Raw genomic sequence first — 57,671 nt, 5'->3', positions numbered from 1 at the left:
TCGCCCAGCTTCGTAATTCTGGTGCAAGTGAATCTGATGGTGTGACACCAAAAACTGCAATCGAAGGCTTCCATATCGTGCGAATTGACTCTAATGGTGATGATGTTTCCCTTAATAATGATTGGACTGATGCTGGAGCAGCCGTAATGCAAGATATTACTACTTTTAGTGATTTAGGAAAATTAAAATCTTTAGTTAATTCATATGGGTATATGGATGATACTGCAACGCCAGATAAAAAAGGTCTTTTCCCTGATATGATTACTAAATTAAACTCAATGGCGAAAGCATTTGCAGAGGAGTTTAATAAGATTCATATCGGTGATGGTAGCGCAGATTATCCACAGGGATCTAATATATATGGTGAACAAGGAGAGGCATTTTTTGTAAGCAGTAATGCGAATCCAATAGATGCAAGTAATATTTACGTTTCTCAAAATATTATTGATGACCCTGGTAAAATTGTTGCCTCAGACTCAACACCTGATCCTGCTAATCCAGAACCAGGAAACGGGAAGTTTGCATTAAAACTAGCAAACATGAAATTTGCTAATCTATCAGACTTAGGTAATGTTAGTGCGCAAACTTACTTCCAAGGACTAATCGGTCAGCTTGGTGTAGACGGTCAACAAGCAGCAAGACTAGCATTCAACTCAGCAACACTTCAACAAGCAGTAACAGAACGCCGTGCATCTGTAAGCTCTGTATCATTAGACGAAGAAATGACCAATATGATCACATTCCAACAAGCATACAACGCAAATGCACGAATGATTACTGTAATCGACGAAACATTAGATAAAATTATCAACGGCATGGGCCGTGTAGGACTATAATAGGGGGTACTAAATATGCGCGTAACCCAATCAATGCTATCAAACAATATGCTTCGTAACTTATCAACTAGCTATAACAAAATGGGAAAACTCCAAGACCAAATAACAACCGGTAAAAAAGTCAACCGTCCATCTGACGACCCAGTAGTAGCGATGAAAGGTATCGGCTACCGTACAGCATTAGATAAAGTAGAACAATTTCAACGTAATATAGGAGAAGTAAACAACTGGCTTGATAGTTCAGATGATGCTTTAGATAAAGTAGGTTCAGCTATGCACCGTGCAAACGAACTTGCAATCCAAGCTGCAAACGGAACGACAACCCCAGAAGACCAAGAGAAAATTAAGGCAGAGTTAGACCAACTAAGACAACATATTCAAAACATCGCCAACACAAAAGTGGGCGACAAATATATATTTAGTGGCACTAAAACAACGACTCCTTTATATGATACAACTATCCATGGTGTAAGTGGTTTTCCAACTACTAGTGCAGATTTAGCTAACCCAACATCTTTTCAAAAAAAAGTTGAGATTGAAGTATTTGATGGAATAAACATGAAAGTTAACACAAATGCAATTGATTTATTTAAAAACATCGACCAAATGTTCCAGAAAATAAAAGATGGAACAATAGATTTTGGGTCTGCTATTGGGGAAATAGATGATCAAATGAATGATCTACTAACAACTCGGGCTGATATAGGCGCACGCCAAAATCGTGTAGAACTAATGGACGATCGTCTGCAATCCCAATCAGTAATTGCAACGAAACAAATGTCTGAAAATGAAGACATCGATTACGAAAAAGCAATTACAGAAATGATTACACAAGAATCAGTTCACCGTGCAGCATTATCCGTAGGGGCAAGAATTATTCAACCTTCATTAGTAGACTTTTTAAGATAATAAAAAGCGTTTGGACAATATGTTCCAAGCGCTTTCTTTAAAGGAGAGTGCAATTGTGAACATCCCCAAACTCCAAGTCCATTCAACAAAAGCACAAATCGGATTGAACATACAAAAACCGGTCCAGCAAATTGTGCAACCAAGCGCAACTTTAGACCTCCAACAGCCTAAAGCGATACAGACAATGGAAACGACAAAACCACAACTTACAATAGATACAGAACAAGCAAGAGCCGATTTAGATTTAAAGAGCTCCAGCAGAAGAGTCGCTGAAGTTGCACAATACAGTAAACAAACAGCACTAGACGGGACAGGTCGGCGTGCACAAGAAGGAAATGAACTGATGCGCATCGAAAACGGAGGAAGCCCGATAAGTAGTCAAGCCAAACAAACAGGCAGACAACCGTATTCATCATTAAGCATTAAATTTATCCCATCTCACGGGAGTGTCAAAGTTAACTTTGAACCAGGCAGTGTAGACATCAAAGTAGAACCACAGCAAGTGATCAACAATTCAAAAATAAATAAACCAATTCATACATACACACCTGGAAAAGTATCAGTAGAAATGCAACAGCACGCATCACTTCAAATAGATTGGCTTGTATAACAGTAACGAAGGAGTAAACCAATATGAAACTTAAAACAGCTTATATGGGCGAAGTAGAAACAGATTCCAAAAGCTTTATTACATTTGAACATGGAATTCCCGGTTTCGAAAAAGAAAGAAATTTCGTCCTACTTCCAATTGAAAATAACGATGCTTTTCATGTTTTGCAATCTGTTCAAACGGTAGAGTTAGCATTTATCGTAACGAACCCATATACAATTACAACCGACTATAGCTTTGAACTGGACGAAGCAACAGTGTATTCACTTCAAATTCAAGACGAAAAAGAAGTCGCTGTTCTCGCAATAGTTTCGTTGAAAGAAACAATCGCACAATCGACGATCAACTTAAAAGCGCCAATCATATTCAATACAACAAACCAAAAAGCAAAGCAAGTCATTCTAAACGAAGAATCATATGCAATTCGACACCTCATCTCATCAGAAAGCCAAAAGGGGTGAGCAAATGCTAGTATTATCTCGAAAAGCCGGAGAAACAATATGGATCGGCGAAGACGTAGAAATCGTCATCTCCGAAGTAAAAGGAGAACAAGTGAAAGTAGGAATCCGCGCCCCAAGAAATATCGACGTCATTCGCGGCGAACTAAGACAAGACATCTCTGAATCCAACACAGAAGCAGTAATAAAAAACATAGACATCTTCAAAAACAAAAAAGACTAGATTCAAAATAAATTTTAAAAAATTAATAGAAATCTATTAAACATTTCCGATCTATTCCGATACTAACTATGTAAGCAAGAAAAAGGGGTTCGGCCGGCCCGATTCTCTTGAGTACATATCATGACACTGCTCACAAGGACGTGAGCAACATATTCCAAGGAGGAACTAATAATGAGAATTAATCACAATATCGCAGCACTTAACACGCACCGTCAGTTGAACAGTGCAGCTACTAATCAATCAAAATCAATGGAAAAATTGTCTTCAGGTCTTCGAATTAACAAAGCTGGAGATGATGCAGCTGGTCTTGCAATTTCTGAGAAAATGCGTGGGCAGATTCGTGGGTTGGATATGGCATCAAAAAATTCACAGGACGGTATTTCTTTGATACAAACGGCTGAAGGTGGATTAAATGAAACACATGCAATTCTTCAACGTATGAGAGAATTAGCGGTACAATCTTCAAATGATACAAATGTTACACAAGATAGAGATGCTTTACAAGCCGAGTTTGAAGAATTAGGTAAAGAAATCGAAAGAATTCAAGATAAAACTACCTTCAATACACAAAGCCTATTCAAAGGTGGTGCATCAGGTGTTAACTCTAGCGGTAAACTTCAACTTCAAGTAGGTGCTAACAAAGACGACATTATTGAGCTTGATTTAACTACTGAAGGAGTTAACTTAAGCACAGCTTCTACGGGTGTAACTGCTCGAGCTAAGGCTGCAGATATTAGTACTCAAGCCGGTGCGGCAGATGCTATTAAAACGTTAGATGATTTAACAAAAACTGTTTCGGAAGGGCGCGCATATCTTGGTGCTATGCAAAACCGTTTAGAACATACTATTACTAACCTTGATAATGCTTCTGAAAATTTAACAGCTGCAGAATCTCGCATTAGAGATGTTGACATGGCCAAGGAAATGATGGAACAAACTAAAAACTCAATTCTTTCCCAAGCTGCCCAAGCTATGCTAGCTCAAGCAAATCAACAACCGCAGGGCGTCTTACAGTTACTTCGTTAATTTTCGTTAATTATATGATATTTGTTGAAGAGAGACCCCATAATGGTGGGTCTCTCTCATTTTAATAGTGATTATATTAGAATAAAAGAATAATTAGAACTTTACTACCTTTTAAGTATATTTTCTATGTAAAATGGGGTGTGAAATTTGTTAATAAATAATAGAACATTATCGTTGTGCATGATTGTTAAAAATGAGGAAGAAAGACTCGAAAAATGCTTAACTAGTGTAAAGGATTATGTAGATGAAATCATAATTGTTGATACTGGTTCTACGGATGGAACACTAGAAATTGCGAAAAGATTTACAGAAAAGTTATTTACTTTTAATTGGACAAATAACTTCTCTGATGCAAGAAATTATTCAATTGCACAAGCCACTTCCGAATACATTTTGATAATGGATGCAGACGAATACATAAAAGAGGCACCTGAATTAAAGAGGTATTTAAAAGGTAAGGCAGATTGTTTCCTATTTAATATAAAAAATCACCTTAGTAATGGTGGAAGTTATACTCACCAAGCATATCGCATGTTTAAAAAAGCAACTGGATTATCTTATGAGGGGAAGCTTCATGAACATATAAATATCGATCACTTTCCAGAAGTAATTACAAGAGAGATACCTATTGTAATCCATCATGATGGGTACCTAGAGGGTGTTCTAAATGATAAAAATAAAAAAATAAGAAATATAAAGATTATTGAAGTTGAGTCGAAAGAACATCCGACTGCATATAACCTTTATAACCTAGCACGAGCGCAATTTGACCTTGGTATGTATGAGAAAGCTCAACATAACTTTAAGAAATCTTATCAATTAGATAATAGTAAGAGTTATCTACCCGATTTATTAAATAAATTGGCTCTCAGTTTAATGGAACTAAGAAGATTTGATGATGGGCTAAAAGTAATTAGTAGTGCCATTACTCTTTTTCAAAATCAAAGCCAACTTTGGTTAACTAAAGGGCTCATATATTTTTATTATGGATATTTTCAGGATGCAGAGATGATGTTTAAACACTGTCTAAACATAGTTGAGTATGGCTATGAAATAACTGAAGGTACAGGTAGTTACATACCTAAGTTAAAGCTTTCTGAAGTATATGAAGAGCGTGGGGATTTGTTAAAGTCCTTTGAAGAGATTGTTGAGGTCATTCAAGAACATAAGCACTATGCTCCAGCTTTAGTAAGGTATTTTGAAGTTGTGAAAAAAACTGGAATTCCTAAGAGTGACATTGTTAATACCTTAAATGCTATTTATCCGATTAACAATGATAGGGATTTAAATACCTTATTAATTTCTCTTTATAATACTAGGAACCCTTTACTTAAATATTACATAGATGAATATAGCTTAAATGTGAATGGAAGAATTCAGGCTGTTGCGGAAACATTGAATAATAATTATGAGTATCCCTTTGAATTTTGGTCCCAGTTAGATATTATCCCGCAAGTAAATTACCTTGATGTCATCTCACTTTGCTACGTTAGAAGAGATGATAGTTTAGTTGATAAGCTTACTAGTTTAAAATTGAATAAAAAAGATAAATCGACTTTAAAGAGGCTAATTAAACGGGATAGTATTACACAAAAAGAATTATCTAATCTATTGCTGGAATATTTAGTTAATATAAATATGAGATTAATAGATATGATGGAGTTAGATGATTTTGATTATATATATTCGAAGTATTTAGCAAATAATCAACAGCAAAGTATCAGAATATTATTTGCTAAGGAATTGTTTGAAGCAGGGCATGTTAATATGGCTGAAACGGTCTCGCTTAACCTATTAAGTAGTTACCCGAATAGCAAGGAAGGCCTCAAGTTATTAGCCGATTGTTATGTGCGCTTAAATAGGTATGAAGATGCCATTAACACATATAAGAGGGCTCTGAAATATGGAAATTCTTTATCAATATATGAAAAACTTTATTTTCTTTATGAAGAAACTGGTAATTCAGTTGAAAAAGAAGCTTTACTAACCGAGATGAAATTGAAATACTCGTTATCAGACTGGTTGAATCAGTTATCAGACTAGTTGAAACATTGGTCGGGAGGATAAAATGGCACAAGATTTGATTAGTATTATTGTACCAATGTACAATGTTGAAAGTTATTTAGAGAAAACCCTTAATTCCATATTAAACCAGACATATAAGAACACCGAAATAATCTTAATTGATGATGCATCAACAGATCGGACACTAGAAATTGCAAGTGCCTATGCAAACAAGGATTCAAGGATTGAAATTATCACGCAGGGCATTAATCAAGGGGTATCAGCAGCCAGAAATGCTGGTCTCCGGAAGGCAAAGGGGTCTTATATCACTTTCGTTGACCCCGATGATTTAATGACTAAGCAAGCAGTAGAAAATATGTACTTACTAGCAATAGAAAATGACTCTGATCTTGTTGTAGGTATGTATAAAAACTTTTCAAGCAAGGGAACCTCGCTCCCCGGCATATATAACAGATTTCCTAGTCTCTCTAGTAAAGGTAGAATATTTACTTTTACAAATCCAGAAGTACTTTTTAATTTCTTTTGTTGGGGTAAGCTGTTTAAAAAAGATTTGATTGCAAATCTTTTTTTTCCTAAAGAGATTACATATACTGAAGATCAACCTTTTATGATATACTCATACACCCATGCTAAGAAGATTTATATAGCTCCGTCAATTGTTTACTATTACAGAAAAAGAGATATAAATACTGATTCGTTGTCGCAAAAAGCGATAAAAGATCCAATCACTCACTTAAATTATATCTTTAGTTCTTTTGAGTTAGGGAGAAAGTACGTTGATGAAGTTATAGATGATGAACGAAATGTTTTCCTTTTGTATTACTTAAGTAGAGTTGTTCAAGGGAGTATTAGATATATCTTTGAAGGGTCCATCTTATTAAACAACTTCTCGAAGTTGAAAGAGTCCATCATATTACTTATTAATTGGATAGAAGATCTTGATGATTTTCTTATCTTAGGTACAAGTAGTTTTAAGACTATCTTTGTCGATTTAGGGCAAGAATACATAAAATATTTTAATACTGAAAATCAAAGATTATATATTCAGTTAGTCAAATTGATTAGGGATAAGATGCAAGTTGCTTCCCTGAATAATCATCAAAGATTACTAGAAAGGAATAATATTTTAGATGCTTTTACAAGTAGTATTGATAACTTTGTACAATATAACTTGAATCTTTCTTTTGACCTGTTTTTTGTTTGTTATCCACGTGTCAGATTATTAAACCAGTTTATGAATTATGCAAAAGTTAGCTTCCAAATAGCAATAAAGAAAGAAAATCATTTGTATCAAGCTATCATGAAAAAGTCGAGTAATAAGTGGGTTATCGATGAAGTTGTGTATTTGAATCAGGTACAAAAACAGACAAAAGTCATTAAAAGTAGAAAGCCTAAGATACTTTTAACATATAGGGAGTTTAGTGGAAGTAATTCTTTGGCAATGTTTAAAAAAATACCATCGTTTATAAGTGATCACTATCAAGTGGAAATGGCTTCTGGGAATAAAATGACAAATAGCTACGTTCAAAAGGTTTCAGAAAGTGATATAGTTGTTACCACCAATATGGAGTATGCATTTAGTAAGTATAGCTTTGATCCAAACAAGCTAGTCATTGATTTATGGCACGGATTTCCACTAAAGAAGATGTTCTTTGAAGATCCCTTTTTCTCTGATAAAAATACGATTGAGCAATATTGGAGACAGATAGATTATTTAGCCTCTTACTCAGATTTGTATAGCAATATTGTAAATAAGTGTTTAAGAGTTACTCCAGAAAAATATGTTGTTACAGGTGCACCAAGAAATGACTTACTGTTTAATCCTAACAGTAGAGAAAGGTTATTTAAGATATTAAATAAGGAGGATGAGGGGCAAAAATTCATCATTTATATGCCAACATTTCGTCAATCTGATCAAACAAGTAAAGGAGATGAAAGTTATAAAATTTTTGACTTTATTGATTTTGATAGTTCCTCGCTAATTCGATTTCTGGAAGACAATAACTATGAACTCATTGTTAAGTCACACCCTATTTTTAAAAGGAATCTGGAATTGTATTCAGAAATGAGTTCAAATATTACTATTTTTCCATCTGAGAAATTACTCGATGAGTTCATTGATTTTTATGAAGTACTAGGAGCAGCGGAAGTATTAATAACAGATTATTCCTCTGTCTATTTTGATTTCCTTTTACTTGATAAACCAATTATTTTTACTCCAGTTGACCTAGAAGAGTACAAGGATGAACGGGGATTTTTATTAAATCCATATGAAGAGTGGACTCCAGGACCGAAAGTACTAACACAGCAAACCCTGCAAAATGAAATAATGAATTATGAGAAAAATAAAGAGTATTATAAATGTGAAAGAAAAAGAATAAAAGATAAAGTGCATCATTACCAGGATTCTTTATCTTCAGAAAGAGTTTGGCAACTAATTATATCATTATCTCAATAGAAAATGGATATTTAGCTAAGGTCAATCAATAAAATAGTGGAGGCAACAATGAAAGCAATTATTCTTGCAGCTGGGATCGGATCTCGACTTAGGCCAATGACGAACAAAAAGCCGAAAACGTTAGTGGAAGTAAACAGAAAACCAATGTTGAAATATATCATTGATTCATTAATGGAAAACCATATAATTGAAATTGTGGTATGTACCGGTTTTGAATCAAGAGAAATAATAAATTTTTGTAAAACTGAATATCCATTGTTAAATTTCACCTTTGTAGAAAATCATGAGTTTGAGACAACTAATAACCTATATACCTTGTATCTAGCGAGAGAGCATCTTAACGAAGATGTGATTTTGATGAATGCTGATATTGTTTATGAAAGTAGTATTATTGGAGACGCATTATCTCATAAAGATAGTGTTATATGTGTTGATAATGACAGATATTTAGAGGAGTCTATGAAAGTAACCGTTCGAACAGATGGTACTATTCGTAATATATCGAAACTGATTGATGAAAATGAATCATACGGATGTTCAATAGATATATATAAATTCAATGCTGATGATGTCAAAACTTTGGCAGATAATTTAATAGAAGTAATAGAAAGAAAAAATCATCGGAATGAGTGGACAGAAACATTATTGGACACCCTGATGAATTCAGTAAAGATGAGAGTCTATCCTATGAATATCAATGGTCGAAAATGGTATGAAATTGACAACTATGAGGATTTATTAGAAGCAGAGACATTATTTAATCCCCTCCTTGAGGACTTGCCCAGTAAAAGTACTTATATATTGGATTTAGACGGAACTTTATCTTTGGGAGATATGTTAATTGAGGGGGCTAGGGATTTTATTAAACAATTAACAGTAAAAAATAAGAATATTTATATAATGACGAATAATTCTTCCAAAACACCAGATTATTACATGGATAAATTAATTAATTTGGGTTTATCTGACAATATTAACGTTATTAGTTCGCTGGACTTAGCAATTCAATTCTTTAGGGAGAAGAACTTAACTCGTATTTATTGGGTAGCTAATAAGGAAGTTGATGCCTATTTAGCCAGTGTTGGTCTTATTTATGATGATAAAAGCCCACAGGGACTTTTACTAACTTATGATACGGACATAACCTACAATAAGTTACTAAAATTAACAGAATTAGTTCATAGAGGATTACCATATTATGCTACACATACAGATGTTGTATGTCCTACCGAATTAGGATACAGTATACCAGATATAGGGACGTTTATTGAATTAATTAGGTTAACAAGTGGGTTTGTCCCACAGAAAACTTTCGGTAAACCCGGATTGCAAGGCATACAGTATGTTGCCAATAAAGATAACATTAAGATGTCTGAAATGGTTATGATTGGCGATAGACTATATACGGACATATTAATGACGAAAAACACAGATATTACTTCTGTATTAGTATTAAGTGGAGAGACAACTCGAGACATGTACGAAGAGTCCGAAATTGAAGCCGATATTATTATGAAGAGTATTTACCAATTAAAGGATTTCATTTAGAATATCAATTTTATCTTATCTTTATTAAGTAAATTCTCCAGCACAGCTTGCTTAAGTTCTTCTCAAATGGCTTTATTGAAATATGAAAAATAAATTGATGTATATGCGCCTATTTTTCGAAAGTCAACACGCGTGATAATACATTATTATTAAAACTGATTCATACGCAACAGTAATAAAAGCTTATATAGTTCTTAAGAGTACATGAACTATTTAATATGTAAAACTGATAAATATAGGAGAAAGTCATATTATAGGAGACATATTTATGGGGAAAATAAATGTTGCGGTTTTTGGAAGTTGCGTTACGAGAGATGTATTTAATTCTAAATTTAATAAAGATTATAAGAAATATTATGAATGTATATTGACACAAAATCAAACTTCTATAATTAGTTTAATGTCTAAACCAATCCCATTTGTAGAAAACAAGGTAGATAATATTAATGAATATGATACCTGGAATATACGGACCGAATTTACAAAGGAATTTCTACCATTATTAATAGAAAAATCCCCAAATATAATTATTTTAGATTTTTTTGCAGATGTTCATCTTGGTGTATTAAAACTAGATAGTGAGCGATACATTACAAACAATAGATGGAAATTATGGAAGACTACCTACTATAAAGAATTAAAGAAAAATGTATTAATAATCGATATGAATATTGGAGAGTATCTTGATATTTGGATTAGAAATATCGAGAAATTCTTCGAATATATAGCGGAAAATTTACCGAACACTAAGGTTATCATTAATAAATTTAAATTTGTAGATCAATATATTTCAAATGAAAATAGTGAAATTAGACAATTAAGTACTAGCGGTAAAGCACTAAAAATAGATGTTGAATTATCTAATTTCCTTTTAGACCATTTAAATAACCATGTAATTGATAATTATAATATTGAGTATATAGATATGACGAAAAAGGAATACATGTCCTATGAAGGTCATCCTTGGGGACCGTTCTATGTACATTATACTTCTGATTATTATGAAGATGTACTTAAGGAGCTTAACAATAAAATTGGAGTAACTTGATATAGTGTCACTATTTGAATCTAGTTGAATTAATAATAGGGGGGTTACCATTTTCTGTAACCAACCGAATTTTATCGGAAAGGAAATAAGGTGAAGATTTAAAAACGCGTCCTCAATAGCCTTGCATCACAGTAAATAAAAGGAATTATAAACTTTATAAGTATTTTAGTCTATATAAATATACAAAGAAATACTCCTTCTGTAGAATAGATAGTGACAACTAAATCAGTTCCCTAATCTACAAATGAAGGAGCATTTCATATGAAAAGTGTAGATCAAGACATTGTCTTTCGTCAATAATTATCTCTGTTGCCCCGAAGAGTATTGGATTGCCCATTAGTCAATTATGACTATGACAAGTTATCTGAAGCTGCATTAGTCAAATCCTTTATCCTCACGAATCTATTTCGTTGGGGAAGTTTGGAAGAGATTGAAAAGGAAAGGGCTACCATACCTTGCTCCCGACAATTACGATTAATATCTGTAACTTCACACTATTAAAGAACAATACCGATTTTCATATCACCTTCCATTTATACGAAGATTCCACGATGCAGTGCATAGAGGCAACGGATGATGTATTAGAAGTCCGTTTTATCGAAGTTACAAATTAATGTAGTAATATTGTACCGAGTAAATTAAGTGTTGAATAGCCAGAATATAAAATGAATAATTATCAATGCAAACACGAAATAACGCGCACCTGTTCGTCAGGTGCGCGTTATTTCGTGCTTACATATTTATTAGTGAATTGCGGCAAATTGTTAGAATTGCGTGGAATTGTTTCTAAAAGGGATGCATTTTTCGGAGTGCAAAAACTTACAATTGGCTTTTTGTATAATTTGGATACAATGTTAGGTGATGATAATAAGGCGCCGTTTATAATAAAAGAATCACTGGTAGAAGAACAAACTGTTTATTTAGGAAATGATATTCCGGCTAATTTTATCGTATATAACGAGCGTACTAGTACGTTTGCAGACGCAGAGTTTCAAGCAGGTGGAGTTATAAGAGGAGAAGGAATTATAGAAACACTCTCCAAATTAGCTATTGGAAACTATTCAACTGTAATGAATTGGGATTTTAATTCTAATTCTGGTGCTGTAAATGATAGTGCATACAGTCTTTGGTGGGACCCGAGGGACATAGCTAATGGAGAATCCTTTTCTGTAAACAGCTTCTACGGACAATCAGTTCCACCAACAATACAGGATCCAACTAAATCATACGAGGATGGACCATTTGACTTGCTATTACAAGTAGGTGCAAATGCGGGTCAACAATTTAATGTACAGCTTTCCGATGTGAGGGCAACAATATTAGGAATCGAAAATTTAAGTGTTCTTTCGCATGAAAATGCTAATCTTACTCTTGTAAAAATTGACGAAGCAATTCAACTCGTTTCTTCCGAAAGAACAAAATACGGAGCATATCAAAACGCTCTTGAACACATTAATAATAATGTAAGTAACTACAAAGCAAATTTAACAACTTCGGAATCTGGGATAAGAGACTTTGATATACCGAAAGAAGTAAATAAATTGACAAATAAACAAATCCTTCTACAATCAGCGCAAGCAATGTTAGTCCACTCGAATCAAAGCACCCAATCGATTCTAAAGTTTTTGAAATGCGTCCCAACTGATCTTTTGTAAAAGAACTGTTGGGACACTTCTTTTGCTTAAAGCGTGTTTTGTTCTCCCAGATTAATTTAATGAACAATTTGATGTTTTCATTATTAATTCTAGCTACAAATTCTTTTTGATATTAAATAGATTAAAATTATCCAAAAGCAACCGATATAAACATTAACATATGTTTTAACAAGGGGGCAAGATCCGTATGGTAAATCGAATTGCTGAATCTGTTGTAGACTATAATACAATTTCAAAAACAACTAGTGTTGAAAATTCTGTTGAATCTATAACTCCTATTACTAGCCATACTAAAAGTGAAAATTTATCGACTGGAAATGATGAACAAGAACATTTACCTGCTGAAAAGGCAAAAAAAATGACAGATAGTATGAACAAGTTTTTAGAAACAACTAATACAGAATTACGTTTCAAGTATCATGAAGAATTAAACACATATTATGTGACATTAATAGACTCCAAAACAGATGAGATAGTTCGAGAAATACCATCAAAGAAAATGTTGGATATGTACGCAGCTATGCAGGATTTTATGGGTCTATTTGTAGATAAGAAAATATAAAAGGTTGGTGATTTTATGCGTATTAGCGGTTTATCAAGTGGTATGGATACAGATGCAATGGTTAAGGAATTAATGAATGCTCAAAGAATTCCTTTGGATAAAATTACGCAGAAAAAGCAATATACGGAATGGCAGTTAGAAGACTATCGTTCAATTAATAGAAAACTAAATGATTATAGCAATAACCTTTTCGATACAGTATTGAAACAATCCACTTTTTTAGCTAAAACAGTGAATGTCTCATCTCCAGATGCAGTTAGTATTAAAAGTGTAAGTGCGACTTCTGAATTTTCGGGAACAATTTCTGTATCTCGTTTGGCATCACAAGCATCTATGCAAAGTAATGATAGTATCGGGAAAAATCTTAATACAAAATTGACTTTGAGTGAATTAGGTTATACAGGAACAACTAACTCTATAACGATTAATGCAATTGATAAGGAAGGTAATTTAAAGGCGGGAAATGCGATTGCCTTTGATCCTTCTACTGATACTTTGGAATCAGTATTAAAAAAGATAAATAGTGAGTCCGGGGTTTCCGCTTTTTATGATTCATTTTCAGGTAAAATCGCAATGACAGCTAAAAACTCTGGAAATGTTGTTGGTGATGTGGAGATACAAGTAAGCGGCGATTTAGCAACATTTTTTAAATTACCTGTAAACAATGTTATTGAAGAAGATAAGGGAAATGGTAAATCTGGAGTAAATGCAGAGTTTACATTTAACGGATTAACTACGCAGCGTACAAGTAACTCATTTCAAATTAACGGTTTTGAAATTTCTTTAAAGCAGGTTACGGGAGAACCTGTTTCTTTCAGTTCTGCTCCTGATACGGATAAAGTAGTAGATGCAGTTAAGAAGTTTGTCGATGATTATAACAAAACGATCGAAGAATTAAATGCAAAAGTTCGTGAAACGAAATATCGTGATTTCCATCCTCTTTCTACGGAACAAAAAGCGGATATGAAGGAAAAAGAAATTGAACTTTGGGAAGAAAAGGCGAAAAGTGGTACTCTTAAAAATGAACCAATCCTAAGGAGTATGCTCCAAAGTATGCGCTCTGCACTAAATAGCGCTGTGGAAGGTACATCAGGAACTATACGCTTAAGTGATATCGGAATTACTACTTCTAAAGATTATACTGCCAATGGTAAATTAGAGATCGACGAAACGAAATTGAGAGAAGCGATTAATGCGGATCCAAATAAAGTATATGAAGTTTTTGCTAAACCAGGAACTACAGATAAGGATACAGGTTTGGTTTCACAAATGCGTGCTACAATCATTGAGAGTCGGACTAAACTAACGGACAAAGCTGGACTAACCGGAGCAGCCAATTCAACTTTTTCCATAGGACGTCTGCTAAAAGGTTTCGATGATCAAATCAAACGTTTTGAGGATCGTTTACAAATGGTTGAAACCCGTTATTACAAACAATTCTCAGCAATGGAATCTGCCATTCTACGAGCAAATAACCAATCCGCGTACTTAATGAATGCATTTAGCGGTGGATAATAATGAAAAGTAAGTGCGACAAATAGAGGAGTGTTAACATGGCTATAAACAATCCGTATAAAGCCTATCAACAAAATAGTGTGACCCAATCGACACCAGGGGAATTGACACTTATGTTGTATAATGGCTGCTTGAAGTTTTTGAATCAAGCAAAAAAAGGTATTGAAACAAAAGATATCGAACTCAAAAACACAAATATCCAAAAAGCACAGAATATCCTACGTGAGTTAATGATCACATTAGATATGTCCGTTCCTGTATCCGAATCGATGGCTTCCTTATATGAATATATGATTAATCGTTTAGTAGAGGCTAATATACAAAATGATTTCGCCAAAGTGGATGAAGTGATTGGATATACAACTGAGTTCCGTGATACGTGGAAACAAGTCATTCAAATTAATCGCCAAAAACAATATGGTCAACCAGGTGAAGTATGATTCGAGATAGTTTAAAGGACTGGAAAAAGGTTACAGAGCTTTTGACTAGGATATTAGACGTACGAGAAGAAGATAAGCGAGATGCGGTAATTGAAAAAGTCGATAAACTTTTGACGGAACGCGATGAATTGCAAACTGCTATTCAACCGCCTTTTACTGAAATGGAGCAAATGTTCGGAAAGGAATTACTTCCTTTAGAGGAAATACTCCAAGCGAAGCTTAAAGTCTATCAGAAAGATATCCGTTTAGATATATCCGAGCAGCAAAAGAAAAAAGTGTCAGTTAATGCCTACATGGACCCTTACAACCAAGTATACCGAGATGGTACATTTTACGATAAGAGAAAGTAAAAGTATGAAGCATATGCTTTTGTCGGATTTCTAGAAGGAGTTTACATCATGTCTACATTAACAGAAGAACATATTTATTTAGTTCAACAATACCGTGAAATGCTAGATTCCATTGAGGAAGGCTTTCAGTATGTCATTGCTAGTTTTCAAGATTATTCCAAGACAGAAGGGGATCTTGTACTAAGTGATATTTTCTCTGCGTTTTTACAAATTGCACAAGTAAATCAAGATATTTCCATTATATATCAAAAAGATTCATCTATGATTAGTGCGATAACAGCATATGAAGATGTTTTACTAGCTGCCGAAAAAATGGATGGTTTATTTGAAAAGTCGCAAGAGAAAACAGAAATTGTACAACAATTTTTGTATCCCGCGTATAAGCAGTGGTATCACACTATTAATCCATTACTTATAGCACATGTACAACAATAATAATAGATAAGCTCCAAGAAGTAACCGTTCTTGGAGCTTTAAAAACGGCTATTTCCCAGGAAATATCTTTACAAAATTAATAGTGCGAATATATCGAACAAATGCTATGATAAAATTACTAGTATAATAGAAGGAGAGTTTATATGTTAAAGAGAGTGCTATTAGTAACAGTTCTAATATTTTCATTCGTATCAACAGCAGCAGCAAGCACTAATACCCTGTATGAAGTGAAAAAAGGGGATACTTTATCAAAGATTGCAAAAGCGAATAAAGTTTCCGTGAAAGAACTGCAAACGTGGAATAAGCTCATTAAAGATAATATTTATGTGAAGCAGAAATTGGTTGTACTAAAGCCGGCAACTGCCAAAACTCCAACCAAAGTGACAACACCAGTAGCGACAACAAAACCTGCTACACAAACAAAAACAGAAAAAGTGGTGCAACCGGTTCAAGTAAAAGCAGAACAGTTTATTACATCGCCCGAAACTGTTGAACCAGAAGCAAGAGCCCTTTCTGCAAGTGGACAAGCTGTGTACAGTACATTAGTAGATTTCGCAAAACTATTAGAAGGTACTCCATATTTATATGCCGGGAATACGATTGCTGGATTTGATTGTAGTGGATTTATTCATTTTGTACATATGCAAGCTGGATTGAATATGACGCGTCAAAGTAGCGAAGGTTATTTTACACAAAGTGCGACTATTTCTAATCCGGTTGTAGGAGATTTAGTGTTTTTCGAGAATACATATAAAGAAGGAATTTCCCATATGGGCATTTACATAGGCGATGATCAATTTATCCATGCGGGCTCTAAAGGTGTGGAGATCGCAAGTTTGAATTCTGTTTATTGGAAAGAACATTTCGTATCGTTTAAAAGATTTCATGCAGTGAGTGTGGAGAAATAATAGATGGAGGGGAGGGGTCTCCTTATGAAAATGACGATTGCTAGAAAAATGTGGTTTGGGTTTTCTGCTATATTATTTCTTTTATTAGTAATCTCCATTACGGCGTTTATGACGTTATCTAATGTTAGTGAGCGTTATCAGTTTTTATTGGATGACCGGGTACAAAAGGTTAATCTTGTGAACGAGATTGAGATCGCACAAAAAGACGTAGCACGTAGTATGTTGGATTATGTATTGTTTAATACAGATGCCTCTAAAAAAAATGTTACGGTACAAATGGAATATGCAAAGAGTTTATCAGAAGAGCTTAGAGGTAAGTTATTTTCTCCGGAAACACTTGCGATGTTGGATGATTTTGATAGGAAGTCGCAAGTGTTTTCACTGAAAATCGAAGAGGCGATTGCTGCGAAGCAAACTAATGATACAGCAATTAATAAATTGACAAATGAATCGAAAGTAATGAATGCTAGATTGATTGAAGTACTTGGGGAAATTGAACAATTTTTGCAAGATGATATGGATAAAACGAGAGAAGAACTAGACAGTTTTGAAGCATGGGCTAAAATGTTCATTATCATTTTAGTTGCTGCGAGCATTCTTCTTGGCATAGTAGTAGCATATTTCATCAGTAAAAGTATTGCGAATCCAGTTAAAAAAGTTACGGCAGGACTATCAGAAATTGCAGTTGGGAACTTAGCGGTTGAGCCTATTCGTATTAAAAATAAAGATGAGGTTGGGGCAATGGCAACTGCGTTTAATACGATGTCAGCAGATCTTAGACAAATTGTTTCTAACGTACGTGATTCTTCCATGAAGCTTGCAGAGAATGCGGAAGAACTTTCTGCGAGTTCTGAGGAAAGTCTTGCTTCTTCTCAGATGGTTGCTAAATCTGCTGAAGAGCAAATGGCTACTAGTGAACAACAGGTTCGTCATATGGATGCTTCTGTAAATTCGATGGGTGAACTTTCGCAAGGAATCGGGCAAATTTCTGTTGATAATGAAGAAATGTTACAAGCTGCGGACGATGTAACGAAACTCGTGAAAAAAGGTTCGGATGTTGTTTCGGGTGTTGCTAGTCAAATGAACACCATTCATACAACATTTAAAGATACAACGGTTATTATGCAAAACATGGCGAAGCATTCGAATGACATTCAGGCTGTTACTGCTCTCATCACAGATATTTCGGAGCAAACGAATTTGCTTGCTTTAAATGCAGCTATCGAAGCAGCACGAGCTGGGGAATACGGGAAAGGTTTCGCAGTTGTGGCAGAAGAAGTGCGTAAACTTGCAGAGCAATCGAAGAATTCCGCGTCTCAGATTGAAAAGATGGTACAAATGATACAAACAGCTTCTGGTGGTGCAGTGAAGGCTATTACTACTGGCGGGGATAAAGTAGAGGATGGCTTAGCTAAGACGACTGAATCGATTCATGTGTTTACGGAAATTGAATCTGCGGTTGGTGTTGTTGGCTCCAAAATTGAATCTGTTTCTGCAGCAATCGAACAAATTCAAGCGATGGCCGAATCTGTTTCCGAAGGTGCGATTGAAGTGCAACGTTTAGCCACTCATGCAGCAGATGGGGCAAATGATACAAGTGCGGCTACAGAAGAACAACTTGCTGCAAATGAAGAAATTACATCCAATGCTCAGGCCTTAGCGGATCTTGCTGAAAAGCTTCAAAACGATGTAAGTCATTTTAAACTTTCTTAAGGATTTACTAATGGCTTTAAATCGATTAACGCGATTTAAAGCTATTTTTTTATGTCTCATTATATGACAAAATACCTTTCTAAATGTATAATTATATAGTTACTATGGAATCATAAAATACAATTATTATAGGAAAAAGGAGTTATGACATGAAATTTACTATTTCGAGGAAATTGTGGTCTGGATTTTCTGCTGTTTTGATTTTATTAATTATTTCAAGTGGTTTATCTATTTTTGCAACAGCAGATATTTCGAACAAATATAAGAATATAATTGATGAAGATTTACAAAGGGTAAACCATGTGGAAGAGATTGAAAAGATTCAAAAAGCAATGGCTACTTCCATTTTAGAGTTTGTTATGTTCGGAAAAGAAAGTTCAGTTGAAAATTTCCAAGGAGAGATAGAAAAAGGCTCTGTTTCTGCAAAAGCACTTATTGAAAGCGTATCAGATGAAGAAACATTAGCATTAATGAAAGATTTACAAACTAAAACAGTAGAGTTATTTGAATCGAATGATCGCATTATCGAATTGAGACGACAAGATGGGAATTTCGCTCCATACGCAGCTAATTCGGTTGATCTTAACACCGAAGTTCTTGTTATATTAGAAGACATTAAAGAAATTCAACAAAATCGCGTAGATCAAACGAGAGCAGATTTAGAGGCTTACACAAAGATGGCCAATACTATTACGATTATTTTAGCTATATTGAGTGTAATTATTGGAGCAATCGTATCTTATTTAATCAGTAAAAGTATTTCCAAACCAATTCAAAAGATTACTGCAGGTCTAACTGAAATTGCAGATGGTAACTTGGCAGTAAAAACAATCAAGGTTAAAAACAAAGATGAAGTGGGTGCGATGGCAACTGCTTTTAATAAAATGGCTTCAGATCTTCGGAATATAGTTTCGAATGTGCGAGACTCTTCGATGCAGCTTGCAGCAAATGCGGAAGAGCTTTCTGCTAGTTCTGAAGAAAGTTTAGCCTCTACTCAAATGGTAGCAAAATCAGCAGAAGGTCAAATGCTTGCTAGCGAAGAACAAATGAGACATATGGATTCTTCCGTGAATTCAATTGTGGAATTACAACAAGGTATCGGACAAATCGCACAAAACAACGAAGAAATGCTCCAATCGACAGATAGTGTACAAAACCTTGTAACAAAAGGATCATCAGTTGTATCGGACGTTGCAAGTCAAATGAATACAATACATACGACATTTAATGAAACAACAGAAATTATGAAAAGCATGGCAAAGCATTCCGTTGAAATCCAATCCATTACATCACTAATTACAGATATTTCGGAGCAAACGAATTTACTTGCCTTAAACGCGGCCATTGAAGCAGCACGTGCTGGAGAATACGGAAAAGGTTTCGCTGTAGTAGCAGAAGAAGTTCGTAAACTTGCGGAGCAATCAAAAAATTCTGCGTCGGAAATTGGATCAATGGTTCAATTAATCCAGTCTGCATCCGGTGATGCTGTGAAAGCCATTACGACTGGTGGAGCAAAAGTAGAAGAAGGTCTGTCGAAAACAACAGAGTCCATCCAAGTATTCAAAGAAATTGAAAACGGAGTGGGCGAAGTAGTGTTTAAAGTGGAATCCGTTTCCGCAGCAATTGAGCAAATTCATGCGATGACTGAATCTGTAACAGCAAGTGTACAACAAGTTCAAAGCCTTGCATCCGTCGCTGCAGATGGCGCAAACGACACAAGTGCAGCTACGGAAGAACAGCTTGCAGCCAATGAAGAAATCACAGCAAATGCGCAAACATTAGCTGATTTAGCAGAAACACTCCAAGCAGAAGTAAGTCATTTTAAAATTTAATCAATAGTAATAGTAGCGACTCCAGGGGATTGGAGTCGCTTTTTATGTGGGGGAATAGGATTTTGCGATTTGGAGCGAGTATTTTGCGATTCTGGGAGGTTACCTTGCGATTTGTAGAGTGCATTTTGCGATTCTAAGACTTTATCTTGTGATTCAGCGAGCCTATCTTGCGATTCGTGATAATGTTGCGAGATGGGGGTTCTATATTGCGATTAAGCACTAGAATGTTGCGACAAATGAATTCTATGTTGCGCAAAAAGAGAAACGCGGTCCTCGAAATCTTCGGACCGCGTTTGGTGGTTATATTGCTAGTTCACCACTAATTACTGTGAACTCAAAACTAACTCTTTATTCTCTTTCTCAAATACATCGCTTAAATGTTCGAGGACCGTCAAATAAACGAGCCCGTTACCTTCAAGCTTGGGCGAGAATCCTAGTGGAATGGTCCTTCTAATAAGCTGGGCATAGAGCTCAGGCTCTGAAAGTTCTCGCCCGAAATCATTGTTGACCAAACATTTTATGAGAGCAAGTGCTCCAGAAGCATGAGGTGCAGCCATTGAAGTTCCGCTTAATGTTGCATACTTCCCATTTAAATACGTAGAGAGGATCTTTTCTCCCGGAGCAACTAAATCGATTTCATTGTGAGAATTGGTAAAATCGGAAGAGCGGCGCTCAAGATTTATTGCACCTACACTAATGACTTCGTTATAACAGCCTGGAAAGGCGAATTCATCGGTCGAATCGTCACCGTCACCATTATTTCCGGCAGCACAAACTACAAGGATATTGTTACTGATGGCCTTTTTTATCGCTTCATGAAGATCAGGCATATCGTTTGGACCGCCTAGCGACATGGAGATAATATCCGCTTTTTGTTCAATGGCATAATTGATTCCATTTATAATCCACTCATATTGTCCCGAGCCTTTTTTATTCAATACCTTTACGATAAGTAGACTTGCTTCAGGAGCTACTCCGACTACGCCATTATCGTTTTGCTGTGCAGCAATTGTTCCAGCAACATGAGTGCCATGTCCATTGTAATCGAGGAATATATCAGGATTGCTTTCATCATCGTCCGTAAAGTTCTGCCCCCCTATAATTCGTTCTTGTAAATCGGGATGTATACTATCGCATCCTGTATCCAGGACAGCTACCGTAACACCTTTTCCTTTCGTTTTGTTCCAGATCTTAGGTGCTTGAATTAATTCTACACCTGTAGGAACTTCATTGGCTTCCGTTGCTTGTACAATCACTTCATATGGAATTACATGAGCAAAATTTTCCACTCTATACCTCCTAAAGTTATTAATTAATAAAAATTTTATTATCATTAAGTTATTGTCATGGGGGATCTACAAATAGATTTATTTTTATTAATGTGCTAGTTACGTACTATAATTAAATGCTAATTTAGTGAGTCGTAGTAGGGCCTATATGTGCAAGCTTAATCATCATTCAATGACAAAGAGTTGCACTTCCGACGGCAATTTATCATATTATAAAAAACGCGACATAGAAAAATCACTTGGCCGTGAAGAAAGAAGTAATTGTCCACATTTCTACCGAAGGGCAGTTACTCCTTTCGCAATAAGAAAAAGTTAACGGACAACGACTCCGAAAATAAAAGCAATCCATCTATCCACCAGATAGTGTAATGAGTAAGCTTAGTATTTCGTATGTTGTCACTAGTTTTCACCTCCTTTCATTTGGAAATGATCAACAATTCGTCACACATATTCTCCGTAAATGAACAGAATTCAAGGTGCATTTTTATTAATGTATATGTGCAATCATTATTCACACTCCCTGAGGAGCAAGCGTTCCAGAAGCATATTTGTGGTCGAGGAAAGAATTTGGTTTCTTCCGTTCAATAAATTGTACTATTATCTGATTATTCAGTCCATTTAATATTGAATAGTTTGAATAATCGATTCAGAAGGCATATTTAAGAGATATCCTATCTAGAACTTATTCACTATTACGGTGAAGATATTTAAATAAATATTACTATTAGTAGTACATGCTACATGTTATGATGCAGCTCATAGAGAGAGTCAAAATAAAAATCGCTCTGGACACTATGGTTTCCAGAGCGATTTTTTCAATTTCTCCAACCTTAAGCCAGATCGCATCATTTGTATACACATAATCCCCGTCTTCATTCAATGGACTAGTAAGAATGAAAGGGGGAGGAGTGGCTGGAATTTATTCAGAAATATCTCCGTTCTTGTCGCTCATAAGGACCAGATAAAGAGTAATGAAAACAGGTTTCAAATGACTAAAGTAATAATTGATTTATTTCTGATCGAAAAATTCTATCAAATTACCCTTAAAAAGTAACTTTCAATAAAGTGACTGAAGTGTTAGAATAATCACAATAAATAGAATGTATTTCAATTTTATAATATAAGGAGGATAAACATGTCTATTAAACGACTCGAAAGGTTTCAAAACTTTAATATGGATCTTGTAGAATTGCAACAGCAACAAGCATTAAAGCGCTACATTGCACGTTCTAGTGAACGTGAACGAATTGCTAGTGAACTGCAAACTAAAAATCCTTTGGAAGTAGATACGCCTGAGCGAGTTACATTTCGTCAAGCGATTATTGATCCACGTGATGGACTGGCTATAGAGCGAATTATTGGCCGAGATGATCTATTTCCTATTTCTTATCTTGAAGCAGGACTGCAAGCAGCCAATCCGGTTTGTAGAATCGAAATTCGAGATCGTATAGGCAGAGTTCTCGGACATGCTACAGGTTTTCTTGTCTCTCCTTCAGTATTGCTTACAAATAATCATGTTTTGGAGAACTTCGAAACAGCTCAGTTTAGTGTCGCACAATTCAACTATGAAGTTGATCTGGACTTAAACGAACGTCCGATGAAAACCTTCCGTTTAACACCCGAGCGTTTATTTATAACGGATCGGAAGCTTGATTTCACATTAGTCACGATACAGGAAGTGTCTGCTGATGGCACAAAAGTAAGTGATTTTGGGTTCTTGCCCCTCATTCCGCAAACGGGCAAAGGATTGGTGGATGAATATGTATCAATTATTCAACATCCTTCTGGGGCACCTAAAGCTGTAGCGATTAGAGAGAATAAGATTTTGGATGTATTTGACGATTATGTTCACTACTCAACAGATACCATGCCCGGTTCCTCCGGTTCACCTGTATATAATGACGAATGGATTGTAATCTGCCTCCACCATGCAGGCGTTCCAGATCCAAAGAATGGAGCTGAATTTATTGCTAATGAAGGGATTCGCATAAGCAGTATTATCCAGTTTGTCGTGGAGCAAGGCGCCAACTTGAGTGATGAGCAACAGTTATTAATAAATGACATTGTGAAGGGGTGGGAAGTCCAAGGTCGTACTTCTGAAGAGATGGTAGTTGAGGAGTTAAGCGATTCATGGTATGAAGGTTCGGCTGGTTATGACACTCAATTTCTCGGTGACGATTATGAAGTTCCTCATCCGATATTCCGGTCTGATCTTGAACAGGATATTGCCCAGTTAAAAGACGGAAGCAATGTGCTCCATTATACGCATTTTTCAATTGTCATGAGCAAATCACGCCGTTTGGCATATTATACGGTGGTGAATATTGACGGAAATCAGTTGATGAAGATTGGCCGTAATGACAAGTGGTATCTCGATTCCCGCATCGAAAAAGAGTACCAATGCGGTCCTGAATTATATAAAAATAATCCGCTTGATCGGGGACATCTTGTCCGCAGGCTTGATCCGGTTTGGGGAGATTCGGCGGAAAAGGCGAATAAGGATACGTTCCATTTTACAAATTGTGCTCCCCAGCAAAGTAAGTTGAATCAAAAAAGCTGGCTGGATCTCGAGAATTATATTTTAGACAATGCCGAAAACTCGAATCTTAAAGTAACAGTATTTACTGGACCGGTTTTTCGGGTAGATGACATTATTTATAGAGGCGTACAGATACCGGCAGAATTTTGGAAAATAGCTGTTATTGTTAAGAATGATGGGAACCTATCTGCAACTGCTTATTTGCAGACTCAAAAAAATCTTATTGATGATTTGGAATTTGCTTACGGTGAATATAAAACGTATCAAGTGCCCATTTCAAAAATCGAAGCGATTACAGGACTTGATTTTGAAGATTTACGTAATTACGATCCAATCAATCAATTAGAATCGACAATAGGATATGTCATTGATGCACCTGGGGATATAAAACTCTGAAATTTGAACATACTTGAACATTAAAATTTAGTTATTGTTCCCCTAGTGATAGCGCCCCTGTCACTAGGCCTACTATAACCCTTCATAATAAGTAGATAATATTAATTTGAGGAGCGATTATAAATGGGGACTAGTAAATTTAATGGAATAAACCAAATTTCTTATGAACAAGCAAAAAATAAAATAAAAACTGGAGATATACTTTTTTGTAGCGGTCGTTATTTAGTCAGTGAGATGATAAAAAAACTATCAAACTCTGTATTTAGTCATGTAGCCTTGTTAGTCAATTGGAATGAGCATGTACTTGTATTGGAAAGTGTTGAAGACGACGGTATCAGGGTGGTCCCACTATCTCATTACCTTTACAATTATGAAAATAGTAAGGAAAAGTATAATGGAGAAATGTATGTAGCTCGACATGATGTAGTTGATAGTTCCGATTTCGATAAAGAAAAAATAAAGAGTATGTGTGGAAAAGCGATTGATTTGCTTAATCGAAATTATGACAAAGACGAGATAGCGAAGATTGTTGCACGCATAGGTTTAGGAATTGGAAGACATAGGGAGGATTTTGAATATATGTGTTCTGAATTTGTAGACGAATGCTTCAAGCAATTGGAAATAGAGCTTTCACGTGATCCAATGGGTTTTATCTTCCCAGAACATATTGCCGCAGATCCAAATGTCAAACCATTGTTCGAAATTTCTCCGTGAAATCATTTCAGAAGCAAAAAGTCACTGTGATCTATTTAAGGGTACCTAGATAACAACTAAAATTCCATTAGCTATGATATGGGGCCCTAAGGTTTAAAAAGAAAATTTCCGAGTTTTAGTTGGCTATTCGAAAAAATACACTACAAGTATATATTAATCGGTTATTCAGGTGGTTATCTGTGTTTTTTTGTAAATTGATTAACACTTCATACTTCAAAGTATTACTAGATATCTAAGTAAAAACACCTTTTTGGGCACTTATTTCCTTACTCTAGGAAAATACTAAAAGTATTGTTTCTATTAGTATTGTTTCTTGCATACTATAGATAAAAGTTACTGACATATTGAGTTGTAGTAAATCCTATCTGCGCAAGCCTTTTCCTTTCACAATAACCAAGTATGAAGAAATCTTGGTTTGGCTAATAAATATAGTGACACCGTACTACACTTCAAATAGCAATTCATCATATAATTAAAAACTCGACATACAATAAAAAAGGACTGAGTGTTTGAGCACTCAGTCATAAAATAGTAGACTGCTAGACAAAATCATGGTCGATTTTGTCCATCGTATGACGACGTAATTAGTTGGGCAGGAAAAGCTTTTGGCCGATAAGATAGAAGTAATTGTCCACACTCCAGCCGATTGGGGCGGTTACTTCTTTCTTGATAAGAAAAAGATAGCTGACAACGCCACCGACATAAAAGCAATCCAACCGCCAGATAGTTGAATGAGTAAGCTTAGCAATTCGTATGTTGTCATTAGTATTCACCTCTATTCATGTTGCAATTTTTAAGGGCGAAAAATGATAGAGATAGCCCTTTTATTATGTATATGTGCAATCAAATACGTATATGTTTAATTTCTATAGGGAATAGTAGGTGTTTTCACTAATAGTCTTTTATCTCTAAGAAGTGAAGATATGGCTCGTATAGGATAGTAAAATAATAATAGTTCTGGGCACTTTTGTGTCTAAAACCAAAAATCAACCCGCTATAAAACACAGGTTGATTTTTTCTATTTCCTCAAGTTTCTGGTCTCGCTTCCATTTGTATTTCAACTATTTATAGTAACCACTGGAGGAATCCCCTACAAACTTCACCACGCGAAATTCAATTTGCTTTACGATCTTTTACCTCCATGGAAGAGCTAAGCAAGCCATCACTTGAAAGCTCTTGCTACTTTTTGTAATCTATTGCCCAGTAGTAAATGTTGCGAGAACCGGATTCTATGTTGCGTGTAAAGAGTTTAAAGTTGCGAGTATCAAAAACGTTGCGAGAAAGCAGCAGTATATTGCGACTAAGGACTGTAATGTTGCGAGAAACGAATTCAATGTTGCGCATAAAGAGTCCGGAGTTGCGAGTATCAAAAATGTTACGAGAAAAGTGGTCCTACTGTTGCTAGTAAGCACTAGGAAGTTACGAGAAACAGATTATATGTTGCGCGTAAGCAAGTCTACCCCTTGATTCAAATCACTTCCACATAGAAATCTTCCACAACTAGACACAACCTTCTCCGACACAATATCGTATACTATACTTAGGTGATTATTCTATGTACGCATTTATAATATTTACACATGTATTCAGCGCAATTTTGTCGATTGGTCCGTTCTTTGTGCTCTTTCCCCTATTAAATAGGATGAAAGTCAAAAATAGAGAGTTGATAGACTCACACATAGAAGTGTTCCAGGCTGCTATTCGTATTGTGAAACATGCTGGGCATGTGCTTGTTGCATCTGGTATTTTGCTTATGTGGCAAGGAAATTGGCCTTGGTCGACGTCGTGGGTCATTATGACGATTGTTGTAATGGTCAGTTCAATTGTATTCTTAGCGCGAGCGTTTAAACCGAATATACGCTTGTATCGGGATGAAGTAATAGATTTGGATACACTTATTCAAAAGTTACGACGTTCTGTGTGGCTCTATATTTTATTGTTACTCATTATGCTTTGGTTCATGGTTGCGAAGCCCAATTTATGGTGAAAAATTTACCTTCTCTCTAAGTGAGGAGGTTTTTTTATTTGAAATATTTTATCCATATTCTGTTATTAAGTCCTGTTCACACGCCTACATGTGAGCGGGATTTTCTATTTTGAACAAAAAATTCACAATTATTTTTAAAGTGTGGAAAGTGCGATATATCGCAAATGTAAACGATTACAAGAAAAGTAAATAGTCTAAAATGACAGACTATTTTAAAAAAGGGTGTTGACGCGGCATTTCAAAGGCGATATGATAATCACAATATATTAAATATTGTTAGAAAATTCACAAACTAAAGAAGACTATATTAATAGTCTGAGCTGCAAAGCTAAACGCTGGAAAAGCGGAAAGTATAGGAGCGATTGAAATTGAGAAGTGACATGATTAAAAAAGGCGTTGACCGTGCCCCACATAGAAGTTTACTCTACGCAACTGGGGTCAAAACAAAAGATTTAGATAAACCATTTATTGGTGTTTGTAACTCCTATATTGACATTATTCCTGGCCATATGCATTTAAACAAATTTGCAGAGGTCGTTAAAGAAGCAATACGTGAAGCTGGTGGAATTCCATTTGAATTTAACACGATTGGTGTAGATGATGGGATTGCAATGGGACATATCGGGATGAGATATTCACTTCCGAGTCGTGAACTAATTGCAGATTCAGCGGAAACAGTTATTAACGCTCACTGGTTCGATGGCGTGTTTTACATTCCAAACTGTGACAAAATCACACCAGGAATGTTAATGGCAGCAGTAAGAACGAATGTCCCATCTGTTTTTGTATCAGGTGGTCCGATGGAAGCTGGTACTTCAGCTGACGGAAAACAACTTTCACTTACTTCCGTATTTGAAGGTGTTGGTTCATATAAATCAGGATCCATGACTGCAGAACAATTACTTGATATCGAACAAAATGCATGTCCAACATGTGGTTCATGTTCAGGAATGTTCACAGCGAACTCAATGAACTCTTTAATGGAAATGCTTGGAGTAACACCTCCAGGTAACGGGACGATTATTGCAACATCAGACGAACGTCACCGACTGATTAAAGAAGCGGCAGAGCATCTTGTAAGAATGGTAAAAGAAGATGTTAAACCACGTGATTTAATCACTAAAGAAACAATCGACGATGCATTTGCACTAGACATGGCGATGGGTGGTTCTACAAACACAGTACTTCACACATTAGCTATCGCGCATGAAGCGGAAATCGAATACGATGTGAGAGAGATTAACGAAGTAGCAAAACGTGTTCCTTATTTATCGAAAATTATGCCAGCTTCTGATTACTCTATGCATGATGTACATCTTGCTGGGGGAGTTAGTGCCATAATAAAAGAACTTTGCGAAATTCCAGGAGCTGTTCATCCAGATCGTATGACGATCACAGGTAAAACACTCTATGAAAATGTAAAAGATTCTGAGATTAAGAATGATCAAGTCATACGCCGAAAAGAAAATCCATATAGTCCTGTAGGTGGCTTATCCGTCTTATTCGGAAATATTGCCCCTGAAGGCGGAGTTATTAAAGTCGGTGCAGTCGATCCTTCTATCAAAGAGTTTACTGGGAAAGCAATTGTGTTTGATTCACAAGAAGCGTCTCAAGAAGCAATTGATAACGGTACTGTTAAAGAAGGTCATGTAGTTGTTATTCGCTACGAAGGCCCAAGAGGCGGACCGGGAATGCCGGAAATGCTTGCTCCAACTTCTGCGATTCAAGGACGCGGATTAGGAACGAAAGTGGCACTTATTACAGACGGAAGATTTTCAGGAGCATCGAGAGGAATTTCCATTGGACATATTTCTCCAGAAGCAGCTGATGGTGGACCAATCGCATTAGTTGAAAACGATGATATTATCGTTATCGATTTAACTAATAGAACGATAGAGTTGCAAGTTAGTGAAGAAGAATTAGCAATTAGAAAATCTAAGCTCAAACCATTTGAACCAAAAATCAAAAAAGGATATCTAGCAAGATATTCAAAACTAGTAACATCTGCAAGCACAGGCGGAGTAATGAAAATCTAAGAACCTAATAAAAGAAATCTATGATGAGGCAAAAGTTAAAGGAATCTTGTATTAACAGAGAGCTGGTGTAGCTGGGAACCGGCAATACAACCTTTAGCGACATCCCCTCGGAGTGAAGTGTTGAACGGGAAACCTTTTAGATACTTCCGGGTGTAGTAATACTTAGCTACTCTCGTTAAAAATGGACGGTCGGCTTTTTTGTCGGTTGTCTGCGAGGTAGCGGTTGCGCTGCGAACTAGGGTGGTACCATGAAAAGAATTTCATCCCTATACAAAAGAACGATAGTTTTTTTGTGTGGGGTGAAATTCTTTTCTTTTTATATAACTTGTTATTCTGGACGATTTGAAAAAAGGAGGAAATTATGATGAAGATGACTGTTGAAGAAACAGAACAATTGCATGAAGAGCCCGAAACCTCGGCAGCTCCGCAACAATTGGATGGTGCAGATGTTTTAATCCAAACATTAAAAAAGCACCAAGTTGAAGTAGTTTTTGGTTATCCAGGGGGAGCCGTTTTACCGATTTATGATGCGCTACATAAAAACCCAATTAGACATATTTTAGCGCGTCATGAGCAAGGAGCAATCCATGCTGCAGAAGGATATGCACGAGTTTCTGGGAAAGTTGGGGTAGTCATTGCAACAAGTGGACCTGGTGCAACAAACGTTGTCACAGGAATTGCAGATGCAATGATGGATTCAATTCCACTCGTAGTTTTCACAGGCCAAGTTGCAACGACAGTTATTGGAACAGATGCTTTCCAAGAAGCGGACATCATCGGTATTACTCAACCAATTACCAAACATAATTACCAAGTAAAAGATGTAGCTGATTTACCAAGAATTATTAACGAAGCTTTTCATATTGCTTCCACAGGTCGTCCAGGACCAGTCGTCGTAGATATTCCAAAAAACATGGCAACAGGGATTTTTATTCCAACTGATGAGACATCATATGAAGTAAATCTTCCAGGATATCAACCGACGACAACACCGAACTTTTTACAAATTCAAAAAGCGGCACTAGCTATTTCAACGGCAAAACAACCGCTTATCTTAGCTGGAGCAGGGATATTATTTTCTAAAGCATCTGATCAACTTGTGCAGCTTGCAGAGAAATATCAAATTCCTGTAACGAATACTTTACTCGGTTTAGGAACGATTGAAGGGAATCATCCACTGTTTATCGGAATGGCAGGAATGCACGGTACGTATACAGCGAATATGGCGATTCAAACTTGTGACCTACTCATCAATGTTGGAGCAAGATTTGATGACCGTTTAACAGGTAACTTAGCTCACTTTGCACCAAATGCAAAAGTGATTCATATCGATATAGATCCTGCGGAAATCGGAAAAAATGTTCCAACTGAAATTCCGATTGTAGCAGATGCAAAAGAAGCATTACAGGCACTTCTAGATCAAAATGCTCCGAATGGCAACACGGCAGCATGGTTAGAAAGCTTACAAATCAATCAACGGGAATATCCTTTATTTTATGAAGCAAGTGAAGAAAAAGGTCTGCTTCCGCAACAAGTAGTAGAACTTATTCACGAATATACAAATGGAGATGCAGTTGTCACGACAGATGTAGGGCAACACCAAATGTGGGCAGCACAATACTATAAATTCAACCATCCACATAACTGGGTAACATCTGGCGGACTTGGTACTATGGGCTTCGGCTTCCCGGCAGCAATTGGCGCGCAACTTGCAAAACCGGAAGCGAAAGTAGTTTCCATCGTCGGAGATGCAGGATTCCAAATGACATTACAGGAATTATCACTTTTACAGGAAATGCGCATTCCAGTGAAAATAGTTATTTTGAACAATCAAGCACTTGGGATGGTTCGCCAGTGGCAAGAAACGTTCCATGGTGAGCGTTACTCGCATTCGTTAATCCCTGTTCAACCAGATTTTGTGAAACTGGCAGCAGCTTACGATTTGAAGGGATATAAAATCGAAACATTTGAAGATGCAAAAGTCCAATTAAAAGAAGCATTAGCATCCGATGAACCGGTATTAATCGATTGCAGAGTAGTTCAAAAAGAAAAAGTATACCCAATGGTTGTACCAGGTACGGCACTACACGAAATGATTGGAGTGAAGCCAGAATGAAACGCATCATTACTGTATCCGTTGTGAACCAAAGCGGCGTTTTAAACCGCGTAACTGGCCTTCTCATGAAACGTCAGTTCAATATCGAAAGCATCACAGTAGGTCATACGGAACAACCGCAAATTTCCAAAATGACGTTTGTAGTAAATGTAGAAGATGAACAAAAACTGGAGCAGTTATTGAAACAGCTCCAAAAACAAGTAGATGTTCTCAAAGTCAACGATATTACCGAAAAATCGATTGTCGTTCGGGAGCTCGCACTTGTGAAAGTGGTCGCACCACCAACAGTAAGAGCAGAGATTAATAGTATTGTCGAACCATTCCGAGCAGCAACAATCGACACTGGTAAAAATGTCGTGACATTTCAAGTAACAGGTAATCCAGAAAAAATTGATGCATTTATCGATTTGCTCAAACCATATGGTATTAAAGATTTAACAAGAACAGGCGTTACGGCATTTGTTCGCGAGACCCAAAAGGTCCACACACCACAGTTATCGATTTTATAAGTTTTGTAGCTGTTGATTTTGCAACTTAATCTACTTACTTGATTGTAGTGGAAGGCGGCGACTCCAGCGGGATGAGTGAGACAGATGAGTCATCACAACGGAAGCGAAGCTACGGTGATGGCTCATCGCTCACCCCGCGGAAAGCGTCCGCCTGTAACGGAAATCAACTATATAGCTTAACAGAGTCACTTTATAAGCTAGTCATTCATTTAGTATCACAGTTTATACTTTTATATAATTTTAAACTAAAAAACCCAATCCTGAGGAGGAAATTACAATGGCTAAAATGTACTATAACGGAGATATCAACGAAGGATCTTTAAAGGAAAAAACAATCGCAATCATCGGGTACGGATCACAAGGTCACGCTCATGCTCAAAACTTGAAAGATTCAGGATTTAACGTAGTAGTAGGTATTCGTGCAGGGAAATCATTCGACCAAGCAAAAGAAGATGGATTAGAAGTATATTCAGTTAAAGAAGCGGCTGAAAAAGCAGACGTTATCATGATCTTACTACCAGATGAAAGACAAAAAGCAGTATACGAAGCAGAAATTCAACAAGCATTAACTGCAGGTAAATCATTAGTATTTGCTCACGGATTCAACGTACATTTCGACCAAATCGTACCTCCAGCAGACGTGGATGTATTCCTAGTTGCACCAAAAGGACCAGGTCACTTAGTACGTAGAACATTCGAAGCGGGAGCAGGAGTACCAGGATTATTCGCTGTACATCAAGATGCAACTGGTCAAGCAAAAGACCTAGCTTTAGCTTATGCAAAAGGAATTGGAGCAGCTCGTGCTGGAGTTCTTGAAACAACATTCAAAGAAGAAACAGAAACAGATCTATTCGGAGAGCAAGCAGTACTTTGTGGTAGTACAACTGCAATCGTAAAAGCTGGTTTTGAAACACTTGTAGAAGCAGGATACCAACCAGAACTTGCATACTTTGAAACATTACATGAACTAAAACTAATCGTTGACCTAATGTACGAAGGTGGAATGGCGACAATGCGTTCTTCAATCTCGGATACAGCTGAGTGGGGAGACTTCGTATCTGGACCACGTATCATCGACGCTTCTGTAAAAGATCGTATGAAAGAAGTATTAACAGATATCCAAAGCGGTAAATTTGCGAAAGAATGGATCGAAGAAAACGAAACTGACCGTCCAAAATATAACGCAATCAAAAAAGCGGAATCTGAACATCAAATCGAAGTTGTTGGTGCAAAACTTCGTGAAATGATGCCATTCATTAATGAAGGTAAAAAACAAGTGAAGAAAGAAGTGGTGACGAGTGCGCAAGATTGACATTTTTGATACAACGCTTCGTGATGGGGAACAATCCGCAGGGATAAATCTTAACACGCAAGAAAAGTTAGAAATTGCTCGTCAACTTGAAAAGTACGGAGTTTCCATTATTGAAGCAGGTTTTCCTGCTTCATCCCCTGGGGACTTTGAAGCAGTTAAACTAATTGCAGATACGGTGAAAAACTCGGTTGTTACGGGTTTAGCTCGTACCAATAAAGGTGATATTGAAACTGCTTGGGAAGCATTAAAAGGTGGAGTACAGCCTCATCTTCATACATTTATCGCAACATCCCCAATTCATATGCAAACCAAGTTAAATAAAACACCGGAACAAGTGATTGAACTAGCTGTTGAATCAGTGAAACTAGCAAGAAAGTATTTTCCACTCGTACAATGGTCCGCAGAAGATGCAACTCGCTCGGATAAAGACTTTCTTGTTCGCATTATTAACGAAGTGATTAAAGCAGGGGCTACAACAATTAACGTTCCAGATACTGTGGGGTATGCAACACCTGCCGAATACGGGGCTTTATTTAAATACTTAACTGAAAATGTGAATGGCATTGAACGAGTGAAGCTTTCCGCTCATTGTCACGATGATTTAGGTTTAGCAACAGCAAATACACTTGCGGCAATTGAAAATGGTGCAACACAAGTAGAAGGTACGATCAACGGTATTGGTGAACGAGCTGGTAACGTAGCGCTAGAAGAAATTGCAGTTGCACTACATATTCGCAAAGACTACTACCAAACGGAATCTGGCATCGTTTTAAAAGAAACAAAACGCACAAGTCAGCTTGTAAGTAAACTAACTGGCGTTGCTATTCAACCAAATAAAGCAGTAGTAGGGAAAAATGCTTTTGCACATGAATCTGGTATTCACCAAGATGGTATGCTGAAAAACCCTGAAACGTATGAAATTATTACACCAGAATTAATCGGTGATGTATCTACCGAGCTTGTACTTGGAAAACACTCTGGTCGCCATGCATTTTCTAGCCGTGCAGTGGAAATGGGCTTCCATTTAAGTGATGAAAAACTAAAAGCAGCATTTACAGCATTCAAGAAATTAGCGGATTCTAAGAAAGAAATCACAGAGGAAGATTTATTTGTTTTATTAACAGATCAACAAGTAAAAACGTCTGAAGTGGAAGTATATGAACTAGAAAGCGTGCAAGTGCAGTACGGAACGTCTAATATTCCTACAGCAACTGTTCAAGCGAAAACACCTTCTGGTCAAGTGGAAGTTGTATCGTCTACAGGCGCTGGTTCAGTTGAAGCGATTTTCAATACGCTAGAAAAGCTTGTGAAGGGGAAAGTTCATATTATCGATTATCGTGTGTCTTCCGTTTCTAAAGGACGAGATGCACTTGGAGAAGCCGTCATTAACTTAACTTATAACGACGTCGTTTCCGTTGGGCGCAATGCTTCACAAGACGTATTAGAAGCTTCTGCAAAAGCGTATTTAAATGCGATCAATAGACAATTAATAAAAGCACATTATCAGGAAAGAGTGCCAGTAGTTCAATAATATAAGAAAAGTGGAAGGTGCCACTCAAGCCGCGACAGAGTTGACGAGCTTCGCACAGGAGCAGTAATTTCACATTTGACCTTGAGCGGCTGGCGCCTGAAGTCCAGACAAATAAACGGGAGTGAATGAGATGGAAAAGACGATTACAGTATTACCAGGAGATGGTATCGGTCCAGAAGTAACTGGAGCAGCTGTCAAAGTGCTTCAAGCTATTGAAAAACGATATAACCATACGTTTAACTTGCAATACGCTTTAATTGGTGGGGCGGCAATTGATGCTTGCGAAAATCCACTTCCTGAAGAAACGATTAACTTATGTAGCGAAAGTGATGCCATTCTCTTAGGTGCTGTTGGTGGGCCGAAATGGGATCAAAATCCATCTCATTTACGCCCGGAAAAAGGATTACTAGCAATTCGCAAACATTTTGGACTGTATGCAAATATTCGTCCAGTAAAAGCGATTCCTGCATTACTAGAAGCGTCACCACTTAAAAAGGAGATTGCAGAATCGGTTGATTTAGTTATCGTTCGTGAATTAACGGGTGGTTTATACTTCGCAGAACCACGTAAGAAAACAAAAGATTACGCATTGGACTCACTTGTTTATACACGTGAAGAAATCGAGCGAATCGTTGATACTGCTTTCCAACTTGCTAGAAGCCGCAGAGGTAAACTTGCTTCTGTCGATAAAGCGAATGTACTGGATTCTAGTAAACTATGGCGAGAAATTGTAGAAGAGAAAAAACAAGGATATCCAGATGTAGAAGTGGAGCATATGCTTGTTGACTCGACTGCGATGAAATTAATCACGAAGCCGGATGCATTTGACGTTATTGTCACTGAAAATATGTTTGGTGATATTTTAAGTGATGAAGCTTCTGTTATTACAGGCTCTCTAGGGATGCTACCATCTGCAAGTACAAGAGAAGATGGTTTTGGTTTATATGAACCAGTCCACGGATCCGCTCCTGATATTGCAGGGCAAAACAAAGCAAACCCAGCCGCAACTATTCTTTCTGTAGCAATGATGCTGCGCGAAGCATTCCAAATGGAAACAGAAGCTGCAGCAGTAGAAGAAGCGGTATTTAATGTACTAAATGACGGTAACTTCACAGGTGATTTACAAATGGAAGGCAAACGAGTTCTTTCCACAACGGAATGGACAGCAAAAGTATTAGAAGAATTAGACTCAGAATTTGTATCCGATAGCATTATGTTTACGTATGTCTAACCAAAAGGAGAGGAACTAAAATGGCAAAAACGATAATTGAGAAAATTTGGGATGAACATGTAGTATATGAGGAAGAAGGTAAACCAGACCTTCTCTATATCGATTTACACTTACTCCATGAAGTGACATCTCCGCAAGCTTTTGAAGGGTTACGACTAAACAATCGCAAAGTTCGTCGTCCGGATCTTTGCTATGCAACGATGGATCATAACGTACCAACTCGTAATACTCGTAATAGAGAACAGATTAAAGATGAAATTGCTCGCAAGCAGATAAATACATTGCAAGAAAACTGTGAAGAATTCGGGATTCCACTTGCCGATATGAACCATCCAGATCAAGGTATCGTGCATATTATCGGTCCAGAGCTTGGATTAACACAACCAGGAAAAACGATTGTTTGTGGGGATAGCCACACATCTACACATGGTGCGTTCGGTGCGATTGCTTTCGGTATCGGTACGAGTGAAGTTGAGCATGTACTTTCAACTCAAACACTATGGCAAGCAAAACCAAAAACAATGGAAATCAAAGTAACAGGAGAACTAGGTTTCGGAGTAGCAGCAAAAGATATTATTCTAGCGATTATTTCGAAGTTTGGTATCGATATGGGTACTGGATATATCGTGGAGTACACTGGCGAAGCAATTCGCAATCTATCGATGGAAGAACGTATGACAGTTTGTAATATGTCCATCGAAGCTGGAGCTCGTGCGGGTTTAATCAGCCCAGATGCGACGACAGTTGAATTCTTAAGAGGTCGCGAACATGTTCCAACTGGTGAAGCTTTTGAAAAAGAAGCAGCTCGCTGGTTGACACTCGCTTCAGACGAAGGAGCAGTTTACGATAAAACAGTTGAAATTTCTGCTGACGAAATCGAACCTTTCGTAACTTGGGGAACAAATCCTTCTATGGGTTCAGGTGTTTCCAACCATATTCCATTCACGAAAGATTTTGCAGAAGCAAGCGATCAACAAGCGCATGAAAAAGCACTTACTTATATGGGTCTTGAACAAGGAATGCCATTAACGGATATTGCAATTACCAATGTATTTATCGGTTCATGCACAAACGCTCGTCTAAGCGATTTGCGCACAGCAGCAAGCGTAATTGAAGGACGTAAAGTACATCCAACAGTGAAAGCAATCGTTGTTCCAGGATCACAAACCGTGAAAAAACAAGCAGAACAAGAAGGTATCGACAAAATCTTCCTTGATGCAGGATTTGAATGGCGCGAATCAGGCTGCAGTATGTGCCTAGCGATGAACGACGATATTGTACCAGCTGGCGAACATTGTGCTTCTACGTCCAACCGTAACTTCGAAGGTCGTCAAGGTGCAGGATCTAGAACACATCTGATGAGCCCAGCAATGGCAGCCGCAGCAGCAATCGAAGGTCATATTGTAGATATTCGCAAATTTCAACTTGATTCAGTAGGGGTTTAAACCCCTACTATTAAACGCATAAGGAGGAAAACCAATGGAGCCAATTAATGAAGTAAAAAGTGTCATTACCCCTTTAAATCAAAAAAACGTCGATACAGACCAAATTATATCAAAGGAATTTCTAAAAAGAATTGAGCGCACTGGTTTCGGCAAGTACTTATTCTACCATTGGCGCTTTGATGCAGAAGGAAATCCTAGCGAGTTTGTATTAAACGACGAGCGTTATAAAGATTCTACTATATTAGTAGCGCATGATAATTTCGGATGCGGATCTTCACGTGAGCATGCTCCGTGGGCAATTCTTGATTATGGTTTCCGCGTAGTCATCGCACCAAGCTTCGCAGATATTTTTTATAATAACTGCATGAAAAATGGCATTCTTCCTATTAAGTTGTCTGTCGATGAAGTGGAATCGATATTAAGTAAAGAAGCATATAATGTTGCGGTGAATCTCGAAACACAAACGGTAACAGGAGCGGATGGTGTTGTCTATTCATTCGACATCGATCCATACCAAAAGAAAATGCTTCTAAATGGATGGGATGAAATTTCATTGACCTTCCAATATGAAGATCATATTAAAGCTTTTGAAAACAAAAAATTAGCAAATTAGGAGATGGTTTTGTTGGGAATTCATACGACACTGTAGGTTTATTTGAAGCATCTGTAAAAGTATCGGGGTTCGTTCATCGTACACCGTGTAAAATGTCAACTACTTTTAATGAATGCACAGGAAAAAAAGTTTTCTTGAAATTAGAGAACTTGCAAAAAACGGGTTCATTTAAAATAAGAGGTGCAATGAATAAAGTATCTCAGCTGACGGAAGCAGAATGCGAGAATGGATTAATCGCCGCTTCCGCAGGAAATCACGCCCAAGGAGTTGCTTATGCTGGAAAAGCACGCAATGTGCCAGTCACGATTTTCATGCCAATCGGAACACCGGAAACGAAAGTAAATGCGACAAAAGGATATGGTGCTACAGTAAAGCTAGTCGGACAAAATTTCGATGAAGCCTATGTTGCAGCAAGAGAAGAACAGCTTCGAACAGGGGCAACGTTCATCCATCCATTCGACGATTTAGCCATTATCGAAGGCCAAGCGACAGTAGCTATGGAAATGCTGCAACAGCGTCCAGAAATAGATACGATTGTTGTGCCGGCTGGTGGAGGAGGACTTCTTGCAGGTACATTACTTGCAGTGAAATCAACTCGTCCTGATATACGAGTCATAGGCGTTCAACCAGCCAATTCCTCAGCTATTGTAACCGCGTTTAAAGGCATAAATAGTGGATTAGTCCCGTTCCAAGGCAAAACGATTGCAGAAGGGATCAACGTGAGAGTACCAGGAAAGCTGACGACTAAAATTATTCAATCCCTCGTAGATGACATGATCACTGTATCCGAAGCAGAAATTGCATCCGCAATCCTCTTCATGCTCGAACGCGAAAAAGTACTTATTGAAGGTGCAGGAGCCGCAGCAGTAGCGGCAGTGTTGAACCAACACTTACCATCCGCAGCACGAAATGTAGGAATCATCGTAAGCGGAGGTAACTTTGACATCAGCAAACTAGCAGAATGTCAGCATTTGTCATTCCAAGTTCCATTAGCAAAATAAACTACGACAAGAACCACTAGTTGATTGAGACTAGTGGTTTTTGTGTGGGTGCGGTCATTACGATTACTAGCAATGTTGCGCAAACGGAAGTAAATGTTGCGCATATGAAATAGTACATTGCGCGAACGAGTACGGATGTTGCGAGTAAGGGACCAAATATTGCGCCAATCAGCAAAGTAGCAGAAAAGAGAGAAAATGTTTAATAGTAAAGGAAATGATCTTGCGATTCAGCATAACCATCTTGCGATTTGAACGTAGTACCTTGCGATTCAGCACCCTATCTTGCGATTTGCAGAAACTGAGTGTGTTTTTCCTGATTTTCAGTCCATAATAGAGGCATACTAACTTGACTTTATTAAGTAACTAAAATATAATTACTTACGAAAAGTAACTTAAAAGGGGAGAATAATAAATGAAATATCAAAATAAACCTTACACATTCGTAGAACTAGTAGAATTAAAAGTAATGAATTTAGAAGAATCACTTACGTTTTATCAAGAAGTAGTTGGATTCAAAGTACTTGAAAAGCAAGATAACAAAGCACTTCTAACAGCAGACGGAAAAACAGCTCTACTTTCCATCGAACAACGACCAGACTTTGAACCAAAACAACAAAAAACAACAGGGCTATACCATTTCGCATTATTGCTTCCTACTCGCGCCGATCTTGGTGCCGTATTAAAACACTTTGTCGAAACCAACATTCGCGTTGGAGCAGGAGATCACTTAGTAAGTGAAGCTCTTTACTTAAATGATCCAGACGGTAATGGCATTGAAATTTACAGCGACCGTCCTGATACAGAGTGGAAATGGAACGGTGAATATGTTGCAATGGACACACTTCAGATTGATGCACAAAGTATTTTAGCAGAAGGTGCAAACACAAAATGGACCGGACTACCAGAAGGAACGGTAATGGGACATATCCACCTGCATGTTGCTGATATAGCAGCAGCGGAAAAATTTTATAATGCACTAGGATTTGAAGTTGTGACTCCGTATCCAGGTGCGTTATTTATGGCAACAGGTAAATACCATCACCATATCGGAATGAACACATGGGCTGGAGAAGGCGCACCAGCTGCAGCAGAAAACGTTGTAGGACTAGAAGCTTACACATTAGTTTATCCAAGCAATGAAGTATTAAATACCGCAATTGAAAACTTGAAATCAGTTGATGCACCTGTTACAGAAGAAAACGGTATGTACATCACGAAAGACCCATCGCAAAATAAAATCAAACTAATCGTCAAATAAATAGCAAAAAAAGAGTTGTCTTCCAATCGGGAGACAACTTTTTTAATTGAACGATTTCCAGTAAATGGCTTAGAACGACTAAACGATAGACGAACGGGACAAAACGAACCTCGAACACGACAAACTCCCCCGTGAACACGACAAACCCACCTCCCAACACGACAAACCATCTAGTCCCATCAAAAAAGACTCAAAAGCCTAAGCTTTTGAGTCTTCTCCCTCTATAGTGCTTTCAATGTTCCACCATCTACAACCAAATTTTGGCCAGTCATATACGAATTTGCTTCCGAACATAAGAATACGACAATTTTTGCAAATTCCTCCGGTTCCCCGTATCTTCCAACTGGAATCACTTTTTTATATCCTTCTCTAATTTCGTCAATCGACAAATTTTGCTTTTGGGCAGCAATTTGGTCGAGTTCTGTCACGCGATCTGTTTGAATTCGACCTGGTCCGACTGTATTTATCAATATATTGCTATCTCCATACTCCCGTGCAATGCTTTTAGAAAGACCGACCATCCCTAAACGGAATGTATTCGACAAAATAAGACCGTCTAATACTTCTTTTGTTGAAGAAGAAGAAATGTTGACGATTCGCCCGAAACTTTGTTCTTTCATGTATGGGAGTGCTAAACGAATCGAACGGATATAGCTTAATAGATTTTTCTCAAATGCGTTTTGCCAATCTTCATCAGTTACTTGACCAAACCCGCCAGGAGTAGGGCCGCCTGCATTATTGACAAGAATATCGACTCCGCCTAATTTAGCGATTGCTGTTTCGAAAAGTCGGTCTATGTCGTTTTCTTTTGTCACATCACATACCGAATAATAGACATGCTCATTGTTGCTTACTGCTTTAATTTCCTCGGCAGTATGCTTGATCTCTTCTTCATTTCTACTAGAGATAAGCACTTTAGCGCCTTCTTTTGCAAATTGGAGGGCAGTTGCTTTACCGAGTCCTTTACTTGATGCTGTTACAATAACGCGCTTATGTTGTAAACCTAAATCCATGTTCAACACCCTTTCTATTATCTATTATTCTATCGTACATTGAATGTTCGAAATAGTCATTGTAAAATTCATGTTAAGTTTATAAAAACGTCGTCTTTTCTACGCAGAAATATGCTATATTTCCTAATGGGAGGTCTCATTACCTATGAAAAAATGGTCTAGCATTCCGTTGCGAACGAAGTATTTAATTGCAATTTTTAGTTCTTTCTTCTTATTCGGCATTATGACGGTCTTATTAATTATTCAAGTAATTCACAACCAAAAACTGTCCGATAAATTAGAGATATCATCAGAAAATGTCGAGAACGCAGATATTATGCGGGCAGAGGTAGCTAGTTTATACATAGCAATTTCCCTTTTTGCGGGCGATCCATTAGAGGAATTCGACAAGGATTATGAAACGAAGAAAACAAATTTGGCACAGCTATTACCGACTGTGAGTTCGCGGATGGCGCATATAGATTGGGATACTTTCACACAGACATTAAACGGCATCCAAACAACTTATGAAAACAATTTAAAAAGTTCGGTTGTCAATAAAGAAAATGTCGCAAAACGCCGCCAGCTTCAATCGATCAATGAAAAGTACAATGTATTAATAGAAATGCTCGATGCTACAAGAGAGCAAGAGTCGAATAATCGACAATTAATAATAGATGAAATGAATGCCAGCCAGCAAAATACGATTGTCATAGTCGTTGCTTCTTTCTTAATAGCTGGTTTATTCTCGATTATGTTATTGTTACTGACGAATAGCCAAATAAGAAAGCAATTAACGAATGTTGCATCATCGGCAAAAGAAATTTCAAAAGGAAATCTACTTGTAAAACCAATACATATTACGACAAAAGACGAGATTGGCGAAGTATCCATTGCGATGAATGAAATGAAAAATAATCTAACTGAAATGGTTCAAATGATTAAATTGACAGCAGAAAAGTTAAGTATAGATAGTACAACATTAAAAGCATACTCTGCCGAAACAGTGGCAAGCTCCAATACTGTACAAATGGCTATAAATGAAGCAAGTGTAAGTATGATGGAGCAAAAGCAAGCGTCGATTGGAATTCGAGCATTTCTTGAGGAGTTTTCACGAACATTTGAGAGTGTTTCAGAAAAAGCAGTAGCTTTAAATAATCACGCTTCATTTGCGGTGGAAGTCGCAGATGCAAGTGCAGATGCCATGAAAAAAGCAGCAGCTGAAGCGGCACATCTAAGGTCGCTATTTAAGGCAGCAGATAAAGAGAGAAAATTACTACAAGAACGTACAGAAGAAATAGCAAGAATGACATCTATCGTTCAATCAATTTCCAAGCAAACAAATCTACTTGCGTTAAATGCAGGTATCGAAGCCGCAAGATCTGGCGTGCACGGAAAAGGATTTGCAGTCGTTGCAGAGGAAGTTAAAAAGCTGGCGGATGAAGTGTCGGTTACTGCGAATACGATTAACAATATCTCTACATCTATTTCACATCAAGGACATGAAATGGAAATTGTTTTTGCAGAAGGGCTTTCTACATCCAAAAATAATGCGACATCCTTCCAATTATTACATGAAAAATTTGATACAATTGTTTCGTTCATTCGAGAGTCCAAAAATCAGAATGATCATATGGCAGATTCTATTATGACAATTGAGCAAGAAAAGGATATGTCTGAAAAACTAATTTTTGAGTTAACAGAATCTATCGAAGCAAATACAACTGAAATGGAACAAACGGTGCAGTTACTAGTAGCAAATGTACAAACGATTGAATCATTATCAGCATTAATCAGTGATATTAGCGAACAAGCAACAATTCTAGAAGAATCTACCGCACGTTTCGTTATATCAGAAGCCTAAAAAGTCAATTTCCCTGACTTTTTGGGCTTTTTTCTTTCAAACATAATCTGCTATTTTGTAATGTAATTGTTACACAAATGTAAAATTATAAGGTTCTAAAGCATGTTAAGATGAATTTAGATAAATTATCTGAAAACTTTAGTCGCCCGGAGGAACACTATGAATATCAAATCTATGTCGCAAAAAGTCATTGCAATATTCGTCTTATCTATACTTTTAGTTACAGCACCATTCGCAGGACATACTGAAGCATCAAGTTCAGTAGACTCAAAAGAATTAGTAGCAACAGCTAAAAACTTAATAGGGATTAAATATCGCAGCGGTGGAAATACAAAAGAAGGATTTGATTGTTCAGGATTTGTAGGATATGTATACGAAGGGCTAGGAATCAGTCTACCTCGCAGTTCATCAGGTATGCATGCATCAGGTTCAAAAGTGGACAAGGCTGATTTAATATCTGGAGATTTGGTTTTCTTTAATACATCGGGTAAAGGTGTATCACATGTTGGTATATACATAGGCGACGATAAGTTTATCCATTCATCGACTTCAAAAGGCGTGAAAATTGATAAATTGAACGATTCACATTATTGGGGAAAACGCTATGTTGGAGCTAAACGAGTGACGGATGTAACAGTAGCCATAAACAAATAAACATATACTCAAGCGCTCTATCGTATAATTTACGATAGAGCGTTTTTTATTCTGAATACAGTGTTATTTTCTACTCTCGATTTTTGAAATCAGTTGAAAATGTGCGCCTGAAATGGAAATAATACAGTATTGTTTAACTGAGTCATACAAAAATAATTGAAAAAAGTGATGCTGTTCGTCATAATGGAGAAAAAACGACTCATAGTAAGGGGGAGAAAAAAATGCAATATAAAAGGAATGAATCCTTCCGCTATACCTTTACAGAGCCATGCAAAGCAACTTTTCGATTAATAAAAGATGCAAATGGACTTACTGAAAAAGAAATTTCCAAAAAGGGTATTTGCGAAATTATCGACATAAGTCCACATGGTTTAAAAATTTTTACTGAGTATTCCATTGCGATCGACAAACAAATCCATGTAGAACTCAATTTTACGTTAGACGAATCACCGATTGATTTGGTAGGCGAGTTTGTCTGGTCTCGCCGGAAAATAAATGGATCTGAGTATGGTATTAACTTACCCGGGGACACTTATACAGAGCAATTAATTATTAGGGAATTAAAAAATCTGGGGAGAAAATCGATGAACATGAGAAAGTAAAGATTATTACATGATTCGACAAAAAATAAATAAAATCTTAAAAGTAAGAAGGATATTTTGGTTAGGATGTTGAATCATATATATAGAGTTAAATTTAAAGGAGGAGTTTTCATGCTAAACTTTAACATTCGTGGGGAAAATATTGAGGTAACTCCTGCAATTCGAGAACATGTTGAAGGTAAAATTGAGAAAGTAGATCGTTACTTCAACGAAGAAATCGAAGCAACAGCCAATGTCAACTTGAAGGTGTACAATGACAAGCAAACGAAAGTAGAAGTAACGATTCCTATGAAAAATTTAACACTACGAGCGGAAGAGCGCCATTCAGATTTGTATGCTGCTGTAGATCTCATCGTAGACAAGCTAGAACGTCAAATACGTAAATATAAAACAAAAGTAAATCGCAAATTCCGTGAACGAGAAGGCGTCGCTTCATTTTTTGCCACAGTAGAGGCATCAGACACGCCAGCAGAACAGTCGGATGAAGAAGCATATAATATTGTACGTACAAAACAATTCGATTTAAAACCAATGGATCAAGAAGAAGCAGTATTACAAATGAATATGCTTGGTCACAATTTCTTCATATTCACTGATGCAGAATCAGACGGCACTAATATCGTTTACAAACGTAAAGACGGTAAGTACGGCTTAATTGAGACAAATTAAATATTAATTGACCACAAAAGCTCTCCTCTAATTTTGAGGGGAGTTTTTTTACGGATAAAGAAATAATAAAATTATATAAGTTGCCCATTAAAAAGCTGCCGCTAGGATTTCCGCTGCAGGGCGGACGCTTTCCGCGGGCATGGCTTCAGCCTCCTCGTCGCTTCGCTCCTGCGGGGTCTTCAGCTCATGCTATTCCCGCTGGAGTCGCCGCCCTTTCGCTTCAATCAAAGGATCTTGCTGACTAATCAATTGTTAAATTCGATAGAGCACTAAAAGAGCAATAGAATTATCAACCCCTCATAGCGATGACTTAGTTAAAATCATTCTCTGCCCAATATATATTATTGCTAATTAGAAAATGTCTTCTTGTGACAAGTGAAGTATTTAATATGTGAAATGATTGCTTTCGGAATAGTATTGGTTGCTATCAATGACAAGTCCGTTGCTTTAAGCCATTTACTGAATCTCCACATTGTAAAAGTATATACTACTGTGATTTGGCACGCTGGTCTTGATAAATCTAGATCTGTTCAGTATAGATACTAATTAGTTAGCGAGTTCTATTGATTGCAGCGGAAGGCGGCGACTCCTGCGGGATGAGTGAGAAGATGAGACATCACAACGTACGCGTTAGCGGCGGTGATGGCTCAACGCTCACCCCGCGGAAAGCGTCCGCCTGAAGCGGAAATCACAGTGGACACCTAATTATTCCATTATAAGAAGTTCATTAATAATGAAAGTTTTTTTATTTAACGTGAATTGGAACTTAAAGATAGTATTTCCAGTGTTGTATAGAGTAGCTTTCGCTCAATTCTCCTCCATCAGAAAGCAAGTGGAAAACTTCAAAAAACAACAAAGAGGACAACAATTTGAACTTGTCATTACCCAATTGTAAATTTGCTTATTTGCGTGACTTTCTATCGAATGGTAAAATGGGGAGTAAGACTAAATGGGAAGTGAATATAGATGCTTGGTGTATTAAATAAAGTATTCGATTTAAATAAACGTGAAATAAAACGATTAGAAAAAATTGCGGATCAAGTTGAAGCACTAGCTAGCGAAATGGAAGCAAAATCGGATGAACAACTAACTGCAAAAACCGAAGAATTCCGTGCTCGTTATGCAAAAGGAGAAAAACTAGACAAATTGCTACCAGAAGCATTTGCAGTAGTACGTGAAGCGGCTAAGCGTGTACTTGGCATGTACCCTTTCCGCGTACAAATCATGGGTGCAGCTGCGCTTCATGAAGGAAACATTGCAGAAATGAAAACAGGGGAAGGGAAAACCCTTACTTCTACGATGTCTGTGTATTTAAATGCAATTCCAGGGCTAGGGTCGCATGTTGTGACGGTCAATGAATATTTATCTAGCCGTGATGCTGCAGAAATGGGACAATTGTATAATTTCTTAGGTTTGTCTGTAGGCTTGAATTTAAATTCATTATCAAAAGAAGAAAAACGTGAAGCATATGCAGCGGATATTACGTATTCCACGAATAATGAACTTGGTTTCGATTATTTGCGTGATAATATGGTGTTATACAAAGAAGATAAGGTACAACGTCCGCTTCACTATGCAGTAATTGATGAAGTTGACTCCATTTTAATCGATGAAGCAAGAACGCCATTAATTATTTCAGGTCAAGCAAATAAAGCAGCATTATTGTACAAGCAAGCAAATGCGTTTGTCCGTACACTCATTATCGAAACGGATTATACGTATGAAGAATCTACAAAAGGCGTTACGCTAACAGATGTTGGGGTAGAAAAAGTAGAAAAAGCGTTTAATATTGACAACTTATTTGATTTGACGCATGTTCGTCTAAATCATGCGATCAATCAATCATTGAAAGCACATGCTTCGATGCATTTAGATGTGGACTATGTTGTGCAAGACGGAGAAGTTGTGATCGTTGACTCATTTACAGGTCGTTTAATGAAAGGACGTCGTTATAGCGACGGGCTACATCAAGCGATTGAGGCAAAAGAAGGATTGGAAATTCAAAATGAATCGATGACAATGGCAACAATCACGTTCCAAAACTTTTTCCGTATGTATGATAAATTATCAGGTATGACTGGTACGGCAAAAACAGAGGAAGAGGAATTCCGTAATATTTATAATATGAATGTTATTGCGATTCCAACAAACCGTACGATAGCTAGGGATGACCGTGCAGATTTAATCTATGCTTCGATGAACGGTAAGTTTGAAGCAGTTGCTGCAGATATAGCTGAACGAAATAAAAATGGTCAACCTGTTTTAATTGGTACGGTAGCCATTGAAACATCAGAAATTATTTCCAAATTGTTAACAAAACATGGGATTAAGCATAGTGTATTAAATGCCAAAAACCATGAACACGAAGCGGAAATTATTGCGACTGCAGGTCATTTAGGATCGGTTACGATCGCGACTAACATGGCTGGTCGTGGTACCGATATTAAACTAGGCGACGGTGTTTTAGAAGCTGGCGGTTTAGCAGTAATTGGTACGGAGCGCCATGAATCACGCCGAATTGATAATCAGCTACGTGGACGTGCTGGTCGTCAAGGAGATCCTGGGGTGACACAATTCTACCTATCAATGGAAGATGAGTTAATGCGTCGTTTCGGTTCGGACAATATGCGTAATATGATGTCTAAACTAGGCATGGATGATTCGCAACCAATCCAATCGAAAATGGTTTCTCGTGCAGTAGAATCCGCACAAAAACGTGTAGAAGGTAATAACTTCGACTCGCGTAAACGCTTATTACAATATGATGATGTTTTGCGTCAGCAACGTGAAATTATTTATAAAGAACGAAATGAAGTATTAGAAACCGAAAATATGCGTGCACTTGTGGAATCGATGATTTTCGGTGCAATTGAGCGTTTAGTAGGCTCTAATACTGCTTCGGACAATAACGCTGACTGGAGTTTAAAAGGAATAATAGACTACGTACAAGCGAATTTATTGCCAGAAGGTGTCATTACACAGAGTGATCTGGAGAATCTGTCCCCAGACGAAATGATTGATAAATTAAAAGAAGAAGTAATTCGCTTCTATGATGCAAAAGAGGAAGAAATGACTCCAGAGCGCATGCGTGAATTTGAGAAAGTCGTTTTACTTCGTTCGATTGACTCTAAATGGATTGACCATATCGATGCAATGGATCAGCTACGTCAAGGTATTCATTTACGTGCATACGGGCAAACAGATCCACTTCGTGAATATCAGAGTGAAGGATTTGCCATGTTTGAAGCAATGGTGGATTCCATCCAAGAAGATGTTGCGAAATATGCAATGAAAGCAGAAATTAGAAACAATCTAGAACGCGAAGAAGTAGCAAAAGGGCAAGCGGTAAATCCAAAAGAAGAAGGTGGACCCGTTAAGAAAAAACCAACTCGCAAGGAAGTAGCAGTTGGACGAAATGATATATGCCCATGTGGAAGCGGAAAGAAATTTAAAAACTGTCATGGAACAGGGCAGTAACAAAATGCGAAAAGCGGCTATGTCTGCCCCGAGGGGTAGACATAGCCGCTGAAGCTAGCTAGTAACTGAATAGAATATTATCAACAGTTACTTGAATTTAGGAAAGTCGGAGGAATAAATAATATGGTAGAAATAGCAGTAGTACGAAATGAATTGGATCGAACAGCAGGGAAATTGGAAGACTTTAGGGGGTCTCTTTGACTTAGAAAACAAAGAGGTTCGTATACAAGAGTTAGAGGAGTTAATGACATTTCCTGATTTCTGGGACGATGCACAGGCTGCCCAAAAAATAATTAATGAAATGAATGCACTGAAAGCCATTGTAGAGCAATACAATGATCTTGTATCTACACAAGAAAACTTAGAAATGACACTTGAACTTATCAAAGAAGAGCCAGATGAGGAATTACAAGAAGAACTTGGCTCAGAACTGAAAGAGTTCACAAGCGCACTAAGTGACTTCGAGCTACAATTGCTATTAAGTGAAGAATACGACAAGCATAATGCGATTTTAGAATTGCATCCAGGTGCTGGGGGTACCGAGTCACAAGACTGGGGTTCCATTTTACTTCGTATGTATCAGCGTTGGGCTGATAAACGCGGATTTAAAGTAGAAACGCTCGATTATTTACCAGGCGATGAGGCAGGTATTAAATCCGTTACATTGCTTATAAAAGGGCATAATGCATATGGCTATTTAAAAGCAGAAAAAGGTGTACATCGCCTTGTACGTATTTCTCCTTTCGATTCATCTGGTCGCCGCCATACATCTTTCGTTTCTTGTGATGTTATGCCGGAATTCAATGATGAGATTGAGATTGAAATTCGTACAGAAGATTTGAAAGTTGACACGTATCGTGCAACCGGTGCTGGTGGTCAGCATATTAATACGACGGATTCAGCGGTTCGTATTACACACGTTCCAACGAATACCATTGTTACTTGCCAAACGGAACGTTCACAGATTAAAAACCGTGAGCATGCGATGAAGTTATTGAAATCGAAATTGTATCAATTAAAAATCGAAGAACAAGAAGCCGAACTTGCAGCAATTCGCGGTGAACAAAAAGAAATCGGATGGGGAAGCCAAATCCGCTCTTATGTTTTCCACCCATACTCGATGGTAAAAGATCATCGTACAAATGAAGAAAGCGGAAATGTTCATGCAGTTGTTGATGGTGAATTAGATCCATTCATCCATGCATTCTTACGTTCACGCATAAATTAATAGACGAAAAATACCCCGATGATATAATAAAATATCAAAGGGGTATTTTTTATTTATTCTTAACAATAGAAAATTAGATTAGAAGTAGTAATTAATTGTTGAATCTCTTTTTGATTTCTTTGGACTTCTAAAACAGACAAAATAGCTAAGCAATAACAGTATGAACATGCCATATGCTTGTTTAGGGAAATTCTAACAACGATAAATAATTAACCGATAAGGTTCCGAAGTAATAAATAACTTAATAGAGAGGGATGAAGATGCTTTGAAGGAAAAATATGGACTGTTATCTTTTATTTTAGCTATAGCAGGAATTTTGCTATTTTACTTGAGTTCTCAAGGAAATAATGGAGTTTTCAACCCTTATTTCTTCACAGGGCTTGCTTTATGGATATCAAGTTTTGTGTTAGGCGTTAAAGGTGTCAAAACAAAAGAAAGTGGTTCATTAAAGTATGTTGGAATGGGAATGATTTCGCTTATTGTTATAGGCTATGGTTTGTTAATAGTTATAATTGGCATTCGTGGGTTCGGAGCATAAAAAGCATTCTTGCACAGAGCATCAAGAGGCAGTTTGATTGAAAAAGGTAATTATATCTTTGTGTTAAACAGTAGGGTAAAGTCAATTTAGATAAAATAGAATAGATAAGGTGAAGATTATAGCTAATCTTTTGGTTGTTATAGGAATTATTGTTTGTATATTGCAATTTTTCTTAGCTAAACAAGGTAAGGTAAAAACATCTTTATTTTTAGCAATTTTATTTAGTATTATTGTATTTTTAATGATTTTATTTGGACTTGTTGTTTTAAAATTATTATTAAATGTGTGTGCCATCATACTATGGGTTTTATTCGCTTGGGCACTTACAAAAAAGAAGAAATTAAAGTCTTATTAAAGCGATTGTTCAATAAGAACAGTCGCTTTTTCACTAATGCAGCAGTTTAGTTTAAGAAGGAAATACTTATTTGGAATCTATTCATGCTGATATTCGTAGATAGTTTGAGGGGGAATATTTTTGAAAAACACAAAGTTAAAAATCGCATGGATTATTCCTAATGTATTTTGTTACTTGATGCTATTTGGATTATTCGTTTGGGTAGTGGCTAACGGCGAAGGATTACAAGAAATCAATAGATTATCAATTTACGTTTTATTTATCATTTTACTTTTCTTGATATCAGTATTCGGAAGTTACCGAATTTTGGACATGGATAAAAGAAAGTACAATATAAAAAGTTCTTAATATGCTAACGGGTGCTTTAATTCTATAAGCGTTGAAAATAAATAAAGATATAGCTCAGTTCAATGAACTGGGCTATATCTTTATTTAGACAAAAAGCACCGCAATTGCGGTGCAATTAGAAATACATTTTTATTTGTATTTTTGTGTATAAATTCTAGTTTTGCGACATGGCAAACAATAACCGAGCAAAGATAAGACATTCCATCGACTTAAATAAAGGTTTTGTTATGTTCTGATTTCAAGTATCATTAAGATGTTAGAATATTACGAAACAGGGGAGATAGCAATGATCTTAGTTTTAGCTACATTAATGATAGAAAAAGTAGGGATTATCGTAATTGTTGCTTTTTTACTCTCTCAATTGAAATCATTTCAACAAATTATTAAAAATGAACATAAAAATAGCGAAAAAATAATACTAATTTTACTTTTTGGGACCCTCGGAATTATTAGTAACTATACAGGAGTCGAGATTCAGCACGGAATAATTGTTAATAGCGGATGGCTCACAGGAATTGATCCGGATAATGCAATTGCCAATACAAGAGTAATGGGCGTAGTCATTGGCGGAATATTAGGGGGACCCGTCGTTGGTTTCGGTGCTGGTTTAATCGCAGGTATTCACAGATACTCTCTAGGAGGCTTTACAGCATTAGCGTGTTCACTGGCTGTTGTAGTAGCAGGAATTGTTTCGGGCTATTTTTCTCGAAGACAAATTAATGTAGAGAAGAAGATTACGCCGATCAACGCGGCTATTTTAGGAATGACATTGGAAGCTGTTCAAATGCTTATTATTTTAGCATTAAGTGACCCTTTTGAAGAGGCATGGATACTCGTTCAAGTTATTGGCATTCCGATGATTTTAGTGAACGGCTTAGGAATGTTTCTCTTTATGTATATAATCCGTTCAATTATTCGTGATGAAGAACGAGCACGGGCAAACCAAACGAGCAAAGCTTTCTATATTGCTGATCAAACCTTGCCTTTCTTCCGGCAAGGATTAAATACAAGTTCCTGTAAAGAGATTGCAGAAATCATGTTGAACTTGACCGATGCAGATGCGGTTTCCATAACAGATGAACTTCAAGTGCTCGCACATGTTGGAGCAGCATCAGACCACCATATTCCAGGCGGACATTTTATAACAGGTTTAACGAAAAGAGTGCTTGCAAACGGTGAAATTGCCGTGGCAAAATTAAAAGAAGAAATTTATTGTTCAGAGAGTAATTGTTCATTGGAAGCAGCAATCGTCTTACCTTTAAAAATGCGAAATAAAACAGCAGGAACACTAAAAATGTACTTTATTCAACCGAGTAAGTTAGATGATATTCAACAGCAACTAGCAGAGGGACTTGCCAATCTATTTTCAACTCAATTAGAGTTAGCGGAAGCTGAAAGACAAACAAAATTGTTAAAAGATGCAGAAATTAAAGCATTACAATCCCAAATTCATCCGCATTTTTTATTTAATAGTCTTAACTCTATTTCTATTTTATGTCGCACTGACGCCCCAAAAGCACGGAAATTATTACTGGAGCTTAGTTCCTTTTTGCGAGGGAATATACAAGGGGCTAGGCAGATGCTCATTCCTTTAGAAAAAGAATTAGAAAATGTGAAGTCCTACTTATCTCTAGAACAAACACGATTTCCGGATAAATATCAAATTGATCTTCAAATAGAACCCGGTATTGAAAAAGTATTGCTTCCTCCGTTTACATTGCAACCACTCGTAGAGAATGCAATCAATTATGCTTTTACTAATATAGAAGGAATCGGAATGATAGCCATTGAGATTTACACTTTGAATAATGATCTGCATATTATTGTAAAGGATAATGGAAAAGGAATTCCAATAAATAAAATGTCTATATTAGGTAAACAGACGATCATGTCTAAAAAAGGAACAGGCACTGCAATTTATAATATTAGTAAACGTTTATCAGGAATTTATAATGGCAAGGCAAGTTTTGAAATAGCGAGTGAAATGAATAGAGGAACGACTATTAAAATCTCTATTCCGCTTGATAGTAAAGGAGTATTACAGCAACATGTTGAAAGCATTTATAGTTGAAGATGAACCATTAGCAAGAGATGAATTGAAATATTTACTTATGGAAAGTAAACAAATTGAAATAGTTGGTGAAGCAGATAGTCTTGTAAACGCTGTCAAATCAATATCTAAACATAAACCAGATCTTGTATTTTTAGATATTGATTTGGATGGCGATAATGGATTGGATTTAGCTAAGCAATTACTTATGCTAAACCCTACTCCAGCAATTGTTTTTGCAACAGCGTATGATGAATATGCCTTACAAGCTTTCGAGTTAAACGCAATTGACTATATTTTGAAGCCTTTTGATGAAGAACGTATTCGCCAAACACTCGAGAAAATTATTCAAATAGGAAAAATAGGTACTGAAAAAACAACTTTTTCACCTTCTATAAAAAAAGCTAGTACAGATAAAATAGCTGTCCTTGTGGATGAGCGAATAGTATTACTTGAAAATGACTCAATCATCTATTTAGAATCTTTTGAAGGGAAGTGCAAGATTAAGACGATGACGGATGAATATATCGTTAGTGATTCCCTCGTTGTGATTGAGAAAAAATTACAACAAACGCAATTCATGCGAGTTCATAGAAGTTTTATCGTGAATCTGGATCATATCGTTGAAATTCATCCGTGGTTTAATTCAACATATAATTTAGTGTTGAAAGACAAATCAAAAGTTCCGGTAAGTAGGACTTACATAAAAGAATTTAAAATGCACGTTGGTTTTTAAGTTCAACTTGACTCAGCAAATAGTAACTTCACATAAAAGGAGTTCTTTCTAAGATTCCTGCTCCTGCGCAAGCTCGTCGCAAAAGACCTTTGCTCCTGCGCAAGCTCGTCGCAAAAGACCTTTGTTCCTACGCAGAGCTCGCCGTAAAAGTACTTTTACAGCAACGATTGCATGACTAATATCCTGTTGGTTCAAGGCACAACAGGGTGTCACAGAATTTGAAGGGATTATTAGAATAAATTTAGCCGTTGTCGCATCCACGCGACAACGGCTAAATTTAATATCTGGAAGAAATTATGTCTAGGCGAAGTCAATTTGTATTTCATTTCTTAATATTTGCATTTCATCCTTGAATTTTTGTAATTCAGCTATAAATGGAATTTATTATACTAGTATTTAGTATGATTATTATAGACTAGAAGGATGGGGGAAGAAAGAAATGAATGCGGTTACAATTGTAATAGGTTCTATCTGTATACTATTAATAGCTTATCGTTTATACGGAACGTTCATGGCAGCTAAGGTTTTAAAACTAGATGATTCAAAACCTACTCCGGCGCATGAACTGGAGGATGGGAAAGATTATGTACCCACGAACAAATGGGTCACGTTTGGTCACCATTTTGCGGCGATTGCTGCGGCGGGACCGTTAGTTGGGCCAATACTTGCAGCGCAGTTCGGTTATTTACCTGGATTGCTATGGCTTCTGATTGGTGCGGTAATCGGGGGAGCCGTTCACGATATGGTCGTGCTTTTTGCTTCCATGCGTCAAGGTGGAAAGTCTTTATCAGAAATAGCAAAAAAAGAACTAGGGCCAGTTGCGGGATTTTGTGCAGGACTCGCAATGTTATTTATCATCACAATTACAATGGCAGGTTTATCATTAGTTGTACTAAGTGCTTTAGAGAGAAATCCATGGGGAACATTTGCTGTAGGAATTACGATTCCGATCGCGATGGGTGTTGGATTGTATCATAAAAAAACAGGCAATTTAAAAGGTGCTACTATCGTAGGGTTCGGACTTATTATGGCGGCTATCCTTTGGGGGCCAAATATTCAGGGCACAGCACTCGGAGATTTCTTAACATTAGAAAAGAGTACAATTGCTCTTGCTTTGCCAATCTATGCATTTTTTGCGGCAGCTTTGCCAGTTTGGTTATTGTTGGCACCTCGCGATTATTTAAGTACATTTATGAAAATTGGTGTATTTGCAGCTTTAATCATTGGGGTATTCTATGTAAACCCTGAAGTTCAGTTCCCTGCATTTACTGAATTTATAAATGGTGGTGGTCCAATCATTGCTGGTCCAGTTTGGCCATTCATTTCGATTACGATTGCCTGTGGAGCAATTTCAGGGTTCCATGCATTCGTTGGGTCAGGTACAACTCCAAAAATGATTAATCGTTGGAGCGATATTAAAGGTGTAGCTTTTGGAGCGATGCTTGTAGAGTGTTTAGTGGCAATTATGGCATTGATTGCAGCTGTATCATTAATGCCAGGAGATTATTTTGCGATAAACTCAACTCCTGAGAAATTTGCAACTTTAGGAATGGAAACAGTACATTTAGATAAACTAAGTGAAGAAATTGGAATGGATCTTGAAGGAAGAACTGGTGGTGCAGTTACACTAGCAGTCGGAATGACATATATCTTCACTGAGATTCCAATTTTTGAGAAAATGGCATCGTTTTTCTATCAGTTTGTTATTCTATTCGAAGCCGTCTTTATCCTAACTGCGATTGACTCGGGGACACGAGTTGCTCGTTATCTTATCCAAGATTTTGGTGGAACATTCTTTAAACCTTTAAAACGTACAGATTCCTTATGGGCAAATATTTTTGCAAGTGCGTTAGCCTGCTTCATGTGGGGATATTTACTCTACTCGGGAGATATTAGCTCTGTTTGGGCACTGTTCGGTGTGTCGAATCAATTAATGGCGTCTATCGGTTTAATCATTGGTGTAACAATTGTGTTGAAAATTGCAGAAAAGCGTTGGTACATCCTAACTTGTTTAATTCCATTAGTTTATTTGTATATCACTGTGAATGTAGCAGGATATTGGATGGTGACAAACGTTTACTGGAATACAGAAAGTGCTGGATTCAACTTCTTAAATGGAACACTTTCTGTTATTATGTTAATTCTTGGTTTCGTTATTCTCGTAACCTCCATACGTAAGTGGATGCAACTTTGGAAAATTCCACAAGCCGAATTAGTGGAGCGAGTAGCAAAAGGAACAATCTAATTTTAAGTTCCAAGTTTAAACGGTTCTACTCCGTTTTGAACTTGGAATTTTTTTGATTTGATTGAAGTATTCGCTTTACCTATTTAAAACGGTGCTATGCTGAAGTTCACAAAAATTCTTTCTGTTGTTATACTAGTGCAATCAAAGACAATGAAAGAGGATAGTTTATGGCAACTAATCACAGACTACATAAAGAATTACCTCCAATTGTGGAGCATAGCAAAGATTATTTATATGTTATTATCGGAGCAGCAATTATTGCGATTGGCTTTAACGTTTTTTTATTGCCTAACCAAATTGCTTCTGGTGGGGTTAGCGGAATAAGTACTATTTTAAAGGGCGTTTTTGGATGGGAGCCCGGTATCGTGCAATACGCTTTTAATATTCCCCTTTTTATCGCAGGTTTAATCTTTTTAGGTGCGAAATTTGGCATTAAGTCATTTGTCGGAACATTAACATTACCAGCAGTTGTTTTATTAACTGCTAGTTGGGAGCCTTGGACATATAATCCTTTATTAGGGGCTTTATTTGGTGGAATCGCAGTTGGTCTTGGACTAGGAATTGTATTTCGTGGCGGTGCTTCTACCGGGGGAACTGATTTGGCGGCGCAAATTATTACAAAATATACAGGCTTTTCGCTTGGGAGAAGTGTGTTATTAATCGATGGTCTCATCGTTATTAGTGCAGCATTCGTTTTTGATATCGAAAAAGCACTTTATGCATTAATTGGCTTATTTGTGACGACAAAAACGATCGATATCGTACAACTAGGTTTTAGCCAATCAAAAATGATCTACATTATTACGAATAAACAGGATGAAATAAGAGATGCTATCTATAAAGAAATAGACCGCGGGGTGACAAAACTTCCTGCTTTTGGCGGATATACAAATAAAGAAAGACCTATCTTAATGGTTGTCGCATACCAGACAGAGTTCACAAAACTGAAACATGTCATTAAGACGATTGATCCGGCAGCTTTCGTTATTGTCTCTGATGCCTACGAAGTGCTTGGGGAAGGTTTCAAAAGATATTAACTTTGGTATAATAAAGAATGTAGTTCAAATTTACTTGAGGGAGGTAATAATAATGAATAAAAAACTATTAGCCGTAATATTCGGTGCTGGATTAATGTTAGCTGCTTGTGGCGGTGGCAATGACGAAGCAAATGATAATAATGACACAGCGACTAACACAGAAACCCCAACTACTGAAACAGCTACAGTAGATGCAGAGAAAATCGTTAATTCGAAATGCATTAGCTGTCATGGTGGTAACTTAGAAGGACAAGGTAACTTCCCGGCGCTTAATGATGTTGGAGCACGTTTATCTGAAGATGAAATTTTAAATGTTATTGAAAATGGTAAAGGCGCTATGCCTGGTGG

48 protein-coding genes and 1 pseudogene (2 of these 49 cut by a window edge) are annotated in these 57,671 nt (G+C 37.0%); 47 read left to right on the top strand and 2 right to left on the bottom strand.

Translation table 11 applies throughout. The features are described from left to right. The 20 genes and pseudogenes from flgK to BMZ04_RS02375 form a co-directional block, all read left to right on the top strand. A protein-coding gene (gene flgK, locus BMZ04_RS02465) for a flagellar hook-associated protein FlgK (protein ID WP_093264835.1) crosses the window boundary here: on the top strand, window positions 1-836 show its 3' portion. The gene continues 787 nt to the left of window position 1, outside the view; the window shows 836 of its 1,623 coding nt (coding positions 788-1,623); its start codon lies off the left edge, out of view; its stop codon occupies window positions 834-836. A gap of 15 nt (window positions 837-851) precedes the next feature. Continuing rightward, complete coding sequence (gene flgL / locus BMZ04_RS02460) at window positions 852-1,745, top strand: flagellar hook-associated protein FlgL (RefSeq protein WP_093264833.1); 894 nt, start codon at window positions 852-854, stop codon at window positions 1,743-1,745. 55 nt (window positions 1,746-1,800) lie between these two features. Continuing rightward, entirely contained in the window at window positions 1,801-2,355 is a 555-nt protein-coding gene (locus tag BMZ04_RS02455) for a DUF6470 family protein (RefSeq protein WP_093264830.1), read from the top strand. Between the two features lie 23 nt (window positions 2,356-2,378). Then, window positions 2,379-2,816 carry a flagellar assembly protein FliW gene (gene fliW, locus BMZ04_RS02450; protein ID WP_093264827.1) on the top strand — a complete coding sequence of 146 codons (438 nt, stop codon included), beginning with the start codon at window positions 2,379-2,381 and terminating at the stop codon, window positions 2,814-2,816. Window positions 2,817-2,820: 4 nt separating this feature from the next. Then, window positions 2,821-3,036, top strand: coding sequence for a carbon storage regulator CsrA (gene csrA / locus BMZ04_RS02445; RefSeq protein ID WP_093264824.1), 216 nt, complete (start codon window positions 2,821-2,823; stop codon window positions 3,034-3,036). A 171-nt stretch (window positions 3,037-3,207) separates the two neighbouring features. Then, window positions 3,208-4,062: a flagellin N-terminal helical domain-containing protein gene (locus BMZ04_RS02440; protein WP_093264820.1), complete on the top strand. Its 855-nt coding sequence runs from the start codon at window positions 3,208-3,210 to the stop codon at window positions 4,060-4,062. A 180-nt stretch (window positions 4,063-4,242) separates the two neighbouring features. After that, on the top strand, window positions 4,243-6,105 hold the full coding sequence (locus tag BMZ04_RS02435) for a TPR domain-containing glycosyltransferase (RefSeq protein WP_218145509.1): 1,863 nt from the start codon (window positions 4,243-4,245) through the stop codon (window positions 6,103-6,105). Between the two features lie 25 nt (window positions 6,106-6,130). Continuing rightward, window positions 6,131-8,545 carry a bifunctional glycosyltransferase/CDP-glycerol:glycerophosphate glycerophosphotransferase gene (locus tag BMZ04_RS02430; RefSeq protein WP_093264812.1) on the top strand — a complete coding sequence of 805 codons (2,415 nt, stop codon included), beginning with the start codon at window positions 6,131-6,133 and terminating at the stop codon, window positions 8,543-8,545. Between the two features lie 48 nt (window positions 8,546-8,593). Next, window positions 8,594-10,093, top strand: coding sequence for an HAD-IIA family hydrolase (locus BMZ04_RS02425; RefSeq protein WP_093264808.1), 1,500 nt, complete (start codon window positions 8,594-8,596; stop codon window positions 10,091-10,093). A 268-nt stretch (window positions 10,094-10,361) separates the two neighbouring features. Continuing rightward, on the top strand, window positions 10,362-11,141 hold the full coding sequence (locus BMZ04_RS02420) for a DUF6270 domain-containing protein (RefSeq protein ID WP_093264804.1): 780 nt from the start codon (window positions 10,362-10,364) through the stop codon (window positions 11,139-11,141). Between the two features lie 446 nt (window positions 11,142-11,587). After that, window positions 11,588-11,755 (top strand): annotated as a pseudogene (locus BMZ04_RS23090) (transposase); the annotation flags it as partial. Between the two features lie 195 nt (window positions 11,756-11,950). Further along, a complete protein-coding gene (locus tag BMZ04_RS02415) occupies window positions 11,951-12,796 on the top strand; it encodes a flagellin (RefSeq protein WP_177184286.1) in 846 nt (281 codons plus the stop codon). A gap of 187 nt (window positions 12,797-12,983) precedes the next feature. Next, a complete protein-coding gene (gene flaG / locus BMZ04_RS02410) occupies window positions 12,984-13,358 on the top strand; it encodes a flagellar protein FlaG (RefSeq protein ID WP_093264797.1) in 375 nt (124 codons plus the stop codon). A gap of 15 nt (window positions 13,359-13,373) precedes the next feature. After that, on the top strand, window positions 13,374-14,873 hold the full coding sequence (locus tag BMZ04_RS02405) for a flagellar hook-associated protein 2 (RefSeq protein ID WP_093264794.1): 1,500 nt from the start codon (window positions 13,374-13,376) through the stop codon (window positions 14,871-14,873). Between the two features lie 38 nt (window positions 14,874-14,911). Beyond that, entirely contained in the window at window positions 14,912-15,313 is a 402-nt protein-coding gene (gene fliS, locus BMZ04_RS02400; RefSeq protein WP_093264791.1) for a flagellar export chaperone FliS, read from the top strand. Next, window positions 15,310-15,663: a flagellar protein FliT gene (locus BMZ04_RS02395; RefSeq protein ID WP_093264788.1), complete on the top strand. Its 354-nt coding sequence runs from the start codon at window positions 15,310-15,312 to the stop codon at window positions 15,661-15,663. The genes fliS and BMZ04_RS02395 overlap by 4 nt, the downstream gene beginning before the upstream one ends. Before the next feature lie 48 nt (window positions 15,664-15,711). Further along, window positions 15,712-16,098 carry a DUF8042 domain-containing protein gene (locus tag BMZ04_RS02390; RefSeq protein ID WP_093264785.1) on the top strand — a complete coding sequence of 129 codons (387 nt, stop codon included), beginning with the start codon at window positions 15,712-15,714 and terminating at the stop codon, window positions 16,096-16,098. Between the two features lie 143 nt (window positions 16,099-16,241). Next, window positions 16,242-17,006: a C40 family peptidase gene (locus tag BMZ04_RS02385; protein WP_255367757.1), complete on the top strand. Its 765-nt coding sequence runs from the start codon at window positions 16,242-16,244 to the stop codon at window positions 17,004-17,006. 24 nt (window positions 17,007-17,030) lie between these two features. Then, complete coding sequence (locus tag BMZ04_RS02380) at window positions 17,031-18,719, top strand: methyl-accepting chemotaxis protein (protein ID WP_177184285.1); 1,689 nt, start codon at window positions 17,031-17,033, stop codon at window positions 18,717-18,719. 149 nt (window positions 18,720-18,868) lie between these two features. After that, window positions 18,869-20,551 (top strand): methyl-accepting chemotaxis protein, encoded by a 1,683-nt coding sequence (locus BMZ04_RS02375; RefSeq protein WP_093264775.1) that lies wholly within the window; start codon window positions 18,869-18,871, stop codon window positions 20,549-20,551. A gap of 323 nt (window positions 20,552-20,874) precedes the next feature. Here the strand turns inward: BMZ04_RS02375 and BMZ04_RS02370 are convergent, their stop codons facing one another. Beyond that, entirely contained in the window at window positions 20,875-21,840 is a 966-nt protein-coding gene (locus tag BMZ04_RS02370; protein WP_093264770.1) for a S8 family peptidase, read from the bottom strand. Window positions 21,841-22,975: 1,135 nt separating this feature from the next. Here BMZ04_RS02370 and BMZ04_RS02365 point away from each other — a divergent pair. The 13 genes from BMZ04_RS02365 to BMZ04_RS02300 all read left to right on the top strand — a co-directional run bounded on the left by BMZ04_RS02365 (window position 22,976) and on the right by BMZ04_RS02300 (window position 40,528). After that, window positions 22,976-24,775, top strand: coding sequence for a DNA/RNA non-specific endonuclease (locus BMZ04_RS02365; protein WP_093264766.1), 1,800 nt, complete (start codon window positions 22,976-22,978; stop codon window positions 24,773-24,775). 123 nt (window positions 24,776-24,898) lie between these two features. Further along, window positions 24,899-25,489 (top strand): YiiX/YebB-like N1pC/P60 family cysteine hydrolase, encoded by a 591-nt coding sequence (locus BMZ04_RS02360; RefSeq protein ID WP_093264756.1) that lies wholly within the window; start codon window positions 24,899-24,901, stop codon window positions 25,487-25,489. A 1,555-nt stretch (window positions 25,490-27,044) separates the two neighbouring features. After that, window positions 27,045-27,476, top strand: coding sequence for a hypothetical protein (locus BMZ04_RS02350; protein ID WP_093264747.1), 432 nt, complete (start codon window positions 27,045-27,047; stop codon window positions 27,474-27,476). A gap of 368 nt (window positions 27,477-27,844) precedes the next feature. Further along, complete coding sequence (ilvD, locus tag BMZ04_RS02345; RefSeq protein ID WP_093264743.1) at window positions 27,845-29,512, top strand: dihydroxy-acid dehydratase; 1,668 nt, start codon at window positions 27,845-27,847, stop codon at window positions 29,510-29,512. A 361-nt stretch (window positions 29,513-29,873) separates the two neighbouring features. Beyond that, the gene (gene ilvB / locus BMZ04_RS02340; protein ID WP_369802613.1) at window positions 29,874-31,628 is read left to right on the top strand and encodes an acetolactate synthase large subunit; all 1,755 of its coding nucleotides are present in this window, start codon (window positions 29,874-29,876) and stop codon (window positions 31,626-31,628) included. Continuing rightward, window positions 31,625-32,137, top strand: coding sequence for an acetolactate synthase small subunit (ilvN, locus tag BMZ04_RS02335; RefSeq protein WP_093264739.1), 513 nt, complete (start codon window positions 31,625-31,627; stop codon window positions 32,135-32,137). The genes ilvB and ilvN overlap by 4 nt, the downstream gene beginning before the upstream one ends. A gap of 277 nt (window positions 32,138-32,414) precedes the next feature. Continuing rightward, window positions 32,415-33,449 carry a ketol-acid reductoisomerase gene (gene ilvC, locus BMZ04_RS02330; protein WP_093264734.1) on the top strand — a complete coding sequence of 345 codons (1,035 nt, stop codon included), beginning with the start codon at window positions 32,415-32,417 and terminating at the stop codon, window positions 33,447-33,449. Beyond that, window positions 33,436-34,980 (top strand): 2-isopropylmalate synthase, encoded by a 1,545-nt coding sequence (locus BMZ04_RS02325; protein ID WP_093264731.1) that lies wholly within the window; start codon window positions 33,436-33,438, stop codon window positions 34,978-34,980. Before ilvC ends, BMZ04_RS02325 begins: the two co-directional genes overlap by 14 nt. A gap of 130 nt (window positions 34,981-35,110) precedes the next feature. Further along, entirely contained in the window at window positions 35,111-36,211 is a 1,101-nt protein-coding gene (gene leuB / locus BMZ04_RS02320) for a 3-isopropylmalate dehydrogenase (protein ID WP_093264727.1), read from the top strand. Between the two features lie 20 nt (window positions 36,212-36,231). Then, window positions 36,232-37,656, top strand: coding sequence for a 3-isopropylmalate dehydratase large subunit (gene leuC / locus BMZ04_RS02315; RefSeq protein WP_093264723.1), 1,425 nt, complete (start codon window positions 36,232-36,234; stop codon window positions 37,654-37,656). Window positions 37,657-37,690: 34 nt separating this feature from the next. Beyond that, window positions 37,691-38,269, top strand: coding sequence for a 3-isopropylmalate dehydratase small subunit (gene leuD, locus BMZ04_RS02310; protein WP_093264718.1), 579 nt, complete (start codon window positions 37,691-37,693; stop codon window positions 38,267-38,269). Next, complete coding sequence (locus BMZ04_RS02305; RefSeq protein ID WP_255367781.1) at window positions 38,257-39,270, top strand: threonine/serine dehydratase; 1,014 nt, start codon at window positions 38,257-38,259, stop codon at window positions 39,268-39,270. The genes leuD and BMZ04_RS02305 overlap by 13 nt, the downstream gene beginning before the upstream one ends. A gap of 412 nt (window positions 39,271-39,682) precedes the next feature. Continuing rightward, window positions 39,683-40,528: a VOC family protein gene (locus BMZ04_RS02300; RefSeq protein ID WP_093264709.1), complete on the top strand. Its 846-nt coding sequence runs from the start codon at window positions 39,683-39,685 to the stop codon at window positions 40,526-40,528. A 221-nt stretch (window positions 40,529-40,749) separates the two neighbouring features. On the opposite strand, the gene BMZ04_RS02295 is transcribed toward BMZ04_RS02300, so the two are convergent. After that, entirely contained in the window at window positions 40,750-41,541 is a 792-nt protein-coding gene (locus BMZ04_RS02295) for an SDR family oxidoreductase (RefSeq protein WP_093264704.1), read from the bottom strand. A gap of 145 nt (window positions 41,542-41,686) precedes the next feature. On the opposite strand from BMZ04_RS02295, the gene BMZ04_RS02290 reads away from it, so the two are divergent. From BMZ04_RS02290 to cccB, 14 genes are all read left to right on the top strand, one after another. Further along, a complete protein-coding gene (locus BMZ04_RS02290) occupies window positions 41,687-43,384 on the top strand; it encodes a methyl-accepting chemotaxis protein (protein WP_093264699.1) in 1,698 nt (565 codons plus the stop codon). 159 nt (window positions 43,385-43,543) lie between these two features. Beyond that, the gene (locus BMZ04_RS02285; RefSeq protein WP_093264695.1) at window positions 43,544-44,038 is read left to right on the top strand and encodes a C40 family peptidase; all 495 of its coding nucleotides are present in this window, start codon (window positions 43,544-43,546) and stop codon (window positions 44,036-44,038) included. Window positions 44,039-44,259: 221 nt separating this feature from the next. After that, a complete protein-coding gene (locus tag BMZ04_RS02280; protein ID WP_093264690.1) occupies window positions 44,260-44,640 on the top strand; it encodes a PilZ domain-containing protein in 381 nt (126 codons plus the stop codon). 111 nt (window positions 44,641-44,751) lie between these two features. Continuing rightward, the gene (gene hpf, locus BMZ04_RS02275; protein WP_093264685.1) at window positions 44,752-45,309 is read left to right on the top strand and encodes a ribosome hibernation-promoting factor, HPF/YfiA family; all 558 of its coding nucleotides are present in this window, start codon (window positions 44,752-44,754) and stop codon (window positions 45,307-45,309) included. Between the two features lie 966 nt (window positions 45,310-46,275). Continuing rightward, window positions 46,276-48,786, top strand: a complete 2,511-nt coding sequence (gene secA / locus BMZ04_RS02270) for a preprotein translocase subunit SecA (RefSeq protein ID WP_093264681.1) — start codon at window positions 46,276-46,278, stop codon at window positions 48,784-48,786. 123 nt (window positions 48,787-48,909) lie between these two features. After that, window positions 48,910-50,014, top strand: a protein-coding gene (gene prfB / locus BMZ04_RS02265) for a peptide chain release factor 2 (RefSeq protein WP_143128258.1) whose coding sequence is annotated in 2 segments (ribosomal slippage) — window positions 48,910-48,984 and window positions 48,986-50,014 — 1,104 coding nt in all. Because the reading frame shifts where the segments join, the coding sequence is not laid out codon by codon here. A gap of 265 nt (window positions 50,015-50,279) precedes the next feature. After that, the gene (locus tag BMZ04_RS02260) at window positions 50,280-50,552 is read left to right on the top strand and encodes a hypothetical protein (RefSeq protein ID WP_093264676.1); all 273 of its coding nucleotides are present in this window, start codon (window positions 50,280-50,282) and stop codon (window positions 50,550-50,552) included. Between the two features lie 109 nt (window positions 50,553-50,661). Continuing rightward, window positions 50,662-50,907, top strand: a complete 246-nt coding sequence (locus BMZ04_RS02255; protein ID WP_143128257.1) for a hypothetical protein — start codon at window positions 50,662-50,664, stop codon at window positions 50,905-50,907. A 120-nt stretch (window positions 50,908-51,027) separates the two neighbouring features. Then, entirely contained in the window at window positions 51,028-51,255 is a 228-nt protein-coding gene (locus tag BMZ04_RS02250; protein WP_093264666.1) for a hypothetical protein, read from the top strand. Between the two features lie 289 nt (window positions 51,256-51,544). Further along, on the top strand, window positions 51,545-53,326 hold the full coding sequence (locus BMZ04_RS02245; protein ID WP_093265465.1) for a sensor histidine kinase: 1,782 nt from the start codon (window positions 51,545-51,547) through the stop codon (window positions 53,324-53,326). Next, a complete protein-coding gene (locus BMZ04_RS02240; RefSeq protein WP_093264662.1) occupies window positions 53,304-54,041 on the top strand; it encodes a LytR/AlgR family response regulator transcription factor in 738 nt (245 codons plus the stop codon). Before BMZ04_RS02245 ends, BMZ04_RS02240 begins: the two co-directional genes overlap by 23 nt. A gap of 439 nt (window positions 54,042-54,480) precedes the next feature. Then, the gene (locus BMZ04_RS02235) at window positions 54,481-56,286 is read left to right on the top strand and encodes a carbon starvation CstA family protein (RefSeq protein WP_093264657.1); all 1,806 of its coding nucleotides are present in this window, start codon (window positions 54,481-54,483) and stop codon (window positions 56,284-56,286) included. 167 nt (window positions 56,287-56,453) lie between these two features. After that, window positions 56,454-57,323, top strand: a complete 870-nt coding sequence (locus BMZ04_RS02230; protein WP_093264653.1) for a YitT family protein — start codon at window positions 56,454-56,456, stop codon at window positions 57,321-57,323. A gap of 52 nt (window positions 57,324-57,375) precedes the next feature. After that, window positions 57,376-57,671 carry the 5' portion of a cytochrome c551 gene (cccB, locus tag BMZ04_RS02225; protein WP_093264649.1) on the top strand. Its footprint extends 58 nt past the window's final position, so 296 of the gene's 354 nt are visible here — the first part of the coding sequence; it begins with the start codon at window positions 57,376-57,378; its stop codon lies beyond the right edge, outside the window.

Origin of the sequence: Psychrobacillus sp. OK032 (genome assembly GCF_900111345.1) — a bacterium.
Lineage (GTDB): Bacteria > Bacillota > Bacilli > Bacillales_A > Planococcaceae > Psychrobacillus.
Note: the sequence above shows the minus strand (reverse complement) of the source record. Positions and strands in the feature narration are given on the sequence as shown.

Bases quoted from the DNA above. Each gene is read 5' to 3' on its own strand.
- BMZ04_RS02350 (WP_093264747.1), top strand. From the start codon at position 27,045: ATGTACGCATTTATAATATTTACACATGTATTCAGCGCAATTTTGTCG.
- leuD (WP_093264718.1), top strand. From the start codon at position 37,691: ATGGAGCCAATTAATGAAGTAAAAAGTGTCATTACCCCTTTAAATCAA.
- fliS (WP_093264791.1), top strand. From the start codon at position 14,912: ATGGCTATAAACAATCCGTATAAAGCCTATCAACAAAATAGTGTGACC.
- BMZ04_RS02365 (WP_093264766.1), top strand. From the start codon at position 22,976: ATGTCTATTAAACGACTCGAAAGGTTTCAAAACTTTAATATGGATCTT.
- BMZ04_RS02425 (WP_093264808.1), top strand. From the start codon at position 8,594: ATGAAAGCAATTATTCTTGCAGCTGGGATCGGATCTCGACTTAGGCCA.
- ilvB (WP_369802613.1), top strand. From the start codon at position 29,874: ATGATGAAGATGACTGTTGAAGAAACAGAACAATTGCATGAAGAGCCC.
- flgL (WP_093264833.1), top strand. From the start codon at position 852: ATGCGCGTAACCCAATCAATGCTATCAAACAATATGCTTCGTAACTTA.
- secA (WP_093264681.1), top strand. From the start codon at position 46,276: ATGCTTGGTGTATTAAATAAAGTATTCGATTTAAATAAACGTGAAATA.
- BMZ04_RS02295 (WP_093264704.1), bottom strand. From the start codon at position 41,541: ATGGATTTAGGTTTACAACATAAGCGCGTTATTGTAACAGCATCAAGT.
- BMZ04_RS02230 (WP_093264653.1), top strand. From the start codon at position 56,454: ATGGCAACTAATCACAGACTACATAAAGAATTACCTCCAATTGTGGAG.
- fliW (WP_093264827.1), top strand. From the start codon at position 2,379: ATGAAACTTAAAACAGCTTATATGGGCGAAGTAGAAACAGATTCCAAA.
- ilvC (WP_093264734.1), top strand. From the start codon at position 32,415: ATGGCTAAAATGTACTATAACGGAGATATCAACGAAGGATCTTTAAAG.
- leuC (WP_093264723.1), top strand. From the start codon at position 36,232: ATGGCAAAAACGATAATTGAGAAAATTTGGGATGAACATGTAGTATAT.
- BMZ04_RS02390 (WP_093264785.1), top strand. From the start codon at position 15,712: ATGTCTACATTAACAGAAGAACATATTTATTTAGTTCAACAATACCGT.
- leuB (WP_093264727.1), top strand. From the start codon at position 35,111: ATGGAAAAGACGATTACAGTATTACCAGGAGATGGTATCGGTCCAGAA.
- BMZ04_RS02375 (WP_093264775.1), top strand. From the start codon at position 18,869: ATGAAATTTACTATTTCGAGGAAATTGTGGTCTGGATTTTCTGCTGTT.
- ilvN (WP_093264739.1), top strand. From the start codon at position 31,625: ATGAAACGCATCATTACTGTATCCGTTGTGAACCAAAGCGGCGTTTTA.
- csrA (WP_093264824.1), top strand. From the start codon at position 2,821: ATGCTAGTATTATCTCGAAAAGCCGGAGAAACAATATGGATCGGCGAA.
- BMZ04_RS02235 (WP_093264657.1), top strand. From the start codon at position 54,481: ATGAATGCGGTTACAATTGTAATAGGTTCTATCTGTATACTATTAATA.
- BMZ04_RS02285 (WP_093264695.1), top strand. From the start codon at position 43,544: ATGAATATCAAATCTATGTCGCAAAAAGTCATTGCAATATTCGTCTTA.
- BMZ04_RS02405 (WP_093264794.1), top strand. From the start codon at position 13,374: ATGCGTATTAGCGGTTTATCAAGTGGTATGGATACAGATGCAATGGTT.
- BMZ04_RS02300 (WP_093264709.1), top strand. From the start codon at position 39,683: ATGAAATATCAAAATAAACCTTACACATTCGTAGAACTAGTAGAATTA.
- BMZ04_RS02280 (WP_093264690.1), top strand. From the start codon at position 44,260: ATGCAATATAAAAGGAATGAATCCTTCCGCTATACCTTTACAGAGCCA.
- BMZ04_RS02440 (WP_093264820.1), top strand. From the start codon at position 3,208: ATGAGAATTAATCACAATATCGCAGCACTTAACACGCACCGTCAGTTG.
- BMZ04_RS02385 (WP_255367757.1), top strand. From the start codon at position 16,242: ATGTTAAAGAGAGTGCTATTAGTAACAGTTCTAATATTTTCATTCGTA.
- BMZ04_RS02435 (WP_218145509.1), top strand. From the start codon at position 4,243: ATGATTGTTAAAAATGAGGAAGAAAGACTCGAAAAATGCTTAACTAGT.
- BMZ04_RS02360 (WP_093264756.1), top strand. From the start codon at position 24,899: ATGGGGACTAGTAAATTTAATGGAATAAACCAAATTTCTTATGAACAA.
- BMZ04_RS02290 (WP_093264699.1), top strand. From the start codon at position 41,687: ATGAAAAAATGGTCTAGCATTCCGTTGCGAACGAAGTATTTAATTGCA.
- hpf (WP_093264685.1), top strand. From the start codon at position 44,752: ATGCTAAACTTTAACATTCGTGGGGAAAATATTGAGGTAACTCCTGCA.
- BMZ04_RS02420 (WP_093264804.1), top strand. From the start codon at position 10,362: ATGGGGAAAATAAATGTTGCGGTTTTTGGAAGTTGCGTTACGAGAGAT.
- BMZ04_RS02430 (WP_093264812.1), top strand. From the start codon at position 6,131: ATGGCACAAGATTTGATTAGTATTATTGTACCAATGTACAATGTTGAA.
- flaG (WP_093264797.1), top strand. From the start codon at position 12,984: ATGGTAAATCGAATTGCTGAATCTGTTGTAGACTATAATACAATTTCA.
- BMZ04_RS02240 (WP_093264662.1), top strand. From the start codon at position 53,304: ATGTTGAAAGCATTTATAGTTGAAGATGAACCATTAGCAAGAGATGAA.
- BMZ04_RS02380 (WP_177184285.1), top strand. From the start codon at position 17,031: ATGAAAATGACGATTGCTAGAAAAATGTGGTTTGGGTTTTCTGCTATA.
- BMZ04_RS02395 (WP_093264788.1), top strand. From the start codon at position 15,310: ATGATTCGAGATAGTTTAAAGGACTGGAAAAAGGTTACAGAGCTTTTG.